Annotated in this window: 52 protein-coding genes and 1 pseudogene (1 of these 53 only partly in view); 23 read left to right on the top strand and 30 right to left on the bottom strand. The window is 72.6% G+C overall.

All coding sequences use genetic code 11. The annotated features are described in order from the left end of the window. Positions 1–77: 77 nt before the first annotated feature. The 4 genes from ACFC0D_RS06050 to lnt all read right to left on the bottom strand — a co-directional run bounded on the left by ACFC0D_RS06050 (position 78) and on the right by lnt (position 5,164). Complete coding sequence (locus ACFC0D_RS06050) at positions 78–1,967, bottom strand: helix-turn-helix domain-containing protein (RefSeq protein WP_376431516.1); 1,890 nt, start codon at positions 1,965–1,967, stop codon at positions 78–80. A 57-nt stretch (positions 1,968–2,024) separates the two neighbouring features. Next, positions 2,025–2,786: a 3-hydroxybutyrate dehydrogenase gene (locus ACFC0D_RS06055; protein WP_376431758.1), complete on the bottom strand. Its 762-nt coding sequence runs from the start codon at positions 2,784–2,786 to the stop codon at positions 2,025–2,027. Between the two features lie 148 nt (positions 2,787–2,934). After that, positions 2,935–3,417 carry an NUDIX domain-containing protein gene (locus ACFC0D_RS06060; RefSeq protein WP_376431518.1) on the bottom strand — a complete coding sequence of 161 codons (483 nt, stop codon included), beginning with the start codon at positions 3,415–3,417 and terminating at the stop codon, positions 2,935–2,937. Positions 3,418–3,562: 145 nt separating this feature from the next. Further along, the gene (gene lnt / locus ACFC0D_RS06065) at positions 3,563–5,164 is read right to left on the bottom strand and encodes an apolipoprotein N-acyltransferase (protein ID WP_376431520.1); all 1,602 of its coding nucleotides are present in this window, start codon (positions 5,162–5,164) and stop codon (positions 3,563–3,565) included. 251 nt (positions 5,165–5,415) lie between these two features. Between lnt and ACFC0D_RS06070 the strand changes: the two genes are divergently transcribed. Further along, complete coding sequence (locus ACFC0D_RS06070) at positions 5,416–6,450, top strand: O-antigen ligase family protein (protein ID WP_376431522.1); 1,035 nt, start codon at positions 5,416–5,418, stop codon at positions 6,448–6,450. A 116-nt stretch (positions 6,451–6,566) separates the two neighbouring features. On the opposite strand, the gene ACFC0D_RS06075 is transcribed toward ACFC0D_RS06070, so the two are convergent. Both ACFC0D_RS06075 and ACFC0D_RS06080 read right to left on the bottom strand, forming a co-directional pair. Then, the gene (locus ACFC0D_RS06075) at positions 6,567–7,142 is read right to left on the bottom strand and encodes a hypothetical protein (RefSeq protein ID WP_376431524.1); all 576 of its coding nucleotides are present in this window, start codon (positions 7,140–7,142) and stop codon (positions 6,567–6,569) included. Between the two features lie 62 nt (positions 7,143–7,204). Beyond that, complete coding sequence (locus ACFC0D_RS06080; RefSeq protein ID WP_376431526.1) at positions 7,205–7,990, bottom strand: glutamate racemase; 786 nt, start codon at positions 7,988–7,990, stop codon at positions 7,205–7,207. Positions 7,991–8,048: 58 nt separating this feature from the next. On the opposite strand from ACFC0D_RS06080, the gene ACFC0D_RS06085 reads away from it, so the two are divergent. Beyond that, on the top strand, positions 8,049–9,230 hold the full coding sequence (locus ACFC0D_RS06085) for a glycosyltransferase (RefSeq protein ID WP_376431528.1): 1,182 nt from the start codon (positions 8,049–8,051) through the stop codon (positions 9,228–9,230). Here the strand turns inward: ACFC0D_RS06085 and ACFC0D_RS06090 are convergent. Beyond that, positions 9,231–10,503 (bottom strand): annotated as a pseudogene (locus ACFC0D_RS06090) (TerD family protein). Between the two features lie 259 nt (positions 10,504–10,762). On the opposite strand from ACFC0D_RS06090, the gene ACFC0D_RS06095 reads away from it, so the two are divergent. From ACFC0D_RS06095 to ACFC0D_RS06110, 4 genes are all read left to right on the top strand, one after another. Beyond that, entirely contained in the window at positions 10,763–11,236 is a 474-nt protein-coding gene (locus tag ACFC0D_RS06095; protein WP_376431530.1) for a DUF6643 family protein, read from the top strand. Between the two features lie 37 nt (positions 11,237–11,273). Next, a complete protein-coding gene (locus tag ACFC0D_RS06100) occupies positions 11,274–12,098 on the top strand; it encodes an MOSC domain-containing protein (protein ID WP_376431532.1) in 825 nt (274 codons plus the stop codon). Between the two features lie 108 nt (positions 12,099–12,206). Beyond that, entirely contained in the window at positions 12,207–12,815 is a 609-nt protein-coding gene (locus tag ACFC0D_RS06105; RefSeq protein WP_376431534.1) for a hypothetical protein, read from the top strand. Positions 12,816–13,000: 185 nt separating this feature from the next. Continuing rightward, entirely contained in the window at positions 13,001–15,415 is a 2,415-nt protein-coding gene (locus ACFC0D_RS06110) for a right-handed parallel beta-helix repeat-containing protein (RefSeq protein ID WP_376431536.1), read from the top strand. Here ACFC0D_RS06110 and ACFC0D_RS06115 read toward each other — a convergent pair. Beyond that, on the bottom strand, positions 15,385–17,829 hold the full coding sequence (locus ACFC0D_RS06115; RefSeq protein WP_376431538.1) for a hypothetical protein: 2,445 nt from the start codon (positions 17,827–17,829) through the stop codon (positions 15,385–15,387). The two genes, ACFC0D_RS06110 and ACFC0D_RS06115, sit on opposite strands and share 31 nt — an antisense overlap. A 136-nt stretch (positions 17,830–17,965) precedes the next feature. Here ACFC0D_RS06115 and ACFC0D_RS06120 point away from each other — a divergent pair, with 136 nt between their 5' ends. From ACFC0D_RS06120 to ACFC0D_RS06130, 3 genes are read left to right on the top strand one after another with little or no spacing between them, the layout of a single operon-like run. After that, the gene (locus ACFC0D_RS06120) at positions 17,966–18,802 is read left to right on the top strand and encodes a DeoR/GlpR family DNA-binding transcription regulator (protein WP_376431540.1); all 837 of its coding nucleotides are present in this window, start codon (positions 17,966–17,968) and stop codon (positions 18,800–18,802) included. Further along, positions 18,799–19,236 (top strand): SRPBCC family protein, encoded by a 438-nt coding sequence (locus ACFC0D_RS06125; RefSeq protein ID WP_376431542.1) that lies wholly within the window; start codon positions 18,799–18,801, stop codon positions 19,234–19,236. The genes ACFC0D_RS06120 and ACFC0D_RS06125 overlap by 4 nt, the downstream gene beginning before the upstream one ends. A gap of 56 nt (positions 19,237–19,292) precedes the next feature. Continuing rightward, the gene (locus ACFC0D_RS06130) at positions 19,293–19,793 is read left to right on the top strand and encodes an SRPBCC family protein (RefSeq protein WP_376431544.1); all 501 of its coding nucleotides are present in this window, start codon (positions 19,293–19,295) and stop codon (positions 19,791–19,793) included. Here ACFC0D_RS06130 and ACFC0D_RS06135 read toward each other — a convergent pair. Continuing rightward, complete coding sequence (locus ACFC0D_RS06135; RefSeq protein WP_376431546.1) at positions 19,753–20,895, bottom strand: PLP-dependent cysteine synthase family protein; 1,143 nt, start codon at positions 20,893–20,895, stop codon at positions 19,753–19,755. The genes ACFC0D_RS06130 and ACFC0D_RS06135 overlap by 41 nt on opposite strands. A 176-nt stretch (positions 20,896–21,071) precedes the next feature. Here ACFC0D_RS06135 and ACFC0D_RS06140 point away from each other — a divergent pair, with 176 nt between their 5' ends. Together ACFC0D_RS06140 and ACFC0D_RS06145 are read left to right on the top strand one after the other, a co-directional pair. After that, complete coding sequence (locus tag ACFC0D_RS06140) at positions 21,072–21,377, top strand: hypothetical protein (RefSeq protein WP_376431548.1); 306 nt, start codon at positions 21,072–21,074, stop codon at positions 21,375–21,377. A gap of 196 nt (positions 21,378–21,573) precedes the next feature. Then, on the top strand, positions 21,574–22,185 hold the full coding sequence (locus tag ACFC0D_RS06145) for an ATP-binding protein (protein ID WP_376431550.1): 612 nt from the start codon (positions 21,574–21,576) through the stop codon (positions 22,183–22,185). A gap of 143 nt (positions 22,186–22,328) precedes the next feature. On the opposite strand, the gene ACFC0D_RS06150 is transcribed toward ACFC0D_RS06145, so the two are convergent. Genes ACFC0D_RS06150 through ACFC0D_RS06160 form a run of 3 tightly spaced genes read right to left on the bottom strand, consistent with a single transcriptional unit; the run spans position 22,329 to position 25,971 of the window. Then, positions 22,329–24,890: an ABC transporter permease gene (locus ACFC0D_RS06150; protein WP_376431552.1), complete on the bottom strand. Its 2,562-nt coding sequence runs from the start codon at positions 24,888–24,890 to the stop codon at positions 22,329–22,331. Next, the gene (locus ACFC0D_RS06155) at positions 24,887–25,690 is read right to left on the bottom strand and encodes an ABC transporter ATP-binding protein (protein WP_376431554.1); all 804 of its coding nucleotides are present in this window, start codon (positions 25,688–25,690) and stop codon (positions 24,887–24,889) included. Before ACFC0D_RS06155 ends, ACFC0D_RS06150 begins: the two co-directional genes overlap by 4 nt. Then, positions 25,687–25,971, bottom strand: coding sequence for an SHOCT domain-containing protein (locus ACFC0D_RS06160; protein ID WP_376431556.1), 285 nt, complete (start codon positions 25,969–25,971; stop codon positions 25,687–25,689). Before ACFC0D_RS06160 ends, ACFC0D_RS06155 begins: the two co-directional genes overlap by 4 nt. Before the next feature lie 173 nt (positions 25,972–26,144). Between ACFC0D_RS06160 and ACFC0D_RS06165 the strand changes: the two genes are divergently transcribed. Further along, entirely contained in the window at positions 26,145–26,732 is a 588-nt protein-coding gene (locus tag ACFC0D_RS06165) for a TetR/AcrR family transcriptional regulator (protein WP_376431558.1), read from the top strand. A gap of 29 nt (positions 26,733–26,761) precedes the next feature. Further along, positions 26,762–27,382, top strand: coding sequence for a DUF4865 family protein (locus tag ACFC0D_RS06170; RefSeq protein WP_376431560.1), 621 nt, complete (start codon positions 26,762–26,764; stop codon positions 27,380–27,382). On the opposite strand, the gene ACFC0D_RS06175 is transcribed toward ACFC0D_RS06170, so the two are convergent. Both ACFC0D_RS06175 and ACFC0D_RS06180 read right to left on the bottom strand, forming a co-directional pair. Next, on the bottom strand, positions 27,355–28,119 hold the full coding sequence (locus tag ACFC0D_RS06175; protein ID WP_376431562.1) for an SAM-dependent methyltransferase: 765 nt from the start codon (positions 28,117–28,119) through the stop codon (positions 27,355–27,357). The genes ACFC0D_RS06170 and ACFC0D_RS06175 overlap by 28 nt on opposite strands. Positions 28,120–28,207: 88 nt before the next feature. After that, complete coding sequence (locus tag ACFC0D_RS06180) at positions 28,208–29,434, bottom strand: ROK family protein (protein ID WP_376431564.1); 1,227 nt, start codon at positions 29,432–29,434, stop codon at positions 28,208–28,210. Positions 29,435–29,519: 85 nt separating this feature from the next. Here ACFC0D_RS06180 and ACFC0D_RS06185 point away from each other — a divergent pair, with 85 nt between their 5' ends. The 3 genes from ACFC0D_RS06185 to ACFC0D_RS06195 all read left to right on the top strand — a co-directional run bounded on the left by ACFC0D_RS06185 (position 29,520) and on the right by ACFC0D_RS06195 (position 32,481). Continuing rightward, the gene (locus tag ACFC0D_RS06185; protein WP_376431566.1) at positions 29,520–30,167 is read left to right on the top strand and encodes an endonuclease; all 648 of its coding nucleotides are present in this window, start codon (positions 29,520–29,522) and stop codon (positions 30,165–30,167) included. 244 nt (positions 30,168–30,411) lie between these two features. Further along, positions 30,412–31,632 (top strand): MFS transporter, encoded by a 1,221-nt coding sequence (locus ACFC0D_RS06190; protein ID WP_376431568.1) that lies wholly within the window; start codon positions 30,412–30,414, stop codon positions 31,630–31,632. A 102-nt stretch (positions 31,633–31,734) separates the two neighbouring features. Continuing rightward, positions 31,735–32,481 (top strand): maleylpyruvate isomerase family mycothiol-dependent enzyme, encoded by a 747-nt coding sequence (locus tag ACFC0D_RS06195; RefSeq protein WP_376431760.1) that lies wholly within the window; start codon positions 31,735–31,737, stop codon positions 32,479–32,481. Between the two features lie 192 nt (positions 32,482–32,673). On the opposite strand, the gene ACFC0D_RS06200 is transcribed toward ACFC0D_RS06195, so the two are convergent. From ACFC0D_RS06200 to ACFC0D_RS06210, 3 genes are read right to left on the bottom strand one after another with little or no spacing between them, the layout of a single operon-like run. Continuing rightward, positions 32,674–33,339 carry a response regulator gene (locus ACFC0D_RS06200; RefSeq protein WP_376431570.1) on the bottom strand — a complete coding sequence of 222 codons (666 nt, stop codon included), beginning with the start codon at positions 33,337–33,339 and terminating at the stop codon, positions 32,674–32,676. After that, the gene (locus tag ACFC0D_RS06205; protein WP_376431572.1) at positions 33,336–34,574 is read right to left on the bottom strand and encodes a sensor histidine kinase; all 1,239 of its coding nucleotides are present in this window, start codon (positions 34,572–34,574) and stop codon (positions 33,336–33,338) included. Before ACFC0D_RS06205 ends, ACFC0D_RS06200 begins: the two co-directional genes overlap by 4 nt. A gap of 53 nt (positions 34,575–34,627) precedes the next feature. Continuing rightward, a complete protein-coding gene (locus ACFC0D_RS06210) occupies positions 34,628–36,907 on the bottom strand; it encodes an MMPL family transporter (RefSeq protein ID WP_376431574.1) in 2,280 nt (759 codons plus the stop codon). On the opposite strand from ACFC0D_RS06210, the gene ACFC0D_RS06215 reads away from it, so the two are divergent. Beyond that, positions 36,906–37,712, top strand: a complete 807-nt coding sequence (locus ACFC0D_RS06215; RefSeq protein ID WP_376431576.1) for a BTAD domain-containing putative transcriptional regulator — start codon at positions 36,906–36,908, stop codon at positions 37,710–37,712. The two genes, ACFC0D_RS06210 and ACFC0D_RS06215, sit on opposite strands and share 2 nt — an antisense overlap. A gap of 46 nt (positions 37,713–37,758) precedes the next feature. On the opposite strand, the gene ACFC0D_RS06220 is transcribed toward ACFC0D_RS06215, so the two are convergent. Further along, a complete protein-coding gene (locus ACFC0D_RS06220) occupies positions 37,759–38,463 on the bottom strand; it encodes a TetR/AcrR family transcriptional regulator (RefSeq protein ID WP_376431578.1) in 705 nt (234 codons plus the stop codon). 129 nt (positions 38,464–38,592) lie between these two features. Here ACFC0D_RS06220 and ACFC0D_RS06225 point away from each other — a divergent pair, with 129 nt between their 5' ends. After that, the gene (locus tag ACFC0D_RS06225; RefSeq protein WP_376431580.1) at positions 38,593–39,054 is read left to right on the top strand and encodes a nitroreductase family deazaflavin-dependent oxidoreductase; all 462 of its coding nucleotides are present in this window, start codon (positions 38,593–38,595) and stop codon (positions 39,052–39,054) included. 100 nt (positions 39,055–39,154) lie between these two features. Here ACFC0D_RS06225 and ACFC0D_RS06230 read toward each other — a convergent pair whose 3' ends face one another. After that, a complete protein-coding gene (locus ACFC0D_RS06230; protein WP_376431583.1) occupies positions 39,155–40,654 on the bottom strand; it encodes a geranylgeranyl reductase family protein in 1,500 nt (499 codons plus the stop codon). A gap of 122 nt (positions 40,655–40,776) precedes the next feature. Here ACFC0D_RS06230 and ACFC0D_RS06235 point away from each other — a divergent pair, with 122 nt between their 5' ends. Further along, a complete protein-coding gene (locus tag ACFC0D_RS06235) occupies positions 40,777–42,141 on the top strand; it encodes a dipeptidase (RefSeq protein ID WP_376431586.1) in 1,365 nt (454 codons plus the stop codon). Positions 42,142–42,210: 69 nt separating this feature from the next. Further along, positions 42,211–42,891 (top strand): MBL fold metallo-hydrolase, encoded by a 681-nt coding sequence (locus tag ACFC0D_RS06240; protein ID WP_376431588.1) that lies wholly within the window; start codon positions 42,211–42,213, stop codon positions 42,889–42,891. A gap of 41 nt (positions 42,892–42,932) precedes the next feature. Here ACFC0D_RS06240 and ACFC0D_RS06245 read toward each other — a convergent pair whose 3' ends face one another. Beyond that, positions 42,933–43,976: an NUDIX domain-containing protein gene (locus ACFC0D_RS06245; protein ID WP_376431762.1), complete on the bottom strand. Its 1,044-nt coding sequence runs from the start codon at positions 43,974–43,976 to the stop codon at positions 42,933–42,935. A gap of 205 nt (positions 43,977–44,181) precedes the next feature. Here ACFC0D_RS06245 and ACFC0D_RS06250 point away from each other — a divergent pair, with 205 nt between their 5' ends. Next, a complete protein-coding gene (locus ACFC0D_RS06250) occupies positions 44,182–44,361 on the top strand; it encodes a hypothetical protein (protein ID WP_376431590.1) in 180 nt (59 codons plus the stop codon). 23 nt (positions 44,362–44,384) lie between these two features. Here ACFC0D_RS06250 and ACFC0D_RS06255 read toward each other — a convergent pair whose 3' ends face one another. Beyond that, positions 44,385–45,341: an ROK family protein gene (locus ACFC0D_RS06255; protein WP_376431592.1), complete on the bottom strand. Its 957-nt coding sequence runs from the start codon at positions 45,339–45,341 to the stop codon at positions 44,385–44,387. A gap of 129 nt (positions 45,342–45,470) precedes the next feature. On the opposite strand from ACFC0D_RS06255, the gene ACFC0D_RS06260 reads away from it, so the two are divergent. Further along, a complete protein-coding gene (locus tag ACFC0D_RS06260; protein WP_376431594.1) occupies positions 45,471–46,505 on the top strand; it encodes a LacI family DNA-binding transcriptional regulator in 1,035 nt (344 codons plus the stop codon). Positions 46,506–46,560: 55 nt separating this feature from the next. Here the strand turns inward: ACFC0D_RS06260 and ACFC0D_RS06265 are convergent, their stop codons facing one another. The 6 genes from ACFC0D_RS06265 to ACFC0D_RS06290 all read right to left on the bottom strand — a co-directional run bounded on the left by ACFC0D_RS06265 (position 46,561) and on the right by ACFC0D_RS06290 (position 53,225). Further along, a complete protein-coding gene (locus ACFC0D_RS06265) occupies positions 46,561–48,618 on the bottom strand; it encodes a protein kinase (RefSeq protein ID WP_376431596.1) in 2,058 nt (685 codons plus the stop codon). A 96-nt stretch (positions 48,619–48,714) separates the two neighbouring features. After that, a complete protein-coding gene (locus ACFC0D_RS06270) occupies positions 48,715–50,013 on the bottom strand; it encodes a DUF6986 family protein (protein ID WP_376431598.1) in 1,299 nt (432 codons plus the stop codon). A 167-nt stretch (positions 50,014–50,180) separates the two neighbouring features. Next, positions 50,181–51,143 (bottom strand): electron transfer flavoprotein subunit alpha/FixB family protein, encoded by a 963-nt coding sequence (locus tag ACFC0D_RS06275; RefSeq protein ID WP_376431600.1) that lies wholly within the window; start codon positions 51,141–51,143, stop codon positions 50,181–50,183. 57 nt (positions 51,144–51,200) lie between these two features. Then, positions 51,201–51,986, bottom strand: a complete 786-nt coding sequence (locus ACFC0D_RS06280; RefSeq protein WP_376431602.1) for an electron transfer flavoprotein subunit beta/FixA family protein — start codon at positions 51,984–51,986, stop codon at positions 51,201–51,203. A 190-nt stretch (positions 51,987–52,176) separates the two neighbouring features. Then, positions 52,177–52,692: a flavin reductase family protein gene (locus ACFC0D_RS06285; protein ID WP_376431604.1), complete on the bottom strand. Its 516-nt coding sequence runs from the start codon at positions 52,690–52,692 to the stop codon at positions 52,177–52,179. Between the two features lie 197 nt (positions 52,693–52,889). After that, a complete protein-coding gene (locus ACFC0D_RS06290) occupies positions 52,890–53,225 on the bottom strand; it encodes a TlpA family protein disulfide reductase (protein ID WP_376431764.1) in 336 nt (111 codons plus the stop codon). 199 nt (positions 53,226–53,424) lie between these two features. On the opposite strand from ACFC0D_RS06290, the gene ACFC0D_RS06295 reads away from it, so the two are divergent. Continuing rightward, complete coding sequence (locus ACFC0D_RS06295) at positions 53,425–54,147, top strand: lysophospholipid acyltransferase family protein (protein ID WP_376431606.1); 723 nt, start codon at positions 53,425–53,427, stop codon at positions 54,145–54,147. Between the two features lie 39 nt (positions 54,148–54,186). Here ACFC0D_RS06295 and ACFC0D_RS06300 read toward each other — a convergent pair whose 3' ends face one another. The 3 genes from ACFC0D_RS06300 to ACFC0D_RS06310 all read right to left on the bottom strand — a co-directional run. Next, on the bottom strand, positions 54,187–54,879 hold the full coding sequence (locus ACFC0D_RS06300; protein ID WP_376431608.1) for a B3/4 domain-containing protein: 693 nt from the start codon (positions 54,877–54,879) through the stop codon (positions 54,187–54,189). 13 nt (positions 54,880–54,892) lie between these two features. Further along, positions 54,893–55,471, bottom strand: coding sequence for a transglutaminase domain-containing protein (locus tag ACFC0D_RS06305; protein ID WP_376431610.1), 579 nt, complete (start codon positions 55,469–55,471; stop codon positions 54,893–54,895). 83 nt (positions 55,472–55,554) lie between these two features. Then, positions 55,555–55,614, bottom strand: the final stretch of a protein-coding gene (locus ACFC0D_RS06310; protein WP_376431766.1) for a threonine aldolase family protein. Its footprint extends 1,020 nt past the window's final position; only the last 60 of its 1,080 coding nucleotides appear in the window; its start codon lies off the right edge, out of view — the gene reads right to left on this strand; it ends in the stop codon at positions 55,555–55,557.

Here is a 55,614-nt window from a genome sequence, read left to right on the forward strand (position 1 = left end):
CGGCCGAGAAGGCCGAGGGGGCCGCTTCGTGCCGTCGGCACCCGACTGTTCGACGTGCGGGAGGACGCTCGCGCCGTTCAGCGGGTGACGGCCGACGACATCGCGTGGAGGCGAAGAGCCAGTTGGATCTCCAGGGCTCTCGACGGGGACTGCCAGTCGGCGCCCAGGAGGCGGCCGATGCGCTCGACGCGTTGGGCGACCGTGTTCACGTGGACGTGCAGATCGTCCTTCGTGCGCGCGGGGCTCATACCGCTCGCGAAGTACGCGTCCATCGTGCGGACCAGGTCCGTGCCGCGCCGCTCGTCGTACGCGACGACCTGGCCGATCGTGCGGTCGACGAATCCGTCGATGTCCCGGGTGTCGGCGAGCAGCAGGCCCAGGAAGCCGAGGTCCTCTGCCGCGGCGCCCTCGCCCGAACGGTGCAGCAGGCGCAGCGCGTCCATGCAGCGCCGAGCCTCCTCGTAGGCGGTGGCGACCCGGTCGGGTGTGGCGAGGGGCGAGGCGACGGGGGCCGAGGCGCCCACCGTGACGCTCTCGCGCAGCGCGCCACCGAGGTGCTTGGCGGTCTGCCTGGCCAGCTCGGCCGCGGACTCCCCCGGGCCGAGCGGGAGCAGGAGCACCGTCCCGCCGTCGCGTGCGGAGGCCAGCCCTTGCCGGGTGGCGGCGAGATGCGAGGCGGCCGACCAGAGTCGCTGGCGGTCCGCGCTCTCCCGTACGCCGGCGTCGCCCTCGCCGCCGGACCCGGTCCGGTCCATGTGGGCGGCGAGCACGACATGGGGCGCGTCGACATCGGTACGGAGGCGGGCGGCGCGCTCGCGCAGCAGCCGGCGGTCGCGATCGGGGGCGTCGAGGAGGTCGTCGAGCAGTTCGCCCCGTACCCGCTGTTCGGCCTCGCCGGCCGAGCGGCGGGCGAGCAGCAGCAGGGAGGTCACCAGGGCGGCGCGCTCCAGCGTGCGCTGGTCCACGGGGTCGAGGTCGGGCTGGTCGTGGAGGACGAGGGCGCCGAAGGTCTCGCCGCCGGCCGAGACGGCCGCCACCCAGCGGTCGCCTTCGCGCAGGGCGTGTCCGTCGACGAGCCGGGCGGATTCGAGACCGGCGTCGATGAACTCGACCCTTCCGCCGAGGACTTCCGAGACGGCCGCCGCCACGTCGTGGACGCCGCCGCCGTGCAGCACGAGTTCGGTGAGCCGGTCGTGGACCTCCGAGGCCCGTTCGATGACGCCGCTGTGCTCACGGATGATGTCGTTGGCCCGCTCCAGCTCGGCCAGCGCCGAACGCGTCTCGGCGAGCAGGTTGGCCGTGTCGATGGCGACGGCGGCGTGCGCGGCGAAGGAGCCGAGCAGTGCGACCTGTTCCCGTTCGAAGACTCGGGCACGCCGGTCCGCGGCGAACAGCACGCCGATCACCTGGCTGCCCAGGGTCAGCGGCACGCCGAGGATGGCGACGAGGCCCTCGTCGCGCACGGCGGAGTCGATGGTGGCGGTGTGCTGGAAGCGGGGGTCGTCGAAGTAGTTCTCGGTGACGTACGGCCGGGCGGTCTGGGCGACGAGGCCGCCGAGCCCCTCGCCCATGCCGAGCCGGACCTGCTGGAAGCGCGCCGAGACCGAGCCCTCGGTGACGCGCATGTACGTGTCCCCCGCGACGGTGTCGTTCAGGCTGAGGTAGGCGACCTCGGTGCCGAGCAGGGATCGGGCGCGCTGGACGATGGCGCGGAGCACGGCGTCGAGGTCGCGCAGTCCCGCGAGGTCGTGGGCGGTCTCGAAGAGGGCGGACAGTTCGGCCTCGCGGCGGCGCCTGCCCTCCAGCTCGGCCCGCACGCGCAGGGCGAGCTGCTTGGCCTGTTCGAGCTCGGCCAGCTCCTCGGGGCCCGCACCGCTCGCACGGGCGAGCAGCACGGGCCGGTCGAAGCCTTCCGTGGCGGCTCCTCGCGCGAGGAGCTCCAGGTAGGAGACCTGTTCATGGGACATGGACACAGGGATACCTGTCGTAGGGGTGATCGCACCAGCCCTGTGGAAAACCTGTCGTCAGTGCGCGGTCCAGCCGCCGTCGAGGGCCAGGGAGGTTCCGGTGATGAACGACGCCTGGGGCGTGCAGAGGTAGAGCACCGCCTCGGCGACCTCCGCGGGCTCGATGAGCCGCTTGAGCGCCGAGTCCTTCAGGAGGACGTCTGTCAGGACCCGCTCGGCGGGGATGGAGTGGGCCGCGGCCTGGTCGGCGATCTGGCGCTCGACCAGGGGCGTGCGGACGTAGCCGGGGTTGACGCAGTTGGAGGTGACGCCGTGCGGGGCGCCTTCGAGCGCGGCGGTCTTGGAGAGTCCCTCCAGACCGTGCTTGGCGGCCACATAGGCGGACTTGAAGGCGGACGCGCGCAGACCGTGCACGGAGGAAAGGTTCACGATCCGGCCCCAGCCCTGGGCGTACATGTGCGGCAGAGCGCCCCTGATCAGCCGGAACGGGGCCTCCAGCATCACGGTGAGAACGGTGTGGAAGACGTCCGGCGGGAACTCCTCGATGGGGCGGACGAGCTGGAGCCCGGCGTTGTTCACGAGAATGTCGGTGCCGGCCGCCGCGGCCTCCGCGGCGTCGAGGTCGGTGAGGTCCAGGAGCTGCGGCTCGACGACGCCGACGAGACCGTCGGCCTCCTCGGCCAATGCCTCCAGTCCGTCACCGGCCCGGTCAACGGCTCTGACGCGGGCCCCCGCGGCGGCGAGCCGGAGCGCGCAGGCCCGGCCGATGCCGCCGGCCGCGCCGGTGACGAGCGCCGTGCGACCCGTGAGGTCGAGCATGACGGAGCCGGGCGTGGCGGCGGGTGCGGGGCCCTGCGCGAGTGGTGCCGATACCTGTGCCGGTGCGGGACCTGATGTGGTGGGGGCGCTCATGCTCCGCACCTTATGAAGCGCTCCACCGCCAACCGATGTGTTCCGAGCCCATACTTCAGCTTGAGGGCATGGGGTCGAACCATGTGGGTTCGCTGGTGAGCGCCTGCTTGATCCGGAAGAGCGAGAACCGCTTCATCTCCGGCAGGTCGTCCACCTCGAACCAGCCGACCTCCGTCGACTCCTCGTCGTTCACGCGCGCCTCGCCGCCGACGGCGCGGCAGCGGAAGGTGATGTCCATGAACTGGCACTGGTCGCCGTTGGGGTAGACGACGGGCTTGCGCAGGGTCTGGACGATCACGACCCGCTCGGCCTCGCAGCGCACGGCGGTCTCCTCGTACACCTCGCGCACGGCACATGCGGCGGGCTGCTCGCCCGGCTCGACGATGCCGCCGATGATCGCCCACATCCCGGTGTCGGTCCGGCGACCGAGCAGCACACGGCCCCGGTCGTCGAAGACGACGGCGCTCACACCGGGCAGGAAGAGCAGCTGGTGGCCGGCGCTGGCCCGGAGTTCGCGGATGAAATCAGGGGTACCCATGCCTCGACCCTAAGCCCTTCTGGATCAAGAACACTCACGTCCGATCAGGAACCCTCAGGAACGGGATCCGAGGCCGGGCGACCTCGGGCACGGGGAGCCCAGGGCCGGACGCCCTCGGACCCGGCGAACCGAGGACCCCGGTTCCTCAGGCTTCGCGGCTCCGGCGGGCCCGTACGGCTCGCAGCACCGACCAGCCGAGGCCGGCGGCCGCGACGCCCACCAGGAGCGCCTCGGGGAGCGTGCCCATCCGGGTGGCCGGGGTGAGCGAGGAGCGCAGCGGCACCTTCTCGACCAGGACGTCCGGGGTGAACATCTCCGACCTCGCCACGATCTCGCCGTCCGGCCTGATGATCGCGCTGACGCCGCTGGTGACCGGTACGACGACGGCGCGGCTGTGCTCGACCGCCCGCACCCGCGACATGGCGAGCTGCTGGTACGTCATCTCGCTGCGGCCGAAGGTGGCGTTGTTGCTCGGTACGGAGATCAGCTGGGCGCCGTGGGTGACGGTGTCCCGCACGGCCCAGTCGAACGCGGCCTCGTAGCAGGTCGCGAGGCCGACCTTGGTGCCGGCGAGGTCGAAGACACCGACCTTGGTCCCCGCGCCGAAGTCGCGGCTGACGCGGTCCACGTTGCTGTTGAAGATCCGTACGAAGGACCGCATCGGGATGTACTCGCCGAAGGGCTGGACATGCCGCTTGTCGTAGGTGGCGACGGGGCCCTTGTTCGGTTCCCACTGGATCAGCGTGTTCCGCAGCTTGCCCGTGTCCGGCGCGACGACGGCGCCGATCACGGTCGGTACGCCGATCTTCCGCACGGCCTCACTGATGGCGTCGGCCGCGTCGGGGTTGGCGTAGGGGTCGATGTCGGAGGAGTTCTCCGGCCACAGGACGAAGTCCGGCTGGGGCTTCTTCTTGTCCGCGACGTCCTCGGCCAGTTCCTTGGTGCGGGCGACGTGGTTGTCGAGGACGGCCCTGCGCTGCGCGTTGAAGTCGAGGCCGAGGCGGGGCACGTTGCCCTGGACGGCGGCGACGGTCGCGGTGCCGTCCTCCGCGGAGTCGTCGACGAGCGGCAGCGCGGCGAGGGCGCCGGTCACCGGCAGGAGCACGGTGAGCGCGGCCGCCGCGAGCGGGCCGCGCGGCACGACGCCCGTGGCACGGTACGCGCGGACCTGGCGGATCACCTCGTACAGGCCGAAGCCGCAGAGCGCGACGGCGAAGCCGAGCACCGGGGTGCCGCCGACCGCCGCCAGCGGCAGGAAGACACCGTCGGCCTGACCGAAGGCGATCTTGCCCCAGGGGAAGCCTCCGAAGGGGACACGCGCGCGTGCCGCCTCGGCGAGGATCCACACCGCGGCGGCGAACACCGGCCAGCCGGGGAGCCGGGAGACGGCCGCGATCCCGAGACCGGCGGCGGCGATGAACAGCGCCTCGACCGCGGACAGCGCGATCCACGGGAACCGCCCGACCTCGGAGCCGGTCCAGATCAACAGCGGCAGCAGGAAGCCCAGACCGGCAAGGTAGCCGAGACCGAACCCGGCCCGCAGACGGCGGCCGCGCAGAGCCCAGCCGAGCAGGCCGAACGCCGGCAGCGCGAGCCACCACAACGGACGGGGCGGGAAGCTCAGGAAGAGCAGCACGCCCGACAGCACGGCCGCTCCCGGCCGTACGAGGCGCCGCAGGCCGGACGGACCGGGCTCCGGGGTGGCGGCGGGTCCTGAGGCGTCGACGGGGGTGATCGTGGTGCTCACCCTGCGGAGTCTACGGCGCGTACCCGGGCACGGAGGACCCCGGCTCGGGCGGTCCGCCGACGCCGTCGTGCACGGTGTCGCGCACCACGCGGCACCCGGGCCGCGCAGGAAGCGGCACACCAGCCCCGCGCGCCGCGGCCCTCCGCCATCACCGTTCCCACACCTCTGCCGCAACGTTCCTGCGCATTCGCTCCCCAAACCCCGGCAGCCCCGTTACGGTGTCCGCCAGACGGAGCGGGGGGACGACGGGGATGGCTGCACCTGCGGCTGAGCGGGCCGCCGTGCGTGAGCGTGGGCGGGCACCGGATGTCGCCGGGGTGCTGATCCTCGGCGCCGTCGTGCTGTGGTCGCTCGTCACCGCCACCGGCCGGGACGCCCGCCCCGAGGGCATCCTCCTCGCCGTGCTCGCGCTCGCCGCGGGTTACGCCTGCGGCCGGATCTCCGGCACGCTGCTCCCGGTGGCCGCTTCGGCGGCCGCGTCCCTCGCCGCGCTCGGCCTCGCGCTGACCTCCGGGCCGAGCATCCCGGGCACCACCCCCACCGGTTCCGTACCGCCCGGTCACACGGGTGCGGCCGCGGCGCTGCTCGTCCTGGCCGCCGGCGCGGCCTGCTGCGCGGCCTCGGCCACCGATTCGGTCCCGGTCCGTCTTCTGCTGCGGACACTCGCGCTCGGGGTGGCGGCCGTGGCGCTGGTCCTGGGCTCCGTGGTGGGTTTCGTCGCGGCGCTGGGTGTCCTGCTCTGCTCCCTCGCGGCGGTACGGATGCGACGCCGGCTCCTCGGTCTCGCGGGGCTGGTGCTGGCGACGGGGCTGTTCGTGGGGGTGTCCTGGGCCGTGGCGGAGGAGCGGCTCCCCGAGGGGCTCGCGGTCTCCCTGGAGGGCCAGCTGACCGGGCACCGGGTGCTGCTGTGGCAGGAGGCGTCCGCGATGGCGAAGGAGAACCCGCTGGTCGGGGTCGGCCCGGAACGCTTCGGCGCGCTGAGCCCCACCGCCCGGACGACCCTGTACGCCGACGGCAAGCCGCATTCGGCCCCGCTCCAGCAGGCTGCGGAGCAGGGGGTGCCGGGGGTCGTCCTGCTGGGTGCGACCTACGGCTGGCTGGTGTGCGGCCTGTGGACCTCGCCCCGACGGACGGCGGTGGTCCTGACAGCGGCGGCGACCCTGACCGCGCTGGCGGCGCTCGCCACGGTCGGCAACGCACTGAGCTTCACCCCGGTCACCGTGGGCGCCGGTCTTCTCGCGGGTCTGGCGACGGCCCGCGCGGCACCGGCGCCGACCGACGACTGACGGCTGACGGCTGACGGCTGACGGCTGACGGCTGACGGCTGACGAGTAAGCCCACCGACCGTCCACCGCCCACCGCCGGCCTCCGCTGCGGCGAGCTGCGGCTACACACCGGACGCTCAGGCGCCCGTCGGCCCCGCCGGTGTCGGGGGGCGCAGTCGGTCGCGGATGACGCGGACGCCGAACTCGGCGTCGTCGACCGTGACCGTGAACGTCCGGCCGTCGTCCAGCTTCAGGACCAGTGCCTCGCCCCGGCGGACGATGACCCCCTTGCCCTTCTCCGGCCGCCAGCGGTACCCCCAGCCACCCCATTCGTGGGGGGTGACCTTCGCGACGTAGTCGGCGCCGACCACATGGGCGAGCAGGATGCGCCGACGCGGCACTCCGATGTGGCCGCAACGGACCTCCATGGCCCGCTGGTCCACCTTGACCTCGACATGGACGAAAGCGAGCGTCCCGAACAGCACGAGAAGCCCTGCGGCGACACAGCCGATCACGGCCATCAGCAAGGCCGCGATGCCGGAGGTCCACGCGGAGTCGACCGCGAGGGTGATGCCGAGCGCCATACAGGCGGCACCGGCGACCGCGGCCACCCACTGCATACGGTTGGTGGCCCGGCCGATCCACACCTCGGGCAGTGGCGCTTCGATGCCCAGAGGCCGGTGATGCCGAGGATGTCCGAAATGGTCCATCATGCGGGGCAGCCTACTCACGTTCCGCTCGTACGGCGCCCCGTCGGGGCCGGACGGCGGCTCCGTCAGCGGGCGGGCGCCGCGGCCCGGAGCAGGCGGCCTTCCGCGTAGCTCAGTGCGGCGGCCGGGAGGTCCGAGGTCCGTCCGCTCAGCAGAACGGTCAGACCGCCGGACGGGGTCGCGGTGGGCGCGGGCTCGGCGCCGATCCGACGGAGCGCCTGTGCCGCGACTGCCCCCGCGGAGCCGTGGAAAACCACCGGCGGCAGGTCGGCGGACTGCACCGCGGCGCGGATCTGCTCGGCGACCAGTTCGTAGTGCGTGCAGCCGAGGACCAAGGCCCGCACGTCGTGCGGGGTGAGGGCGGCGGCGGCCGCGACGGCCCGCTCGACGGCGTCCGCGTCGGCGTGCTCCACCGCGTCGGCAAGTCCGGGGCAGGGCACCTCGGTGACCTCGGCGCCGTCGGCGAAGTCGCGGATCAGGCCGCGCTGGTACGGGCTGCCGGTGGTGGCCGGGGTCGCCCAGATGGCGACCTTGCCGCCCTCCGAGGCGGCGGGCTTGATCGCGGGGACCGTGCCGATCACCGGGATACGGGGCTCCAGCGCGGCGCGCAGCGCGGGCAGGGCGTGCACGGTGGCGGTGTTGCAGCCGATGATCAGCGCGTCGGGCTCGTGCTCCGCGGCGGCCCGGGCGACGGTCAGGGCCCGCTCGGTGAGGTCCTCGGGTGTGCGGGGGCCCCAGGGCATCCCGTCGGGGTCGGAGGAGAGGACCAGATCGGCGTCGGGCCGCAGTCGGCGAACCGCGACCGCCGCCGGGAGCAGGCCGATTCCGGAGTCCATGAGCGCGATCTTCACCCGATCACCCTAGCCGACCACCCTTGCGTCCCCGGCGATCTGGGGCAGACTGCGGCGAATGAGCGCCATTGCCTGGATCGCCACGGGTTCGCTCGCCGCCTGGGGGTGGCTGCTGCTGGGTCAGGGGTTCTTCTGGCGTACCGATCAACGCCTGCCGAAGGCCCACGCGCGCGTGCGGCCTGGCGACTGGCCCAGGGTCACGATCGTCGTGCCGGCACGGGACGAGGCGGAGGTGCTTCCGCTGAGCCTGCCGTCGTTGCTCTCGCAGGACTATCCGGGCGAGGCGGAGGTCGTCCTCGTCGACGACGGCAGTTCGGACGGCACCGGGAAGCTCGCCGGTGAGCTGGCGTCGCGGTACGGAGGGCTGCCGTTGACCGTGGCCTCGCCGGGCGAGCCGGAGCCCGGCTGGACGGGGAAGCTGTGGGCGCTGCGCCACGGCATCGGCCTGGCACGCGCGCGTGGCCCGGAGTTCCTGCTTCTGACGGACGCCGACATCGCCCATGAGCCGGACAGTCTGCGCCGCCTCGTGGCCGCGGCCGTCGGAGGCGATCTGGACCTGGTGTCCCAGATGGCCCGGCTGCGGGTGGCGAGTTTCTGGGAGCGGCTGGTCGTGCCGGCCTTCGTCTACTTCTTCTCCCAGCTGTATCCGTTCCGCTGGATCAACCGCCGACGCCCGCTGGCCACGGCGGCGGCCGGCGGCTGTGTGCTGCTGCGGACGTCTATGGCCGAGCGGGCGCGGGTGCCGGACTCGATCCGGCAGGCGGTGATCGACGACGTGTCGCTGGCCCGCGCGGTGCGGCGGGCCGGCGGGAGGATCTGGCTGGGCCTCGCCGAGCGGGTGGACAGCATCCGGCCGTATCCGCGCCTGGCCGATCTGTGGCGCATGGTCTCGCGCAGCGCGTACGCCCAACTCCGCCACAATCCGCTGGTGCTGGCCGGCACGGTGGCCGGGCTGGCCGTGGTCTACCTCGCTCCCCCGGTGGCGCTGGTGGCCGGGGTGGCGGGCGGTGACACCGCGGCGGCGTGGGCGGGCGGAATCGCATGGGCGGTGATGGCGGGGACGTACCTCCCGATGCTCCGCTACTACCGGCAGCCGCTCTGGCTCGCTCCCACGCTCCCTTTCACCGCGCTGCTCTATCTCCTCATGACGGTGGACTCGGCGGTGCAGCACTACCGGGGCCGGGGCGCGGCCTGGAAGGGGCGGACCTATGCCCGTCCCCGGCCGGCCCCGGACCGGTGATCACTTGACGGCGGGCGTCCACTTCATGCCCCAGCCGTACGCCTCGTCGGCGGTCCGCTGCATGCTGATCCCGAGCAGCGGGTCGAGGTAACGCGCCTCCCGCTGGACGATCAGGTCGCCGTCCTCCTGGGTGAGCAGGGCGAGCGCGCAGACGGTCGCCGGGCCGGTGCATTCGTCGAGGGAGAACTCGACGGGGGCACCGTGCTGGGGCTGGAGGGTCACGGTGGCGTCCAGACCGGCGAAGCTGCGGGCGCCCGCGTAGATGGTGACGAAGACGAGGATGCGGCGGAACTCGGCCCGTGTGGTCAAGGTTGACCGTGAGGTTCTCGCCCGAGTCGACGTCCCCGGTGCGGTCGTCCCCGTCGAGATGGATGTACGGGGGTTCGTGCAGCGACCCGAAGCCTTGGAGCGCCTGGACCACGCCCTTGCTTCCGTCGGTGAGTTCGTACAGGGCGCACAGGTCGAGATCGAGGGCGACGGGGGCGTCGGAAGCGCCGCGCTTCCCGACCGCTCGGCCGAGTTTGGCCCCCCAGCCCGTGGTCTGCTTGCGGACCCGCCAGTTGAGGTTCACCCGCAGGGTGCCGGAGGTGCCGCCCTGCTTGGCCAGGGAGACCTTCGGCGAGTCCTTCGTCAGGGTGATCTTCGTGAGCGAGACATTCGCGGGGGCCACCACGGCCGCAGCGGGTTCCTGCGCGACCACGGCCGCGGCGGGCGGCTCCGGGAGCCCGGGCTCCTCGACCGTGATGCCGAAGTCCGTCGCCAGGCCTTCCAGGCCGGAGCCGTACCCCTGGCCCACCGCCCGGAACTTCCACTCCCCCTGCCGCCGGTAGAGGTTGCCGAGGACGAATGCCGTCTCGACGCTCGCGTCGGTGCTGTCGTACCGGGCGATCTCGGCGCCGCTGTCCCCGTCCACCACGCGGATGTACAGCCCCGGGACCCGGCCGAAGGTTCCGCCGTCGACCGAGGCCGCCAGGACGATCTGCTCGACGACCGGTTCCACGCGCTCCAGATCCACGGTCACGACGTCCTCCGTCGCGCCGCCCGCAGCATCGTTTCCGCCCCCCGCGGCGCGCTTTCCCTCACGCCGAACGGCGCCCGAAGCGTGCTCCGGCTGGTTGCAGAAAACGAAGTCGGTATCGGAGCGCACTTTCCCCGACACAAGGAGTAGCGCCGAGGCGTCGACATCCGGCACTCCCGCACCTGAACGCCAGCCCAATTCGACGCGCACAGTGCGCGCCGCCACCGGAACATTGGCTCCCTTAAGCATGGACATGATCCCCCCACTCACGCTCCCGGCACATCAAGATTTCTTTACGTCAACCTAATGCCGGGTCATGCCGGGCACCCGGGGCAACCCGTGGGTAACCCCTTCCCAGCTCGTGTTTTCAAGATCAGTGGTCCGCCGGAGCCTCTCGGAGCGACCGTTTTTGTCACGTTCGATCGCATTAAGGATCGACGGTCACTCAGAACCCGTCAAACAACCCTCTTATCGGGCTCCCCAACCAGCACATCGTGGGCTTAACTTATGTGCCATGACCTCCCCCCGCTCCACCTACGGCGGCGGTTACTACACCGCGCCGTCGTTCCCCGACACCCCCATCTACGACTCCCTGGTCGCGGAGCGGGGCACGCCTCAGATCGCCCCGATCCGAGTGCCTTCCGCGTACGACACCGGCAACAGCTATCTGCCGGCGCTGCCCGCGGCCCTGCCCGCCCTCCCGGCGGGACCCAGCCAGCCCGCCCCGGCCTACAACGGCGGCGGTTCCTACGGTTACCCGCAGCCGATGCAGCAGCAGATGGCCCCGGTTCCGCTGCAGCACGCTCCTGCGCCGTACATCCCCCAGCAGCCCGCCGCCCCTCGGGGATACACGGGCGGCCAGCCCCAGCAGCCCCAGCGCCCGGTGAATACCGGGTACGAGGCGATGCGCCCGGCGGCACGGCCCGCCCCGGCGCCCGCGCCGTACCAGGACCCCTACAACCGCCCGTACCAGGGTCAGGGGTACTGAGCGACACCAAACACGGAGCTACTGGCAGGATGGCGACATGTCGATCCCTCGCCTGCGCTCCGTCCACGTCCACCCGGTCAAGGCGCTGCGCGGTTACGCACCCGCCGAGGCGGAGGTCCAGCCATGGGGACTGGCCGGTGACCGCCGTTGGGCCGTCGTGGACTCGTCGGGCAAGGTCGTGACCCAACGCCGTCATCCGCAGATGGCGTTGGCCTCGGCCCTACCGCTGCCGAGCGGTGGCATCGAGGTGTCCGCGTCCGGCCGCCCGACGCTGTCGGTCGAGGTGCCGCGGCCGTCGTCCACGATCCGGGTGGAGGTCTTCGAGACTCCGGTGGAGGCGGTCCCGGCCGATCCCGCGGCCGACACGTGGTTCAGCGAGTACCTGGGCACCGAGGTCCGGCTCGTCCACATGGACGAGCCGGCGCACCGGCGTCCGATCAAGCCCGAGTTCGCGCTGCCGGGCGAAACGGTGAGCTTCGCGGACGGCTTTCCTCTCCTGGCCACCACCACCGCCTCCCTCGACGCCCTCAATTCGCTGATCGCCCAGGGCGATCACGCCGACGAGGGCCCCCTTCCGATGAACCGCTTCCGGCCGAACGTGGTCATCGACGGGACCGCGCCGTGGGCCGAGGACGGCTGGACCCGGCTCGCCATCGGCGAGGTCACCTTCCGGGTCGCCAGGTCCTGCGGCCGTTGTGTCGTGACCACCACCGACCAGCGGACCGCCGAGCGCGGCAAGGAGCCGCTGCGGACGCTCGCCCTCCACCGCAAGGACGGCAGCCGGCTGATCTTCGGCCAGAACCTCGTGCCCGAGACCGTCGGCACCCTCCGGGTCGGCGACGAGGTCAAGATCATCGACTGAGGTGGCGCGGCCGCCGCCCGATCGCGGCGCGATTCCCGTCCCGGCGGGCAGGGAACCCTCCCCGGGGGCAGACTCGTTGAGAGAGCCGAGGACGAGGGGGTGCGAGGCGTGCGAGCTGCCACCGGAGTCTGGCGCTGGCGGCACAATCCCCTGCGCCGGACCACAGACCTGATCGAGGCGTGGGTCGCGCTCACCGCCGTGGTGCTGCTCGTGCTCGCCGTGCCGACGGTCGGCTGGATCTCCGTCGTGCGCACGGACGCCTCCCTCCAGCGCGCGGTCCAGGCCCAGTCCCGGCTGCGCCAGCCCACGACGGCGCGGGTCGTCCGGCTCGCCGACACCCCGGCGCCGGGACTCACGAGCCCCGAGTCCGGGGACGAACAGCCGCTCCGCCGTTCCGTCGTGGCCCGCTGGACGGCGCCGGACGGCACGCCGCGCACGGGGACGGTGACCACCCGGCGCGAACTGGCCGATCCGGGCGACACGTTCCGGCTCTGGACGGACCGCGGCGGCCGTCCGGTCACGGCGCCCATGGAGCCGGAGACCGCGCACGCCCACGCGATCGCCATCGGACTGCTCACTGCCGCCCTGGCCGGCGTCTTCGTCGAGGCGGCCAGGCGTCTTGTCGTACGGCGGCTGGTACACCGGCGGTACCAACGCCTCGACCGCGCATGGGCCAAGGCCGGTCCCGACTGGGGGCGTACGGGCGCGGGCAGCTGACCGTCGGACCGACGCGCCCCGCGCTACCAGCCACCCCTTCCCCTACGCGTACCGGCGCGTCCGGCCGACCCGTCGACCGGACGTACCCGGCACGAGCGGCCGACCCGTCAACCCCTCGCCGTCGCGCGCGCTACGGTGGGGCATCCGATGAGCAGCGACGCATGAGGCGGGGGCAGAGCACACCCATGGCACAGGGCACGGTCCAGGTGACGCACACCGGCACATCGCGGTGGCGGCGCCGCACGGGTGAGTACGCGTCCCTCGCCGCAGCCCTGGAGGCCGCGGGAGACGGCGATGTCCTCACCGTCGCGCCCGGCACCTACCGGGAGAACCTCGTCATCGAACGGGCCGTCACCCTGCGCGGCCCGGAAGGCGGTGTCGGCTCGGTCCGCATCGCCCCCGTGGACGGTGTACCGCTGACCGTACGGGCGTCCGCGACCGTCCAGGACCTGCATGTGGAAGGCCAGGACACCGCCGCGCCGGCACTGCTCGTCGAGGACGGCACCCCGGAGCTGCTCGATCTACGGATCGTGACCCGGTCGGCCGCCGGCCTCGAGGTCCGCGGCGCCGCCCGCCCCACCGTCCGGCGCTGCACCGTCGACAATCCGGCGGGCGTCGGCATCGCCGTACTCGACGGCGCCGGCGGGGTGTTCGAGGAGTGCGAGATCGTCTCGGCCGGGCAGTCCGGGGTCTCCGTGCGCGGCGGCGCCCATCCGCGGTTGGAGCGGTGCCGGGTCCATCACGCCTCGGGCGCCGGGATCACCGTCAACGGCGAGGGCAGCGGCCTGGAGGCCATCGGCTGCGAGGTGTACGAGATCAAGGGCACCGGTCTGCAGATCGCGGCCCGCGCGACCGCGCACCTCACCGACTCCTCCCTGCACCGCACCTCGGCCGACGGCATCACGCTCGACACGGACGCGGTCCTGACCCTCTCCGACTGCGACATCCACGACATCCCCGAGAACGCGATCGACCTGCGTTCGCGCTCCGTGCTCACGCTGACCCGCTCCACCGTGCGCCGCTTCGGCCGCAACGGGCTCTCGGTGTGGGACCCCGGCACCCGGGTGGACGCCAACCAGTGCGAGATCCACGACAGTACGGGCGACTACCCGGCGGTCTGGATCAGCGACGGGGCGACCGCCGTCCTCGACGCGTGCCGGGTGCACGACGTACCGGACGCGCTGTTCGTCCTCGACCGGGGCTCGCGCGCGGACGTCGTCGACAGCGATCTGTCGCAGGTGCGGAACACTGCTGTGTCGGTGAGTGACGGGGCGACCGCGCAGCTGGACGACTGCCGGATCCGGGAGGCGTCCACGGGCGCCTGGTTCCGGGACCACGGCAGCGGCGGGACGCTCGGCGGCTGCACCATCGACGCCGTACAGACGGGGGTGATCGTCACCAAGGGCGCCGACCCGACGATCGAACGGTGCACGGTCACCTCGCCCGCCGAGGCCGGGTTCTACGTCTCCGCCGAGGGGCGCGGCTCCTTCCACGGCTGTCGGGTGACCGGCAGCGGCGGCTACGGCTTCCATGTGATGGACGGCTGCCGCACGACCCTGCGCAAGTGCCGTACGGAGCGCTGCGCCCGCGGCGGGTACGAGTTCCCCGACGAGGGTCCGGTCGCGGAGGACTGCACGAGCGACGAGAGCGCGGTGCGGACCAATCCCGCCCCGGACACCGGGACCGTCCTGACGGCGACGCAATCGGCGGGGCCGCTCGGTACGGTTCCCGCGCCGCGCTCCCCCGTCGTCCCTCCAGCCCCGCCTGTCCCCGAGCCGGCTCCGGAGGCACGTTCCTCGAAGGACGTGCTCGGTGAACTGGACGCGCTGGTGGGTCTGGAGAGCGTGAAGCACGAGGTGCGCACGCTCACCAACATGATCGAGGTCGGGCGCAGACGGCAGGAGGCCGGCCTCAAGGCCGCCTCGGTCCGCCGCCATCTGGTCTTCACCGGCAACCCCGGCACGGGCAAGACGACCGTCGCCCGGCTCTACGGCGAGATCCTCGCCTCGCTGGGCGTCCTGGAACGCGGGCATCTGGTCGAGGTGTCCCGGGTCGACCTGGTCGGCGAGCACATCGGCTCGACCGCGATCCGTACCCAGGAGGCCTTCGACCGGGCGCGCGGCGGTGTGCTCTTCGTCGACGAGGCGTACGCGCTGTCGCCCGAGGACTCCGGCCGGGACTTCGGGCGCGAGGCGATCGACACACTGGTGAAGCTGATGGAGGACCACCGCGACGCGGTCGTGGTGATCGTCGCCGGATACACGGCGGAGATGGAACGCTTCCTGACCGTCAACCCGGGTGTGGCGTCGCGCTTCTCACGGACCATCAGCTTCAGCGACTACGTGCCGGAAGAGCTGCTGCGGATCGTGGAGCAGCAGGCGGACGAGCACGAGTACCGGCTCGCCGAGGGCACGGACGAGGCGCTGCGGAAGTACTTCACCGAGCTGCCGAAGGGGCCGGCGTTCGGCAACGGCCGTACCGCGCGGCAGACGTTCGAGTCGATGGTGGAGCGGCACGCCGGGCGGGTCGCCGTGCTCGCCGAGGTGAACACGGACGACCTGACCCTGCTCTATCCGGAGGACCTTCCGGAACTCCCCTGATCCGCCTGGTCGTTCGTGCCCCCGTCGCCGTCGCGTTGGCGGGGCAGTGCGGGCGGCAACCGGTCGAGGAGTACGGACCGTTCGGCGGCGAACACCGGGTCGGCCTGGTAGTCGGAGTGGCCCAGGATCGGTTCCGGCAGCGGGTGTTCGTGGGTCCGGCCGTAGACGAGCGGATCGAGGAGCACGGCGCGGTCGACGGCCGGCTTGGCTCCCTCGGCGGGGACCCGTACGGGTCCGCCTATCGGGTCGGTGGCGCGGTAGAGGTTGCTCCAGCAGTGCACCGTACGGTGCAGGGCGCGCAGCGGCCCCGGGCCGAAGTAGGCGGGGAACCAGCGGCCGTAGAGCCGCTCCAGCGGGGAGCCGTAGGTCAGCAGCGCGACCCGCCCGCGGGTCGTCGGCGGCAGCTGCCAGACGGCCGCCGCGGCCAGCACACTGCCTTGGGAGTGGCCGGAGATGACGAGCCGGCCGCCCGTGTGTCTGGTCCAGGAGCTCATCCGCCAGGTGAGGTCGGGCACGGCCCGTTCGGCGTAACAGGGCGGGGCGAAGGGGTGCGCGGCACGCGGCCAGAAGGTGCCGACGTCCCAGAGGATGCCGATGGTGCGACGGGCCGAGGCGTCCCTGTAGGCGCGTCGGCCCCAGGTGACGAAGAGCAGGAAACCGAAACCGATCATCCAGGAGCCGAGGGACTGGGCCGTGTCGGCGGCGGAGGCGATCGCGGGGTGCGCGCCGTCGAAGGCCCGGCCGGGTACGTTCCCGCTGGCCCAGGCCCCCGCGACGGAACCGGCACCGAGCAGGAGGGTCGCGCCCGAGACGATCCCGACCAGGGCGGGAGCGGCGTCGGTGAGTCCGGCGGTGGCCCGGCCCGCGGCGATCCGAGCGGTACGAACAGGGTCGGGGGCCTCGGCTCCGTACTCGGCCTCGACGACGGGCCCGAGACGGCGGGCGGAACGTGCGGTCCGTACGACGAGGAAGACGACCGGGGCGAGGAGCATCAGGAGCAGGACGGGGATGACGGACGCCTGCCAGCTCAGCAGCACGGGCGGGGCCACGGGAGAGCCGGCGCCCATGCCGGGGGTGCCGGGCCCGTCGAGCCAGTCGGCCATGCGCTGGGCGACTCCGCCGGACATCACTCCCCCGAGGGCGCAGGCGAGCATGGCGACGGCCGGGCCGCCGAGGCCGTACAGGGCGGTGCGCGGCTCGCGGTGGGGGCGGTGCAGGAGGAGGGCGACCACAGCGAGGGCGACGACGAGGCCGCCCTGGGCCAGGGTCAGGACGCCGAAGGCGGCGTCGCCGGGCAGGGTGCCGGCGGAGCGCCACTCGGGGCGGGACCAGCCGGCGTGGAGAACGGCGAAGGCGAGCAGGACGAGGGAGGCGCCGGGCAGCCAGGAGACCATGGCCCGTTCGAGCCGCAGGTCGAGGCGCTTCTCGCTGCGGCCACGGCGGCAGACGACCCACAGGACGACGAAGGCGAGGACGACGAAGGCCGCCTGGAGGGACCAGGCGAAGGCTTTCGGCAGGGCGTCGGACGCGCCACGGTCATGGCGGGCGGCGGCTCCGGTGACGGCCGAGGCGACCGTCAGAAGGCCCGCCGCGGTGTGGGCGGCGCGCAGTCGGGCGACGAGGCGCCGGCCGTACCAGAAGCCGGGCCGGCCGAGGGCGGGACGGAGTTCGGTGGGGGTGGGGGCGTCGGCGCTCTCGGTGTCCGCCGTCGCCGAGTCCGACCCCGACTCGGCCGGCTCGGTGTCCGCCGGTTCCGTCGGTTCCGCCGCCGCTTCGTCGTACCCCGTGGGCGGGCGCTGGGCCTCGTACGCGCTCCACGTCCGGTTGGAGAGGTACCAGAGCAGTCCCACCAGTGCGGCCGGGACCACGGCGGCGAGCGCGAGACGGCGGCCCGGCTGGGACCACCAGCCGCCCCGTTCGGCCGAGAGGAAGCCGAGCCAGGAGCGGTCCTCCGTGCAGGCGGCGGATCCGGCGCACTGCCAGGCCGTCAGATCGAGCGCGACCTCGCACGCGGCGGCGGTGAGCAGCACGGTGAGGGTGAGGGCCACGAGCCGCACCAGGACACCGTAGAGCCGGACGAGACCGGGGCGCCCCTTGGCCGGCGGACGCATCCAGTGGGCGAGGTTGGCGACCATGAAGGGCAGGAGCAGCAGCCACAGGGCGCGGGCGCCGTTGCCGGAGGTGAGGTTGGACCAGCAGTACGCCTCCGGAACCGGCCGTTCGGCGTAGCGCTCGGGGTGCTCCTCGGCGTCGAGGTCGTCGGTGCGGCGGTGCATGGCGGCGGTCGTGTCGCCGGTGACCCGGACCGTACGGGGGTCGCCCAGCATGTCCTGCGGCGTGGCGCCGCCGACACCGTGGACGAGGAGCTCGAGCGCCGCACCTCCGCTCTTCGGGGCAGGTGTGGCAGGGGACACTTCGGCGTCTCGCTCTCTGGGTGGCAGGATTCGACGACAGGCAACAGGATCGCGGAAGGCCGTGCACTCGTGCACGGGCTCTCACCGAATCCGACGGCAATCCCCCAGTCCCCTTCGGAAGGAACGGCCCCCGGTGGTGAGCGACCATCAGAATCTCCTCGCGGAGCAGCGGCGCGCCCTCATTCTGGACGAGGTACGGCGGCGCGGCGGTGTACGGGTCAATGAACTGACACGGCGGCTCAATGTCTCCGACATGACGGTCCGCCGGGACCTGGACGCACTGGCCCGTCAGGGTGTCGTCGAGAAGGTGCACGGCGGCGCGGTGCCGGTGGTGGAGACGAGTTCGCACGAACCGGGGTTCGAGGCCAAGTCCGCGCTGGAGCTGGGCGCGAAGGAGGACATCGCCCGGGCGGCGGCGCGCATGGTCGCGCCCGGTTCGGCGATCGCGCTGTCGGGCGGTACGACGACGTTCGCCCTGGCGGAGAAGCTCCTCGACGTGCCGGATCTGACGGTGGTGACCAATTCGGTACGGGTCGCCGACGTCTTCCACACGGCGGGTTACGCGGGCGGCGAGTCGCGGCCCGGTGCGGCGACCGTGGTGCTCACGGGCGGCGTACGGACCCCGTCGGACGCGCTGGTGGGGCCGGTGGCCGACCAGGCGATCCGTTCGCTCCACTTCGACGTGCTGTTCCTCGGGGTGCACGGCATCTCCGCGGAGGCGGGGCTCTCCACGCCGAACCTCGCGGAGGCGGAGACGAACCGGCGGCTGATGCGCTCGGCGCGCCGGGTGGTGGTGGTCGCGGACCACACCAAGTGGGGGACGGTGGGGCTGAGTTCGTTCGCCCGGCTCGACGAGGTGGACACGCTGGTGACGGACGCGGGTCTGTCGTCGGAGACCCGGGCGGAGATGGCGGAGCAGTTGCCGGGTCTGGTGGTGGCGGGCGAGGACGAGAACGAGGACGACGCGGTGTGAGCCTCTTCCGCGTCGAGCGCTCGTCGGCCCTGCCGGTCGAGGAGGTGTGGCGACGCCTCACCGACTTCCGCGCGCACGGCCGTCTGGTGCCGCTGACCCGGACGCGGCTGCTCTCCCCCGGGCCCGTGGGCGTCGGAACGCGGTTCGTGGCCCGTACGGGCATCGGACGACTCGCCTTCGACGATCCCATGGAAGTCGTGCGCTGGGAGCCCCCGGCGGCCGGGCGACCCGGCACGTGCCTGCTGGAGAAGCGGGGCAGGGTGGTGCTCGGGCGGGCCGTGATCGAGGTGTACGGGACGCCGGGCGGCGGCTCCCGCGCGGTGTGGGTGGAGGAGCTTCGCCTACGCGGCGTTCCGGGCGCCTTCGATCCCGTACTGGCCCGCGCCGGGCGGAGGCTGTTCGGACGGGCGATGGACGGACTGCTGGGCATGTGACAGAACGTCAGCTAGGGTGTGCGCACTTCAGCCCCGCCCTCCGGAGGTACGGTCCCATGGCACGCCGACTCAGGCCCGTGGAGCTCGACTTCGCCACATCCGCGCCCGTTCGTCTGGTCTTCACGGCGGAGGTGGCTGCCCCGCCGTCCGCCGTGCACCGCTCACTGGCGGTGGAGTTGGGCAGCATGCCCGCCTGGTTCGCCGCCGTGACCTCGGCGGCCCCGACCGCCGACGGCGCCGGCCGTACCGTACGGCTGCGGGGCGGGATCGTGTTCCACGAGACGATCATGGCCGACGAACCGGACACCCGCTACGCCTACCGGATCGACGAGACCAACGCACCGGGCGTCAGCGCCATGCTGGAGGACTGGTCCCTCTCCCCCGCCGGCCCCGGCACCCGGGTCCGCTGGACGATGGCCGTCGACGGCCCCCGGCCCTGCCTCGTCGCCATGCGCCTGGCCCGCCCGGGCGTCGGGAAGTCCTTCCGCGACGCGATGCGCAGCCTGGACCGGCGGCTCACTCCGGCCAGGAACCCGTCTCCAGGAACCGGTCGATAGCGGCGGCGTAGGGCGCGATGTCCATGCCCTGGTCGGCCAGCCAGGCGTCGGAGTAGTACTTGTCGAGGTAGCGGTCGCCCGGGTCGCAGATCAGGGTCACGACGCTGCCGGTACGGCCGTGTTCGACCATCTCCGCGACGATCTTCAGCGCGCTCCACAGTCCCGTACCGGTGGAGCCGCCCGCCTTGCGGCCGATCGCGGTCTCCAGGGCGCGGACGGCGGCGACGCTGGCCGCGTCCGGGACCTTCATCATCCGGTCGATCGCACCTGGCACGAAGCTCGGCTCCATGCGCGGCCGGCCGATGCCCTCGATGCGCGAACCGCAGTCGGAGGAGGCGAGCGGGTCGTTGTTCGTCCAGCCGTCGAAGAAACAGGAGTTCTCGGGGTCGGCCACGCAGATGCGGGTGTCGTGCTGCATGTAGTGCACATAGCGCGCGATGGTCGCCGAGGTGCCGCCGGTGCCCGCCGTGGCGACGATCCAGGCGGGTTCGGGGTACCGCTCCAGCCTCAGCTGCTGGTACATCGATTCGGCGATGTTGTTGTTGCCCCGCCAGTCGGTGGCCCGCTCGGCGTAGGTGAACTGGTCCATGTAGTGCCCGCCGGTCCGCTCGGCGAGGGCCGCGGACTCCTCGTACATCTTGCGCGAGTCGTCCACGAAGTGGCACTGGCCGCCGTGGAACTCGATCAGGCGGCACTTCTCCGGACTGGTGGTGCGGGGCATCACGGCGATGAAGGGCACCCCGATCAGCTTGGCGAAGTACGCCTCGGAGACGGCCGTCGAGCCGCTGGACGCCTCGATGACGGGCTTGCCGGGCCGGATCCAGCCGTTGCAGAGGCCGTAGAGGAAGAGGGAGCGGGCGAGACGGTGCTTCAGGCTGCCGGTGGGGTGGGTCGACTCGTCCTTGAGGTAGAGGTCGATGCCCCACTTCTCCGGGAGCGGGAAGCGCAGCAGGTGGGTGTCGGCGGAGCGGTTGGCGTCGGCCTGGACCTTGCGGACGGCGTCCTTCAGCCAGGCGCGGTACGCCGGGTCGCTGCGGTCGATGTCGATGGTGGCCGCGGCCTGTGGCGCGCTGCCCGACACCGTGTTCTCCGTGGTGCTCATGCGTCCCTCTCCTCATCCTTCCCCCGACGGTCCCCACTGGTGACGATAACTCGCTCACCTGCGCAAACGTTCACTTTGGGGGTCCATAGGAGTCCCTTGCAGAAGGGCACTCTGGTGCGCCTGCCGCACGCCGGGCACACTGGTCGGAACAACCGGTGCGAAGGGGGCGGAGCGATATGAAGGAGCCCGAGTTCACGGCCACGGGTGTACGGATCGAGCGCTGGCCCCGCTCGCTGACCCGGGCGGGCGAGGTCCGGATCGAGGACGGCCGGCTGTCGCTGCTGACCAGCTACGGCAGCGAGATCGACAGCGCCCCGGTGAGTTCCGTGCGGGCCGGACGGCCCTGGTTCGCGAAGCCCGACGAGACGGTGGCCACGGTCAACGGGACGCGTTACCGCCTGACCATGGACGGGCCGCAGGACCGGGCGGCGGGCCCGGGGCGCTTCCTCGAAGCGCTGAAGAAGGCGGCCAAGAAGAGGTAGGCGCGGAGCGACGACACTCCGGTGACCTGCGGCGGGTCGCCGCGAGTTGCGGGCCACTCACCACTGGTTCACCCTGGAACCACCTCACCGAGGGTTTACCGGCGGTGACGCTGTGATCCAGCCCGCCGCCCTGCAGTACCGCATGACAGATCCGAATCTTCGTCTTCTTCCGGACCTACTTCGGGGAGTCGCAGCCGTGATCAGCGAGCCAAGCAGGCACTGCACGGTGGAGCTCCAGGCCCTGCCGTCGCGGATCGGTCAGGTCCGCAGGATCGTATCGGCGCATCTGCGCTACTGGCATCTCGATGCGTTGATCGACCATGCGGCGCTCGGTGTCACCGAGCTGCTGACCAATGTTCACCGGCACGCACAGCCGGACAAGAGGTGCACCGTCGAGATCGAGCTGCTGCTCGACCGACTCATGGTCTCGGTCCATGACCACGACCCGCGCATACCGGGATTCGCCGGCAGGACGGGAATCCTGGGGGCCCAGGACCTCGTCGGGATCGACGAGTTGGCCACGTCGGGCCGCGGTCTGGCCATCATCGAGGCGGTCAGCGAGAGCTGGGGCATCCGCCCGCACGGCGACACGGGGAAGGTCGTGTGGTTCACCCTCTCCGCGCCGACCCCCACGGTGGCCGTCCCCTTCCGGTCGCACGCCGTCCACGGCGCGACGACCGACGGTCCCTTCGCCGACCAGACCCGCTTCCCCGGCGCGCATGGCACGGGACTTGAGGGTGTGCCCTTCGGGTCCCCGACGGAGCCCGCCCGCGCCCCGTCGGTCGCCCGCTCGGTCCTCATGGGCTGAGTCGGGGGCGGGGCGGGAATGCCGCGGACCGGACTACCCGTATCGGATCCAAAATCCAAAATCCAGAATCCAAGATCCGATGTCCACACGGGATCCAAGGGACCCGACATGGGTGATCCGGTACGCGTGATCCGGCATCGGCGTCATTCCGTCGCGATCGCCCGCAGGACGTCCAGCCCGGCCGCCCGCCGGGCCGGGCGCCACGCGGCCACGACGCCCGCCGTCAGGCCGACCAGCGCCACGAGGGCGAGCTGCAACGGCGGTACGGCGAAGGCGAACGCGCTGTCGCTCGCCCCGTCGGACGCCGTGACCAGCACCCAGCCGAGGAAGCCGCCGAGTACGAGTCCGCCGACCGTGCCGAAGGCCGCGACCAGGACGGACTCCCAGCGGACCATGGCCTTCAGCTGCGCCCGGGTCTGGCCGACGGCCCGCAGGAGGCCGAGTTCACGGGTGCGCTCGTGGACCGCGAGGGTCAGCGTGTTGGCGATGCCGAGCAGGGCGATCAGCACGGCCAGTGCGAGCAGCGCGTAGACCAGCGTGAGCATCATGTCGATACCGCTCGCCGACGAGGCGGCGTACTCGTCGCGGGTCTGCACCTCAGGGTTGCCGTACCGCTCGGCGACGTCCTCGACCGCGGCCTTGCCCGCGTCGGCGGAGACGCCGTCCTCGAAGGTCACGGCGACGAGCGTGTCGGAGTCCTGGGCGCGGTGCGGGGCCCAGGCCTCGCGGCTCACGACGTAGTCGCCGGCGAGTTCGGACTGCTGGTAGACGGCCCTGACGGTGAAGGTGTGCCGGCTGCCGTCGGTGAAGGTCAGCTCGGTGGTGTCGCCGGGCTTCAGGCCGGACTTGGCCGCCTCGGTGTCCGCGACGGCGAGGCCGTCGGTGCCGAGGGAGTTCAGCGACCCCTGTACGTCTCCGAGGTCGAAGGAGCGGGCGAGCGCGGTCGGTTCGGTGACGGTCAGGGCCCGCCCCTCGCCGTCGATCTTCGCGACGCCCCGACCGAGACCGACGGCGGTCTCCACCTCGGGCAGCTCGGCGATCGCCGGGGCGAGCCGCGGGCTGAGCCCGCTGCCGCCGGCGCCGAACGACGGTGTGCCGACGGCGACGTCACCGGCGAACGAGCGCGAGACCGTCTGGTCCATCGTGGCCTTCAACGAGGCCCCGAAGACCGTGAAGAGCGAGACCACCGCCACGCCGATCATCAGAGCGGTGGCCGTGGCGGCGGTCCGCCTGGGGCTGCGCAGCGCGTTGCGGCGCGCGAGCCCGCGGTTCGTCCCGCGCAGCGCGCCGCCGAGGACGCGTACCGCGGCCGAGGACGCCACCGGGCCGAGGACGACGAAGGCGGCGAGCGCGAGCACGGCCCCCGCGGAGGCGAGCCACAGCGACGGGGTGGCGAGAACACCGGTGAGCACGACCGCGATCGCGGCGAGCAGCAGTCCGGAGCCGACCAGGACACGCACCCGTGAGGCACCCGACTCGTCCACCACGGTCTCGCGCAGCGCGGCGAGCGGAGCCGTGCGCCCCGCCTTCACGGCCGGCAGCAGCGCCGAGCCGACGCAGACGAGGAGTCCGACGGCGAAGGGCAGCACCATCGACAGGCCGCCGATCACCAGGGCGCCCTCGGGGAAGGGGAAGCCGATCGCCGGGAAGAGCGCCTGGAGCCCGGCCGCCACGCCGATCCCTCCGAGGAGCCCGGCGACCGAGGCCACCAGACCGACCGCCACGGCCTCGACGAGTGTCGAGCCGACGACCTGCCGGCGGGAGGCGCCGAGCGCGCGCAGCAGCGCGTTCTCGCGGGTGCGCTGGGCGACCACGATGGCGAAGGTGTTGTGGATCGAGAAGACGGAGACGAGCAGCGCCACCCCGCTGAACACCAGCAGGAAGGTGGTGAAGAGGCTCAGGAACTGCCCCGAGATCATCTCGGTGTTCTCCGCGGCGGACCGCTCTCCGGTGATCGCCTCGACGCCCTCGGGGAGCACCGGCGCCAGCGCGTCGACCAGTTCCTGCTGCGAGATGCCCGGGCCGGCACGTACGAGGATGCCCGCCGCGTCGCCGGGCTTCGGCGTGAGGTACTTCTCCGCGTCGGCGCGGGTCATCGCGGCGTACGTCACCTGGCCCATGCCGTCCTCGCCGCCGAAGGTGGCGAGACCGACGACGGTGACCTTCACCGGGTCGGGGGTACGCAGGACCGTGGTGTCGCCGATGGACAGGTCGCCCGCCGTCGCGGCGCCGCGGTTGACGACGACCTCGCCGGACTTCTCCGGGGCGCGGCCTTCGGCCAGGGCGTACGGGTTGAGTTCCGCGTCCTCGATCCAGTTGCCGGCGAGGGTGGGCGGGCCCTGGCCGCCGATGGGTTCGCCGTCGGCGGCGACGAGCTGACCGGCGCCTTCGATCCGGGGGGCCGCCGCGGCGACGACAGGAACCTTGGCGATCGTGTCGGCGAGGGACGCGTCGACGGGGCTGCGGGTGCCCTGGCTCTCGCCCTCGACGGTGACCACGCTCGTACTGCGGACGACGGCGTCCGTGCCGCTGCTCGCGTTGCCGAACAGCGAGTCGAAGCTCGCGCGCAGTGTGTCGCCCATGACGAGGGTTCCGGTGAGGAATGCGACGCCGAGCAGGATGGCGGTGAAGGTGCCGACGAGACGCCGCTTGTGGGCGCGAAGTGCGGAGAGGCTGATCTTCAGCGAGGCTCGGGCGGCGTTCATGACGTCACCGCCTCCTGGGTGGTGGACCTGGCGCCCGCCCCCTGGGTGGACCTGGCGTCGAACGCCTTCAGGCGGTCGAGGACACGCTCGGCGGTCGGCTCCGTCATCCGGTCGACGAGGCGGCCGTCGGCGAGGAAGACCACCTCGTCCGCGTGGGCGGCGGCGACCGGGTCGTGGGTGACCATGACGACGGTACGGCCGGTCCGGCGTACGGTCCGGCCGAGGAGCCGCAGCACCTCCTCGCCGGAGCGCGAGTCGAGGTTGCCGGTGGGTTCGTCGGCGAAGACGACGTCGGGGTCGCCGGCGAAGGCGCGGGCGACGGCGACGCGTTGCTGCTGGCCGCCGGAGAGCTGGCTGGGCCGGTGGTGGAGCCGGTCGCGCAGGCCGACGGTGTCGATCAGCCTGTCGAGCCCGGCCCGGTCGGGGGTGGTTCCGGCGAGGTCCAGGGGCAGGGTGATGTTCTCGGCGACGGTGAGGGTCGGCAACAGGTTGAACGCCTGGAAGACGAAGCCGATCCGCTCGCGGCGCAGCAGCGTCAGCCGCCGGTCGTCGAGGGCGGAGAGGTCGGTGTCGCCGATGAACGCGGCCCCGGAGGTGAGGGTGTCGAGCCCGGCGGCGCAGTGCATGAGGGTGGACTTGCCGGACCCCGAGGGGCCCATGATCGCGGTGAAGCGACCGGCCGGGAAGTCGACGCTCACCCCGTCCAGGGCTCTGACCTCGGTGTCACCGACGCCGTAGACCTTCACGGCGTCGACGACCCGGGCTGCGGTGCGCGTGGCCGCGTTGGTGGTGGTGGTCATGCCGCACGCCCCTTGGGTCCCGCGGTACGACCGAACTGCTCCTCCAGGACGGTCAGCCGCCGCCAGTACTCGTCCTCGTCGATCTCACCGGCCGCGAAACGGTGGCCGAGGAGCGCGATCGGGGACTGCTCGTCGTAGGCCGGGCGCGGCCCGGGGCCTCGAAGGCCGCGAAGCCGTCCGGTGCGGCGCAGGACCGTGACCACGGTCAGGATCACGGCCGCCCAGACGAGCGGGATGAACAGGACCCATGGGCCGGGGCCGGCGTGGGCGAGTGTGTTCATGTCTCTCAGCTCCTCGTGCGTAGGTCGCGTGTGTCGCGTGACGATGCTTCGAGACTCGCTCGCGGAGGGGGTCCGGGTCGTCGTACGGCCAGCGGCTTCGTCCGTACGACGTGGGGAGTACGGACCGCACCGCCGGCTGCTCCCACCCACTCGAGACTTCTGTACCTACTGGTATGTACACTTCCCTCATGACGACGTCCGAGCGACTGATCGAGGCCACCCGGGAGCTGCTCTGGGAGCGTGGCTACGTGGGGACGAGCCCCAAGGCGATCCAGCAGGCCGCCGGTGCCGGGCAGGGCAGCATGTACCACCACTTCGCCGGGAAGCCGGATCTGGCGCTCGCGGCGATCCGGCGTACGGCCGAGGAGATGCGGGCGACGGCGGAAGCCGTCCTGGGCGACGGGGGCTCGGCGTACGCGCGGCTGAAGGCGTATCTGCTGCGTGAGCGCGACGTGTTGCGCGGTTGCCCGGTCGGGCGGCTGACGATGGACCCGGAGGTCGTCGCGAGCGACGAACTGCGCGTTCCGGTCGAGGAGACCCTCGACTGGCTGCGCGGTCGACTCGCCGACGTCGTCCAGGAGGGACTGGACAGCGGGGAGTTGACCGGCCCCATCGATCCCGCCGAGCTGGCGGCCACGATCGTGGCGACCGTGCAGGGCGGCTATGTGCTGGCCCGTGCGTCCGGCTCCCCCGCCGCCTTCGACACCGCCGTCCGCGGCCTGCTCGCCCTGCTGTCGACCCTGTCGAGCCGTACCGACTGAGCGCGTACGAGAGAATCGGAGACCGCCCGATGGACGCCATGCAGTACGAGATCACCCTGCCCGCCGACTACGACATGGGGATCATCCGCGAGCGGGTCGCGACGAAGGGGCATCTCCTCGACGACTTCCCCGGCCTCGGCCTCAAGGCGTATCTGATCAGGGAACGCGAGGACGGCTCGCCGGTGAACCAGTACGCGCCGTTCTACCTCTGGACCACTCCGGAAGGGATGAACTCCTTCCTCTGGGGCCCCGGATTCCAGGGGATCGTGAACGACTTCGGCCGGCCGGTGGTGCAGCACTGGTCGGGTCTCGCCTACGAGGAGGGCCCGGCGGCCGACCGGGCGCCACGGACCGCGACGCGCCGCAGGCTCCCCGTACCGATGGGCATCGCTCCGGCGCAGGCCGTGGCGGAGGCGCGCGCCCGCCACGCACGCGAGGCCCGTGAGGACGGCGTGGTGGCGAGCGCGGTCGCGATCGACCCCCGGCACTGGGAGCTGCTGCACTTCACCCTGTGGGCGGAGGAGCCCGCGGCTTCGGCCCCGGGCTCCGGCTCCGGGCTCGGTGCGTACGAGCGTTTCCAGGTGCTGTACGTGTCGGCGCCGGAGCGGGCGGACCTGGCGGCTCAGCCCACCGGGACGAGCGTCAGATAGGCCATGCCGAGGACGCGGCGGTAGCCGTTGAGCCAGGTGGAGCGCTGGCGGTCGACCCGTTCGCGGGTCTCGGCGGCGAGCGGGTGGTCGGGGTGGGCGGCCAGCCAGAGCTCGGTGTCGTTGCGGTAGCCGGACTCGAACTCCTCCCACTCGTCGGCGTCCGCCGTCTCGATCCACGCGGGGCGGAAGCCGGCCTCGATCGCCAGGTCGACGAGCGGTCCGAGCAGGAAGTGCTCCCCGGCGTGCGCGCCGGGCCACATCCCGGCGAGCTCCTCGTCCGTCGGCGTGCGCTGCCAGAAGCCCTCGCCGAGGACGACACGGCCGCCGGGCCGCACCAGGCGCCGCAGTTCGCGCAGGGCTGCGGCCGGGTCGTGGGGCTGATCGGGGTCGCAGAGGGCCTGGCTGGAACCGAGGCAGAGGATCGCGTCGACCGGCCCGCGGGTGGTGCCGAGCGCCGACTCCTCCACGAACTCGACCCGGTCCACGAGTCCGCGCTCCTTGGCGAGGACACGGCCCCGGGCCAGGTCCTCGGCGTTGATGTCGAGGCCGACACCGGTCGATCCGGGCGCGGCCTCCAGGACGCGCATCAGCAACTCGCCCCAGCCGCACCCGATGTCGAGCACGGTGGCGGGCGAGGCGGCGGCGAGCCGCTCGATCATGCGGGTGGCGCGGGCCTCGGAGAGCGGCCCGTGGAAGGTCAGGCTGCCGAGGCGCGGGGGAAGATCGTTATCGGTCATGAGGCGGAACGCTAGTGCGAGAGACGCGATCTGCCCAACCGATATCGGGCCGAGGGGCTTCAGGCCGGGCGTCCGGCCTTCCGCCTCCTCACACCACCGGCCTGCCCAGAGCGGCCAGCGGGTCGTCGAGGACCGGCTGCCAGGCCAACTCCGCAGCGCCCACCAGACTGTTGTGGTCGAGGGTGCAGGCGAGGATCGGAACGCCGCCGCTGCGACCCCACAGGCTGCGGTCCGCGACGACCGCGCGCAGTCGGTCGGGGTCGGCGTCCAGCAGTTCGCGGTGCAGGCCGCCGAGGATGATCCGGTCCGGGTTCAGAATGTTCACCAGGCCGGCGAGACCGAGCCCCAGACGGTCGATCAGCTCCGCCGTCGCGGCTCGTACGCCAGGGTCGTCGGGGCTGCTGCGCAGCAGGTCGCGCGACTGCTGGAGCAGCGAGACCTCGGGACCGGGGGCGCGTCCGGCGACGGTGAGGAAGGCGAGCGGGTCGGTCTCGACGTCGAGGCAGCCCCGGCTGCCGCAGTGGCACGGGCGCCCCTCGGGGTTGACCGTGAGGTGTCCGACCTCGAGGGCGAGGCCGGAACTCCCGGTGTGCAGGCGGCCGTCGAGGACGAGCGCGCCGCCGACGCCCCGGTGGCCGGTCGCGACGCAGAGAAGGTCCTTGGCGCCACGGCCCGCGCCGTGGCGGTGCTCGGCGAGGGCGGCGAGGTTGACATCGTTACCGGTGAAGGCCGGGCCCTCGATGCCGGCGGCGCGGACGCGTTCCGCGAAGATCTCCCGTACCTGCGCACCGGCAGGCCAGGCCAGGTGCAGCGGGTTGAGGGCGGTGCCCTCGGGCTCGGCGACGGCGGACGGCGCGGCAAGGCCCGCGCCGACACAGCGGCGGCCGCTCTCCTGCAGCAGTGCGGCGCCGGCGTCGACGACGGCGCCGAGGACCTGGGCGGGGTCGGCGGAGACGGTGACGCAGCCGGGTGCGGTGGCCACGATGGTGCCGCCGAGGCCGACGAGCGCGGCGCGGAAGCCGTCGGCGTGGACCTGTGCGGCGAGGGCCACGGGGCCCTTCTCGTCGACGGCGAGGCGGTGCGAGGGACGTCCCTGGGATCCGGCGGCGGCGCCGGGGTTGGAGTCGACGCGGATGAGGCCGAGGGCCTCCAGTTCGGCGGCGACGGCACCGGCGGTGGCGCGGGTGACGCCGAGTTCGGCGGTCAGCACGGCACGGGTCGGCGCGCGGCCCGTGTGCACCAGTTCCAGTGCGGGCCCGAGCGCGCCGCGCCCCCTGTCCAGCCGTGTCTTGGTCGTCGTCGCCTTGCCGTTCATGGGGGCGAGTCTCCCATGATCGGACGGTTGCGCGGTTTCGGCGGGTGCCCAGCGGGTAGCGGCGCGGCGGGAAACGGGAGGTGTCATGACAGGCTCCGACACGTCGACGACCCGCGTCCGTGCCCTGCTGGCGGACCAGGAGCACGGGACGTACGCCGAAGAGGCCGGCATCCGGCTCAGGAACACCCCGCAGCCGCTGTACCAGCTGCTCGTCCTGGCCCATCTGCTGAGCGCCCGGATCCGCGCGGACACCGCGGTCGCGACGGCCAGGACACTCTTCGACGCGGGGATGCGCAGCCCGCGGCGGATGCGGGACGCCACATGGCAGGAGCGGGTGGACGCGCTGGGCGAGGGCGGTTATCGGCGCTACGACGAACGGACCTCGACGCAGCTGGGCGAGGAGGCCGAGCTGGTCCTGGCGGAGTACGGCGGCGATCTGCGGCGGATGCGGGCGGCGGCGGACGGCGACGTGGACGTGCTGCGGTCGGAGTTGCAGGAGATGCCGGGGATCGGCCCGGCCGGCGCGGACATCTTCCTGCGCGAGGTCCAGGGAATCTGGCCGGAACTGGCCCCCTACCTGGACGAGCGCGCCCTGGAGGGCGCCCGGCGCGCGCACCTCCCCACGGACGCCGCCGCGCTCGCGGGACTCGTCCCCCGCGAGGACCTCCCCCTGCTTGCCGCTGCGCTCGTACGGGCGTCGCTGCGACGGGACACGGCCGACGCGTCGGGCTGAGCACCACCGCGCCCGACGACGCCTCGGGTGAGCGGCGCCGGCCCCCAGAACGCTTCGGGCTGAGCACCGCGACGCCGAAAGCGGGTGAGCAGCGTCGAGCCCGCCGATGCCTCGGACCGAGCACCGCCGAGCCCGCAGACACTCGGGCCGAGCACCGCCGACCACGCCGACACCCAGGGCCGAGCACCGCGGCTCCGTCGGCGTCCAGGTTGAATCCGCGTCCGCCGACCCCTATCCTGAGTTTGTGCCGCTACTAAACAAAGTACGGACGGCCGTTCCGGGGGGCCCTGGCGGAGACACCGCTCCCTCCCTGTCCCGCCTCCGCACCTCCCTGACACTCTTCTTCGCCCTCGACGGCTTCCTCTTCGCCGGCTGGGTGGTCCGCATCCCCGCGATCAAGCAGCAGACCGGGGCCTCCGCCAGCGACCTCGGGCTCGCGCTGCTCGGCGTTTCGGCCGGCGCCGTGGTGACCATGACGCTGACCGGGCGCCTCTGCCGACGCCACGGCAGCCATGCCGTCACCGTCGTCACCGCCGTTCTGCTCTCGCTCTCCATCGCCCTGCCCGCCCTCACCCACTCCCCGCTCGCGCTCGGCCTCGTCCTGCTGGTCTTCGGCGCCGCGTACGGCGGCATCAACGTGGCCATGAACAGCGCCGCCGTCGACCTCGTCGCCGCCCTGCGCCGCCCCGTGATGCCCAGCTTCCACGCCGCGTTCAGCCTCGGCGGGATGGTCGGCGCCGGACTCGGCGGGCTCGTCGCCGGGAGCCTCGCCCCCGCGACCCACCTCCTCGGTCTGACGGTCGTCGGACTGCTCCTGACGGCCGTCGCCGGTCCCGTACTGCTCCGGCAGCAGCCCTCCCCCGCCCCGCCGGAAGCGGTCGCCCCCGACCGGCCCCGCGGCAAGGCCGGTTCACGCGGGCTCGTCCTCGTCTTCGGGGTGATCGCGCTCTGCACGGCGTACGGCGAGGGCGCACTGGCCGACTGGGGCGCGCTCCACCTGGAACAGGACCTGCACGCGCATCCGGGCGTCGCCGCCGCCGGCTACTCCCTCTTCGCGCTGACCATGACCGCCGGCCGGCTCTCCGGCACCGCGCTCCTCGAACGGCTCGGCCAGACCCGCACGCTCGTTGCGGGCGGGGCGACGGCGGCGGCCGGCATGGTGCTCGGCGCGCTCGCCCCGAGCGTATGGGCCGCTCTGCTCGGCTTCGCCGTCACGGGTCTCGGCCTGGCCAACATCTTCCCGGTGGCCGTGGCCCGCGCGGGCGCGCTCGCCGGCCCGAGCGGGGTCGCCGCCGCCTCCACCCTCGGCTACGGCGGCATGCTGCTCGGCCCGCCGTCGATCGGCTTCCTCGCCGACTGGTTCTCCCTGCCGGTCGCCCTGACCACCGTCGCCGTCCTCGCGGCGGGTGCCGCGGTGATCGGCTACGCGGCCAGGAACGTACGGGTCCCGGCGCAGGCCGAGTAGCCCTGCCCGCGCAGCCGCCCTCAGGCCGCGCGACAGTCCCCCGCAGGCATGATTCCGCCCCGGCCCGCGCCGTCCCCTGGCAGAATCCGCCGCATGGGGATCATGAAGATCGACGAGCACATCGAGACCCTGGACGCGGCGGGCAGAAGCCTGGCCGACGCCGCGGCCGAGGCGGGCACGGACGCCGAGGTGGCGACCTGCCCGGGGTGGCGGGTGCGGGATCTCCTGCGCCACACGACGATGGTGCACCGGTGGGCCACGGCGTTCGTCGCCGAGAGCCACACCTCCTACCACCCCGACGGCGGCGAGCCGGATCTCGACGGCGAGGAGCTCCTCGCCCACTTCCGCGAGGGGCACACCCTGCTGGTCGCCACCCTGCGCGCGGCGCCCGACACCGTGGAGTGCTGGACCTTCCTGCCCGCTCCCTCCCCGCTCGCCTTCTGGGCGCGGAGGCAGGCCCACGAGACGACCGTGCACCGCGCGGACGCCGAGTCCGCACTGCCGTCGGGCCTTCCCGGTCCGGTGGACCCGGTGGTCGCCGTGGACGGCATCGACGAGCTGCTGCGTGCCTTCCACGGCCGCGACCGGAGCCGCGTCCGCACGCCCGAACCGAAGACCCTGCGGATCCGGGCGACGGACACCGGGGACGTATGGACGGTACGGCTGTCCCAGGAGGCACCGCGCACGGCGCGCGACGCCACGGGCCCGGCCGACTGCGAGCTGAGCGGTCCCGCCGACCGTCTCTATCTGACGCTCTGGAACCGGCTTCCGGAGGGTGCGGTGACCGTGGAGGGCGACGCGTCGCTCGCCCGGCTGTGGCGGGAGACGTCGGGGATCACCTGGTCGTGAGAAGGCGGGGCGCGGACCTCGGCGGCCACCGGAGCGCGAGCCCGGGCGGGTACCTGGGCGGCCCCCCGAGCGCGAGCCCGGGCGCGTACCTGGGCAGCCACCACCGGAACGCGAGCCCGGGCGCGTACCTGGGCAGCCACCAGCGGAGCGCGAGCCCGGGCACGCCCCGAGCCACCGGCCCGGTACCGGCCCTCAGCCCAGCCAGCCCGGGCGCACCAGACCCGACTCGTAGGCCAGGACGACGAGTTGGGCCCGATCCCGCGCGCCCAGCTTCACCATCGCCCGGCTCACATGGGTCTTGGCGGTCAGGGGGCTGACGACCAGGCGCCGGGCGATCTCCTCGTTCGAGAGGCCGATGCCGACCAGGGCCATCACCTCCCGCTCCCGCTCGGTGAGTTCATCGAGACCGGACGCGCCGGACGGGGCCTTCGACCGGGCGGCGAACTCCTCGATGAGCCGCCGCGTCACCCCCGGCGAGAGCAGCGCGTCGCCCTCGACGACGGCGCGCACGGCCCGCAGCAGTTCGTCGGGTTCGGTGTCCTTGACGAGGAAGCCGGAGGCACCGGAGCGGATGGCCTCGAAGACGTACTCGTCGAGCTCGAAGGTGGTCAGCATGACCACCTTCACCGCGCCGAGGGCCGGGTCGCCGGTGATCCTCCGGGTGGCGGCCAGGCCGTCGAGCCGCGGCATCCTGATGTCCATCAGGACGACGTCCGGGCGCAGTTCGCCCGCCTTCACCGCGGCCTCGTCGCCGTCGGCCGCCTCCCCCGCGACCTCGATGTCCGGCTGGGCGTCCAGGAGCGCGCGGAAGCCGGCCCGTACCAGCGACTGGTCGTCGGCGAGCAGGACACGGATCACGGGGTCTCCTTCGGGCGGGCGGGAAGGACGGCGCGCACCTGGAAGCCGCCGTCCGGGCGGGTGCCCGCCTCGATCGTGCCACCGAGCGCGGCGGCACGCTCCCGCATTCCGGCCAGTCCGTTGCCGCTGCCGCCGGCGTCGCCGCCGGTCGCAGGTCCGTCGTCGTCGACACGGAGTTCCACGCCGCCGCGCCGGTACGCGACCACGACGCGGGCGGTGCGGGACCCGGAGTGGCGGACGACGTTGGTCAGCGCCTCCTGCACGATGCGGAAGGCCGCGAGGTCGGTGCCGGGCGACAGCGCCACGGGCTCCCCCTCGGTGGAGGTGTGTACGGTCAGACCGGCGGACGCCGCCTGTTCGACCAGTTCCGGTAGCCGGTCGAGGCCGGGCGCCGGGGTGCGCGGGGCCTCGCCGGGGGCGCGCAGCGTGGCGAGCACCTGCCGGACCTCCCCCAGCGCCTCCTTGCTCGCCGCCTTGATGGTGGTGAGCGCGGTGCGCGCCTGCTCGGGGTCGGTGTCGAGCAGGGCGAGACCGACGCCCGCCTGCACATTGATGACGGAGATCGAGTGGGCGAGCACGTCGTGGAGTTCGCGGGCGATCCGCAGGCGCTCCTCGTCGGCGCGGCGCCGCTCGGCCGCGGCGCGTTCGGCGCGCTGCTGGGCCCACTGCTCGCGGCGGACGCGGACCAGTTCCGAGGCGGCGAGGATCGCGACGACGAAGAGGGCGACGGGGATCTCCTGGCCCCAGGGCGCCGCGGAGTCCCCGTCCGGGGGCAGGTAGCGGTAGAGCCAGTGGGCGAGGAGGAGATGCCCCACCCAGAGCAGGCCCAGCGCCCACCAGGCCGACCGCCGGTGGCCGTGGACGATCGCGGCGTAGCAGGCGACCGCGACGAGGAGGAAGACCGGACCGTAGGGGTAGCCGGCGGCGAAGTAGCCGAGGGTGAGCGCCGCGGTACCGAAGACCACGGGTACCGGGTGACGGTGGCGCAGCAGGAGCAGGGCGGAGCCGACGAGCAACAGCGAGCGGCCGAGGGCGTCCAGCGACTCCCGGTCCGGCTGGTTCCGCGCGGCGAAGCCGGAGCCCACCATCACGAAGACGGCGAGGAGCAGGGTGGACCGCCAGGGCAGTCCGGTTCCGGGCTCCCGGTCGGCCCACTGCCGCAGCCAGGGCGGCCCGCCCTGGCCGTCTCGTGCCCGGGGCGGGCCGCCCTGGCCGTCTCTGCGCAGTTCGTCCATGCCCGCCACGCTAGACGCGGTCGGGCCGCCGGGTCGTCAGCCGGGCGTGGTGATCACACGTACTCCCGCCGGAGTACACCGCCCGGCGCCCGTTCGGCCGGTGGCGCCTCGCTCAGACCGATACGGCGGTGGAGGCGACGCAGTGGGGCGGGGGCCCACCAGTTGGCGCGGCCCGCGAGCCGCATGGTGGCCGGGAGGAGCACGACCCGGATGAGCGTGGCGTCGACCAGGATGGTGAGGGCCGCGCCGACACCGAGTTCCTTGAGGAAGACGACACCGCCGGTCGCGTACGCGGCGAAGCTGAGGGCGAGGATTCCGGCGGCGGCGGTGATCAACGGCGCGCTGCGGCGGATGCCCTCGACGACGGCTCGCTCCGTGTCGCCGGTCCGCTCGTACTCCTCCTTGATGCGCGCCAGCATGAACACCTCGTAGTCCATGGACAGGCCGTAGACGATGCAGAACATCAGGATCGGGATGCTCGGCTCGATCGAGCCGGTGGGGGTGAAGCCGAGCGCGGAGGCGAAGTGGCCGTCCTGGAAGACGAAGACGAGGCAGCCGAACATCACCGACAGGCTGAGCAGATTGAGGACCGTGGCCTTGGCCGGGAGCAGCAGGCTGCCGGTGAGGAGGAAGAGGATGACGAAGGTCGCGGCGAGGACGAGTCCGACGACGACCGGCAGCCGGTCGAGCAGGGTGGCGCGGAAGTCGGTGGTCTCGGCGGGGTAGCCGCCGACCAGGATGCCGGGCGGACCGTCGGCGGTGCGGATCCGCTCCACGAAGGCGGGCACGTCCCCGTACATCGCCTGCTGGGTCGGGAGGACCGCGAGGAGGGCCGAGCCGCTCTTCCCGTACCGGGGCGGCTCCACACTGTGGACGCCCGGGATGCGGGCGAGCCCGGCGGCGTACGCCGCGAGTTCCGTTCGGTCCACGGGCGAGGGCACGACGACATGGACGGTGTCGGTCGGTTCGGCGGCGAACTCCCGGTGGACGATCTCCGACGTCGTACGGGAGGAGGTACCGGCCGGCAGGGTCCTTTCGTCGGGGAGGCCGAACCGCAGGCCCAGGAGCGGAGAGCCGGCGATCAGCAGAACGCCGAGCACTGCGGCGGCGCTGAGCGCGGGACGGCGCAGGGCGCGCAGGGCTATCCGGTGCCACAGTCCGCGCCCGGCGGACGTCGAGGCGGGGCGTTCCATGCGATGGCCCCAGCGGGCGAGGGCCGCCGGCAGGACGAGGACGGCGCCGGCCACGGCCGTGAGGACGACGAGGACGCCGGCGTAGGCGAAGGAGCTGAGGAAGAAGAAGGGGAAGACGAGCAGGGCGGAGAGGGAGACGGCGACGGTGACGCCGCTGAAGAGCACGGTGCGGCCGGCGGACGCGGTGGCTAGGACCACGGCTTCCGGCCGGGGGTGCCCGGCGGCGCGTTCCTCGCGGTACCGGGTGATGAGGAAGAGGCTGTAGTCGATGCCGAGTCCGAGGCCAAGGACGAGCGCGATGTTGGCGGCGAAGGTGGAGACCGGCGTGAACTGGGCGAGCAGCCGCAGTCCGGCGAGCGTTCCGACGACGGACAGCAGCCCGGTGCCGACGGTGATCAGCGCGGCGGCGGTGCGGCGGTAGACCAGGATCAGGAGCAGGACGACGGCCGGCAGGACGAGGACCTCGGCGGTGAGGAAGTCGGCGCGGGCCTGTTCGCCGACCTGGCGGGAGATCTCCTCCTGGCCGCCGACCTGGACGGTGAGTTCCGGCGTGGTGCGGGTCAGCAGGGGCGAGAGCGTGGCGAGTCGGGCGCGGGTCTCGGTGGCGCTTCCCTCGAGGCGGGCGAGGATCAGGGCGCGGCTGCCGTCCTCGGAGCGCAGGGCGGGGCTCCCGCCGTTCCCGTACGTACGGGTGTCCACGACGCCCGGCAGGGCGGCGACCTCGTCGGCGAGGGCCCGCGCGGCGCGGGCGGTGGCCGGGTCGTCGATGTCACCGCCGCGGGCGGTCACGAGGAGGGCGAGGTTGGGGTTTCCGGTCGAGAAGTCCTCGCGCAGGATGCGGGCGGCGGTGGCGGACTCGGAGCCGGGGGCGTCCCAGCGGGCGAGGTCGAGATCGGCCTGGGCGCCGGCGCCGTACACCCCGAGGCCGAGGAAGAGGAGCAGTGCGGTGACGAGCACGGCTCCGCTGCGTCGGACCGCGAGACGACCGAGACGGGTGAGCGGAGCGAAGGGGGTACGGGGGCCGGCTTGCGGCGACGGTTCTTGCTGCATGGGGCCACGTTCGGACGACGTACTGACCGGTCGCTGGAACGCCCGCTGGAAGATCCACTGGAAGGCCGGCTCCGGGTAGTCTCGGCGCATGGCCGAAACGATCCGATGGGAACTCCTGGGCCCGCTGCGGGCTTTGCGCGCGGGGGTCGAGGTGCCGCTCGGGCCGCCGAAGCAACAGGCCGTGCTCGCCGTCCTGCTGCACCTCGACGGGCGGTCGATGGCGTACGAGAGCCTCGTCGACGCCGTCTGGGGGCCCGAAACCCCCGTGCACGTACGAAACCTCGTCCAGAAGTACGTCTCCGGGCTGCGCCGCGCCCTCGGCGAGGGCGGGCCCGAACTGGTGTGGACGGGCAGCGGCTATCGGCTGACCGGAGCCCGGATCGACGACCTGCGCGAGCGGCGGGAGTTGCTGCGCAGCGCGATCGCGGCACGTGAGGTCGGGGATCTGCGCCGGGCCGGGGAACTGGCGGGCGAGGCCGAGTCGTTGTGGCGCGGCGAGTACGCGGAGGGGCTGCCCGGTCCCTATCTGGAGGCCGAGCGGCGGCGCTGGGCGGAGAAGCGGATGCTGGTCCTGGAGGCGCGCCTCGAGGGCGCGATCGCGCAGGGGCGGTACGACGAGTGCGTCCATGAGCTGGTGCGTCTGGTGGCCGCCCATCCGCTGCGGGAGCGGCCGGTGGCGCTGCTGATCCTGGCGCTGTACCGGGGCGGGCGTTCCTCCGACGCGCTGGTCGCGTACGAGGAGGCCCGGCGCAGGATCGCGGAGGCCATCGGCGCCGACCCGGGGCCCGCCCTGCGCGCCCTTCACGAGCGGATCCTGCGACAGGACCCGACGCTCTTCGGCGGGGTCGCGGAGATGGCGGGGCGGGGCTCGGCAGAGCGGGGCTCGGCGGCTTGAAGGGCGCGACTTCGGGCCTGATGGGTCCGAGGGGCGCGGCTTCGCGCTAGGCGCGGGACAGCAGGCCGATGTCCTGACCCAGTCGGGCGGCGGACGCGGCGAAGAACTCCTCCCCTTCCTCGACGATGCGGTTGAACTGCCCGAACACCTCGAAGGAGATGATCCCGAAGAGCTGCGACCAGGCGGCGACCAGGGCGACGACGAGCGCGGGCGGCAGGTCGGGGGCGAAGTCGGCGGCCATGCGCTCCGCCTCGGGGCGCAGCCTCCCGGGGAGCGGCGGCGGGGCGATGCCGTCGGTGGTGAAGGCGTCGCGGGCGATGGTGATGAGGACGAGGCCGACACGGGAGGCCGGGCCGACGGTGTCCTGCGGGGCGGAGTAGCCGGGTACGGGAGAGCCGTAGATCAGGGCGTACTCGTGGGGGTGCGCGACGGCCCAGGAACGGACGGCTCGACAGACGGCGGTCCAGCGGGCGAGAGCGTCGGGCGCGCGGCCGGCGTCCGTGGCGGCGAGGGCCTGTTCGGCGGCGGCGCCGACGGAGTCGTACGCGTCGACGATGAGCGCGGTGAGCAGATCGTCGCGACTGGGGAAGTAGCGGTACAGCGCGGACGACACCATGCCGAGTTCGCGGGCTACGGCGCGGAGGGAGAGCTTCGCGGCACCCTCGGCGGCGAGCTGCTTGCGGGCCTCGTCCTTGATGGCTGCGGTGATCTCGATGCGGGCGCGGGCCCGGGCTCCTTGAACGCTGGTCATGGAGAACAGTCTGCCATCTTTCGGAGCACCGCACTAAAACGAGAGCACCGCTCTTGCTTTGGCGCGCCGATCCGTGCACACTGATCTCAAGCGAGAGCAGTGCTCACAGATTCTCAACCGGAGGTTGCCATGTCCGCTCAGCCCGCTCCCCACGTCATGAAGCCCGGCTGGATCACGGTCAACGTCCTCAACCGGTTCGTCGCCTGGATGACCCGCCGGGGCATCAGCGTCTGGGGCTCCCGTGTCCTCGCGGTCCGCGGTCGCAAGAGCGGCGAATGGCGCACCACCCCCGTCAACCTGATGACGTTCGACGGCGCCCAGTACCTGGTGGCCCCGCGCGGCCATGTCCAGTGGACCCACAACATGCGCGCGGCCGGCGGCGGCGAACTGCACCTCGGCAAGCGTGTGCAGACGTTCACCGCAGTCGAGCTGCCCGACGAGGAGAAGCCCGTCCTGCTGCGCGCCTACCTCAAGCGCTGGAAGGCCGAGGTCGGCGTGTTCTTCGGCGGGGTCGGGCCGGACTCCACGGACGAGGAGCTGAGGGCGATCGCCCCCAAGCACCCCGTCTTCCGGATCACCACGACCTCCTGAGGCCGGGCGGACCCGGCCGGCCATGCGGCGGGACCGACGCACCCGACCGTGCCGCCGGACCGACCCGCCCCACCATGACGCCGGACCTACCCGCGCGACATCACGACGCCTCGGCGTCCCCCGCCCGCTCGGAGTCTCCCGCGACCTTCGTCGCGCCCGGCGCGTCGTCGGAGCCCTCGGTCGCGCCGTCGGAGCCCGTGGTGACGTCCGTGCCGTCCACCTCGTCCGCGCCCTCCGCCGCGACGCCCGAGACCACCGCACCCTGCGGCTCGGCCGGTCCCGACGCGACGGCGGGCTCCGTGACACCGCGCTTCGCCGTGCCCGCCCCGGTGTCCAGCCGGCTGTCCAGGACGTCGAGCGCCCGCCGCGCGATTCCGTTCGAGCGGACCAGGCCGGCCAGCGTGGTCGACCCCCGGGTGATGTCCGTGAAGGCGTTCCAGGCGGGACGGAAGCCCGTGATCACCGCGTGCAGCAGTCCGGGACTGCGCTCGAAGAGCGCGAGCATCCGCCGCCCGACCGCCATCTCCACACCCAGGCCGGCCTTGATCGCGAACGCGTAGTTCAGCGCCTGGCGGCGTGCGTCGACCGCGTCGTTCGACTCCGCGATCCGTACCGCCCACTCCCCCGCGAGCCGGCCCGAACGCAGGGCGAACGAAATGCCCTCCCGCGTCCACGGCTCGAGGAGCCCCGCCGCGTCGCCGCAGACGAGGACCCGGCCGCGCGACAGAGGCGAGTCGTCGCTGCGGCAGCGCGTCAGATGACCCGAGGAGATCGCCGGTTCGAAGCCGGCGAGCCCGAGGCGGGCGATGAAGTCCTCCAGATAGCGCTTGGTGGCCGCGCCCTCGCCGCGCGCCGAGATGACGCCGACGGTGAGCGTGTCCCCCTTGGGGAAGACCCAGCCGTAGCTGCCGGGCATCGGCCCCCAGTCGATGAGGACGCGCCCCTTCCAGTCCTCGGCCACCGACGGCGGCACGGGGATCTCCGCCTCGAGTCCGAGATCCACCTGGTCGAGCTTGACGCCGACATGGGCCCCTATGCGGCCGGCGCTGCCGTCCGCACCGACGACCGCACGGGCCAGGAGCGTCTCGCCGTCGGCCAGCACCACGGCGACGGTCCGCCGGTCGGGCACGGCCGGGCCGTGCTGCTCGACACGGGAGACGGTGACGCCCGTGCGGAGCTCGGCGCCCGCCTTCTGCGCCTGCTCGACGAGCCCGGCGTCGAACTCCGGCCGGTTGATGAGCCCGAAGAGCATCCGGCGCGAGCGGCGCGTCCGGGCGAAGCGGCCGTTCATCGAGAAGGTGACGGCGTGCACCCGGTCCTGCAGCGGCAGTTCGAAGCCGGGCGGCAGGGCGTCCCGCGACGGCCCGATGATGCCTCCGCCGCAGGTCTTGTACCGGGGCAGCTCGGCCTTCTCCAGGAGGAGCACACGGCGGCCGGTGACCGCGGCCGCATAGGCCGCCGACGCACCGGCCGGGCCTGCCCCGACCACGACCACGTCCCAGACGGTCGCGTCCCGCGACTCTCCCGCGCGTACCTCTTCGGCGTCTGCGTTCTCGCTGCTCACGATGTGCTTCTGCTCCTGATCCGACCGACGGTCCATGCTCTTCGGGCATCCTACGGCCCAGTAGGTAGGGCCCCGCGCCGTAGGATCGGCCATACGTTCGCCGTACAACCGATATGCGGCAACGTCCTTACAACGTCGCACCCACCAGGAGCGTGCCCATGACCGCCAATCCGATCGCCGAGACCGTCGCCGAGCTGATGCCCCGCGCCAAGGCGGAGCTCGCGGAGCTCGTGGCCTTCGAGTCGGTGGCGGACGAGGCCGTGGCGCCGCGGAGCGAGTGCGAGGCGGCCGCGAACTGGGTGGCGGACGCCCTGCGCGCCGAGGCGTTCCAGGACGTGGCGCTGCTCGACACCCCGGACGGTTCGCAGTCGGTGTACGGCGTGCTGCCCGGCCCCGCCGGTGCCCCGACCGTTCTTCTCTACGCGCACTACGACGTGCAGCCGAAGCTGGACGAGTCGGCCTGGGTCACCCCGCCGTTCGAGCTGACGGAGCGCGACGGGCGCTGGTACGGCCGCGGTGCGGCCGACTGCAAGGGCGGCTTCATCATGCACCTGCTGGCGCTGCGCGCCCTGAAGGCGAACGGCGGAGTGCCCGTCACGGTCAAGATGATCGTGGAGGGTTCGGAGGAGCAGGGCACGGGCGGTCTGGAGCGGTACGCCGAGGCGCACCCCGAACTCCTCACCTCCGACGCCATCGTGATCGGCGACACCGGCAACTTCCGGCTGGGTCTTCCGACGGTCACCGCGACCCTGCGCGGTATGACGATGATCCGGGTCCAGATCGACACCCTCGAAGGCAACCTGCACTCCGGCATGTTCGGCGGCGCCGCTCCCGACGCGCTGGCCGCGCTGATCCGGGTCCTGGACACGCTGCGCGCCGAGGACGGCTCGACGGTCATCGACGGCCTGCCGGCCGACGCGGTGTGGGAGGGGCTGCAGTACCCGGAGGACGACTTCCGCGCGGACGCGAAGGTCCTGGCGGGTGTCGGTCTGCCCGGCACCGGCACGGTCGCCGACCGCCTCTGGGCCCGTCCGGCGGTGACCGTCATCGGCATCGACTGCCACCCGGTGGCGGGAGCGACGCCGTCGATCCCGTCGACGGCCCGGGCGCAGATCAGCCTGCGGGTGCCGCCCGGCCAGGACGCGTCCGAGGCGACGAAGCTGCTGTACGCGCACATCGAGAAGCGTGTGCCGTGGAACGCCCGCGTCTCCTTCGAGCAGGTCGGTCAGGGCCAGGCGTTCCGGGCGGACGTGTCCAGCCCGGCGTACGTCTCGATGGCGGAGGCGATGCGGATCGCGTACCCGGGGCAGGAGATGCAGAGCTCCGGCATGGGTGGCTCGATCCCGCTGTGCAACACGCTGGCGTCGCTCTACCCCGAGGCGGAGATCCTGCTGATCGGCCTGAGCGAGCCGGAGGCGCAGATCCACGCGGTGAACGAGTCGGTGTCGCCCGAGGAGCTGGAGCGCCTGTCCGTGGCGGAGGCTCACTTCCTGCTCAACTACGCCCGCTCGAAGCAGGGTTAAGCGTTCGGCGAAGCTCGCCGAGAGCGTAGAACCATGGGGCGGACCTGCGCGGATGCGTAGGTTCGCCCCATGGACTTCATCGAGATCACGCCCCGACTGCACATGCTGCACTTCTCCATCGGCCAGGCCTATCTGTGGCGGGACGACGAGGAGTTGACCCTGATCGACGCCGGCTGGGCGGGCTCGGCGCCGGAGATCGAGGCGGCGATGCGGGGTGCGGGGCTCGGCCCTTCGGCGCTGCGCCGGATCGTGCTCACGCACTGCCATCGTGACCATGTCGGTTCGGCTCAGGAGCTCGCCGACCGGTTCGGCGCCGAGATCGTGGCGCACCGCCTCGACGCCGACGTGATCCGGGGTGAGGCCCCGGTCCCCGAGCCTGTCCTGCTCGACTGGGAGATCCCGCTGTACGAGCGCGGTCTGACCGTCCCGGCGGCACCGGCGACCCGGGTCGACCGGGAGGTGGAGGACGGGGACGCACTGGGCTTCGGGGACGGTGCGGTCGTGGTGCACACACCGGGTCACACACCCGGCTCGCTCGCGGTCCACCTTCCGGAGCACGGTGTCCTGTTCACCGGCGACACGGTGGCGACGGTGCAGGGCGTGACGTTCGGTGTGTTCCATGTGGACCGCGAGCGCGCCATGGATTCGATGCGGCGTCTGGCGGAGTTGAAGCCGTCGGTCCTGTGCTGTGGGCACGGGGACCCGGTGACGACGGACACCGCCCGTCGACTCGCGGAGGCGGCGGCGTAGTCGATCGGCCCTCTCGGGCCGAAGTGCGCCCGTGGGCGTCGTCAGCCGACCGGCACGCCAGCCTCCAGATTGAGCACCGTCCCGCGTTCGCGGGCGCGCAGGGCCCAGCGGAGGCGGCGGTAGCGGACCGGGGGCAGCAGTTCGGCCGCCTCCTCCTCGGTGACGAAGCGCCAGCCGCGGAGCTCGGCGCCGGGCAGGAGGAGCCGGTCCGCGTCCGCGGTCGGCAGCAGGCCGCCGTCGAAGAGGAGGCGCAGGCCGCCGTAGCCCGGAGGTTGGGGGCGTTCCCAGTCGACGAGCAACAGGCGGGGTACGGAGTCGAGTTCGATACCTATCTCCTCGGCGACCTCGCGCATACCGGCCCGGGCGGGCGGTTCGCCGGGCTCGACGACACCCCCGGGGAACTCCCAGCCGGGCTTGTAGGTGGGGTCGACGAGCAGGAATCGGTCCTGTTCGTCGAAGAGCAGGACCCCGGCGGCGAGCGTCTCGCCGCTGGGTTCGGGGGTCTGGACGATGCCGCAGGGTGCGGCCTCGCCGGAGGCGACGGCCTCGGCGATGGACGCGGCGGCCTCGGCCGGTGTGAGTGCGGAGGTGTCGACGACGTGCGCGTCGGCGGCCAGCCAGTCGTGCAGGGCGGTGCGGTAGGGCTCGATGTGGTCGAGGGACCACTGACGTACGCGCTCCAGTGCCTGCGGGTCCGAGTCATCGGGAGTACGGCCCCGGATCCGCGCGCGCAGGATCGTTTCATCCGGGGCGAGCAGGACGTGCCGGACCTGAATGCGCCGGGCGGCGAGCCCCCCGAAGACCTCGTCGCGGTACTCCTGGCGCAGGAGGGTCATGGGGACGACGAGCACACCGCCGACCTCGGCGAGCAGCGCGGCGGCGGCGTCCACGACCAGTCGGCGCCAGATCGGCAGATCCTGGTAGTCGTCGACCTCGTCGAGCCGCTTCTCCGGCAGCAGCCGGTTCATCGTGGAGCCGATGATCTCGGGGTCGTACAGCGTGCTGTTCGGGATCAGATCGACCAGCTCGCGCGCGGTGGTGGACTTCCCCGCACCGAACGTCCCGTTGATCCAGACGATCACGATTCCCCCTCTTCGATAGCCCACAGTGGCTTGCCCGCAACACCCTGCCACGGAAACCCCCGGGCGGAACCGGAGGGCGCCGGGTCGACGTGGAGAGGGGTGGGTGCACGGACTGTGAGACGCCTCACTCCACGAACGCGCGTGCGGGCCGGTGCGTAACACTTCGAGACCGGGCGTCGTTGGACCGGCGAGGCAAGGGGGTGCGGAGATGAGCCGTACGGTATTGCAGAGGTTTCCGGCGGGAGGACCACGGGGCAGCTGGCCCGCCGAGGAGTTCGCCAGCGCCCGCCGGGACGAAGGGCTCCCGGCGGAGGTCGTGATGGACCTGGAGTCCGACGCGTTCCTGGTGATCGTGGAGCAGAGGACGCCGGAGCCGGTGGGCGGTTGACCACGCCGGGCGGTGACGCTCCGTCAGCGCCCCACCCGGGGCGCTCCGTCCGGGATGCGCGGGGCCGCGGCGGCAGCCGCGCCGAGCAGACCGGCGTCCGTACCGGTGAGCGCCGGGACGACGACGAGGTCGCGGACGAACGACAGCGTGGCGTAGGCGCGCAGTTCGCGCCGGAGCGGGTCGAACAGCACGTCTCCCGCGCCCGCCACTCCCCCGCCCACGACGGCGATGTCGATCTCGACCAGGGTCGCGGTGGCGGCGATGCCCGCCGCGAGCGCCTGGGCGGCGCGTTCGAAGGAGGCCACGGCGACCGGGTCCCCGGCACGTGCGGCGGCGGCGACCGCCGCGGCCGACGTGTCGCCGTCGGGGCCCGGACGCCAGCCGTTGTCCAGGGCGCGACGGGCGATGTGGGGCCCGCTGGCGATCCGCTCGACACAGCCGCGCCCGCCGCAGGCGCACGGGTCGCCGTCCAGGTCCACGCTGATGTGGCCGATGTGACCGGCGTTGCCGGTGGGGCCGGGGCGTACACGGCCGTCGAGCACCAGGCCGCCACCCACGCCGGTCGAGACGACCAGGCACAGCGCGTTGTCGTGACCGCGGGCCGCGCCCCGCCAGTGCTCCGCGGCCGTCATGGCGACCCCGTCCCCGACCAGGGTGACCGGCCGCCCGCCGGTCACCTTGTGGACCCGCTCGACGAGCGGGAAGCCGCGCCAGCCGGGCACGTTGACCGGGCTGACGGTGCCCGCGGAGGCGTCCACGGGACCGGCGCTCCCGATGCCCACCGCGTGCGCCGACCCCCACAGCGGCGAGGCCGCCAGGTCCGCGAGGACGGACTCCACGGCACGCATCACCGTCTCGGCGTCCTCCCGCGCGGGGGTGGGTCGCCGAGACCGTACGAGGATCGCGCCGTCGCCGTCCACCAACGCGCCGGCGATCTTGGTGCCGCCGAAGTCCAGGGCGACAACGAGGTCATTCTGCATGTGCGCGGTGTCTCCAGAAGGGGCGGGAGCGGTCGATCGCTGTGACCTACAGTCTCCCTTGCTCTGACAACGTTGTCCAGGCCCTATGCTCGGACGAGACAGAGACGAGACAGAGGAGATCCACTCACTGTGGCCGACACCGCCCGCCGCCCCGAGCACCGTTACGGCAATCGGCCCACGATGAAGGACGTCGCCGCCCGGGCCGGCGTCGGGCTCAAGACGGTCTCACGGGTCGTCAACGGCGAACCGGGCGTCACCCCTGACACCGAACGCCGGGTCCAGGAAGCCATCGACTCGCTCGGCTTCCGGCGCAACGACAGCGCCCGCGTGCTGCGCAAGGGCCGCACCGCCTCCGTGGGCCTTGTGCTCGAGGACCTCGCCGACCCGTTCTACGGTCCGCTCAGCCGCGCCGTCGAGGAGGTCGCCCGAGCCCACGGGGCGCTGCTCATCAACGGCTCCAGCGCGGAGGACCCGGACCGGGAGCAGGAGCTGGCCCTCGCGCTGTGCGCCCGGCGTGTCGACGGGCTGATCGTGATCCCGGCGGGCACGGACCACCGGTATCTCGAACCGGAGATCAAGGCGGGCGTCGCCACCGTCTTCGTCGACCGTCCGGCGGGCCGGATCGACGCCGACGCCGTCCTCTCGGACAGCTTCGGAGGCGCTCGCGCCGGGGTCGCCCACCTGATCGCCCACGGCCACCGCCGGATCGGCTTCGTCGGTGACCGGCCGCGCATCCACACCGCGACCGAGCGTCTTCGTGGCTACCGCGCGGCGATGGAGGACGAGGGACTGGCCGTAGAGGACTCCTGGGTGTCCCTGGGCCCGACGGATCCGGACCGGGTCCGGGAGGCGGTCACGGCCATGGTGTCGGGACCGGAGCCGGTGACCGCGCTCTTCGCGGGCAACAACCGGGTCACCGTCACCGCCGTCCGGGCGCTCGCCGACCGCGAACGCCCGGTCGCCCTGGTCGGGTTCGACGACATCGAGCTCGCCGACCTGCTCGGCATCACCGTCATCGCCCAGGACGCCGCGGCGCTGGGCCGCACCGCGGCGGAACGGCTCTTCCGTCGTCTGGACGGCATCGACGACGCACCGGCCCAAGTGGTCCTGGAGACCCGGCTGATCGCGCGCGGCTCGGGCGAGATCCCGCCGCCGCCCGCGTAGCCGGGACGCGGGCGGGGTGCGGCGGAGCGGGCGGTGACGCGCCGGGCGCCCGCGGTCAGCAGACCGGCAGGCCCGGCAGCGGCGCGTCGTTGTCGCCGCCCTTGAGGTACACGGCGCTGACGTAGACGTTCGTGTTGCCGTTGTCGTCGTCCGTCCGGGCCCACCAGACGTTCGTCCACCGGCCGTACGTCTCGCGTCGGCCGAGGTCGACCTGGCAGTAGAAGTAGTTGATGCCGGCGTTGAGGATCCCCATCTCGCCGCCGTCGTGGCGGTACGTCTTCGCGGTGCGCCAGACCTCGCAGTTGTACTTGCCGCCGCCGATGGCGTTGCAGGAGGGCGTGGGCTCGGCGGGCGAGCCGCCGCCGGTCGTGGAGGTCGAGCCGCCGCCGCTCGTACTCCCGCCGGCGCTCGTCGAACCGCCGCCGGTGCCGCCGCCGGCCGTGCCGGGCACGGGCGCCTTCGACGGGGTCGAGGGTGTGGGAGTGGCGGATGTCTTGGTGGCCGCCTTCGAGGGCGTGGCCGCGGCCGACGCACTCGCCGAGGCACTCGGGTCGGCCGGCGCGCCCGGATCTCCCTGGTCGAGGACACGACCGGGGCTCGTACCGGCCGTTGCCGGCGTTCCGCCGTCGGCCCGTTGCTCCCGTTCCGTGGCACCGTCCCGGTCGATCAGCGTGTACGTCACACCACCGCCGACCAGCAGAACGCCGGCGACGGCCGCGGCGACCAGCGCCGAGGAACGCGACTTCCGGGGCGGCTGCGGGCCCTGGGCGGAGGCGGCCTGCGTCGGTGGCGCGGCGGCCGGGTGCCCGGCGGGCGGGAACACGGCGCCGGCGGACGGTACGTAGGGGGACGGCACCGGCCGTCGGCCGTCCGGTCCCGGTGCGGCCGCAGGGCCGAAGGCCCCGGGCACCTGCGGCTGCGCGGGCCCGAATCCGTCCGCCGGATGCGCCCCCGCCGACCCGTAGCCCCCTGCCCCGGGCGCGAAACCGCCCACCGGCCCGAAGCCCTGGGGCGCGGACCCCTGAGAGCCCGGCTCCTCGGAACCGAAGCCCCGGGCCGCAGGCCCCTGGGACCCGAAGCCCTGCGACACGGCGCCGCTTCCCGGCGCCTTACCCGCCGCGCCGGAGCCCTGCGGCGCGACCGTCTCGGGACCGAGGCCCCGGGCTGCGGCGCCGGCCGACCGGCCGGCCCCCTCGGAGCCGAGTCCCTCCGTCGGAGCGTCCGGGCCTTGCGGCACGGTGTCGCGTTCGGCCGGTGTTCCGGGGTGTGTCGGCGCCGTGTCCCGGGCCAGGGCCGCCAGGAGACGTGCCGCCGCGCGGGCGTCGGGACGACGGTTCGGGTCCTTGTCCAACAGCTGCCGGAGTACGGGGCCGAGTGCGCCGGCCCTGCGCGGTTCCGGGAGCGGCTCCACGACGATGGCGTTCAGCGTCGACCAGGTCGACGTACGGCGGAAGGGTGAAGAGCCCTCGACGGCCGCGTACAGCGTGGCGCCGAGCGCCCAGACGTCCGAGGCGGGGCCGGGCTGTTGCCCCTGGGCACGCTCGGGCGCCAGGTAGTCCAGCGAGCCGACGATCTCCCCGCTGCGGGTGAGGTGGGTGGTGGAGCCGTCGCCGGGGTCGTCCATCGCGGCGATCCCGAAGTCGGTGAGGACGACCCGCCCTCCCTTGTCGAGGAGGATGTTGCCGGGCTTCACGTCGCGGTGGAGCACACCGACGTCGTGGGCGGCGGCGAGCGCCTCGAGGACCGCGGCTCCGATCGTGGCCGCCTCGTGCGGCTCCAGGACCCCGCGTTCGCTCAGGACGCCGTCGAGCGACGGCCCGTCGACGAACTCCATGACGATGACGGGGCGGCCCTGATGCTCGGTCACGTCGTGGACGGCGATGACCCCGGGGTGGCGTACCCGGGCCGCCGCTCTGGCCTCGCGCTGCATCCGCAGACGCAGATCGGCCAGTTCGGGCCCGGACGAGTCGTTGTACGTCCGCAGTTCCTTGACGGCCACCTCGCGGCCCAGGACCTCGTCGACGGCGCGCCAGACGACGCCCATACCGCCGCGGCCCAGTTGGCGCACGACTCGGTAGCGGCCGGCCAGCCGCTCGTTCTCCCCCGATGACACCGCTGCCCCGTTCTCTGTCGCCTGCGCTGAACGCGTACAGAGTACGGGGCCGGGGTGACACCCTCTGGCGGGTGACGCTCGGGAGGTTCCGGGCGGTTACTGGGCCGTGGCCGTGAGGTCGCCGCGGCGCGGGGCGGCGAAGCGGTCGAGGTCGGCGCGGGTCAGACCGGTGAGGGCGTCGACCTCGGCGGTGTCGAGGGCGCCGCAGTCGATGCCGCGCAGCAGGTAGGAGCTGAGCGCCTTGGCGGTGGCGGGCTCGTCCATGACGTCGCCGCCCGCGTGGTTGGCGTAGGCGGAGAGGCGCTTGGCGGCGGCCTCGAAGCCCTCGCGGTAGAAGGCGAAGACGGCGGCGTAGCGGGTGGGGATGTGGCCCGGGTGCATGTCCCAGCCCTGGTAGTAGGCGCGGGCCAGGGCGCGGCGGGTGAGGCCGTAGTGGAGGCGCCAGGCCTCGTGGACGTGCTCGGTGGAGCCGACCGGGAGGACGTTGGTGGAGCCGTCGGAGACCCGTACGCCCGTGCCGGCGGCGGCGACCTGCATGATCGCCTTGGCGTGGTCGGCGGCCGGGTGGTCGCTGGCCTGGTAGGCGGCCGAGACGCCCAGGCAGGCGCTGTAGTCGAAGGTGCCGTAGTGCAGTCCGGTGGCGCGGCCCTCGGCGGCGCCGATCATGCGGGCGACGGCGGCGGTGCCGTCGGTGGCCAGGATGGACTGGCTGGTCTCGATCTGGATCTCGAAGCCGAGGCGGCCGGCGTCCAGGCCGTGGGCCTTCTCGAAGGCTTCGAGGAGGCGGACGAAGGCGGTGACCTGCTCGGGGTAGGTGACCTTCGGGAGGGTGAGGACGAGGCCGTCGGGCAGGCCGCCGTTCTCGATGAGCCCGGTGAGGAAGATGTCGGTGGTGCGGATGCCGCGGTCGCGTACGGCGGCCTCCATGCACTTCATCCGGATGCCCATGTACGGGGCCGCCGTGCCCTTCTCGTACGCCTCGGAGATCAGCCGGGCGGCGCGGGCGGCGTCAGTGTCTTCTGCGGCCCCGTCCTTTCCCGCGTAGCCGTCCTCGAAGTCGACGCGGAGGTCCTCGATGGGCTCGCGCTCCAGCTTGGCCCGTACGCGGCCGTAGACGTCCTCGGCGAGGTCGTCGGAGAGGCCGAGGACGGCGGCGAAGGAGTCGGCGTCCGGCGCGTGCCGGTCGAGGGCCTCGAGGGCCTGGTCGCCCCAGGAGCGGATCGTTCCGGCGTCGAAGACGTTACCGGGGACGTAGACGGTGTGGACGGGCTGGCGAGTGCCCGGGTCACCGGGGTAGCGCCGGTCGAGCTCGGCGTCCACCGCTGCGAGGGAGGCGCTGATGCCCTCGCTGACCGCTCCGGCGAGGCTCGTCGACACCTTCTCCTGCTGACCCATCCCACATCCTCCTATTTTCCGCTTCACGGAATCAACAATCCGTATAGCGAAGTTAGTAGTCCGCCGGGACCTGCGTCAATGGCTGTCCGAAACGGCCGGGGGCCGCGCGGTGATCATCACCACGCGGCCCCCGGACCGTACAGATGCGCAGGTCAAGCCCGCGGAGGTCAGCCCTTGCGGGTCTTGACCTCCTCGGTCAGCTGCGGGACGACGTCGAAGAGGTCGCCCACGACGCCGTAGTCGACGAGGTCGAAGATCGGGGCCTCGGCGTCCTTGTTGATCGCGACGATGGTCTTCGAGGTCTGCATACCCGCGCGGTGCTGGATCGCACCGGAGATGCCGGAGGCGATGTACAGCTGCGGCGAGACCGACTTGCCGGTCTGGCCGACCTGGTTGGAGTGCGGGTACCAGCCGGCGTCCACGGCGGCGCGCGAGGCGCCGACGGCGGCACCGAGCGAGTCGGCGAGCGCCTCGATGATCGCGAAGTTCTCGGCACCGTTGACGCCACGGCCGCCGGAGACCACGATCGCGGCCTCGGTCAGCTCCGGACGGCCGGTCGACTCGCGCGGGGTGCGCGCGGTGACCTTGGTGCCGGTGGCCAGCGCGCCGAAGGAGACCGTGAGGGCCTCGACGGTGCCGGCGGCGGGTGCGGCCTCGACGGGGGCCGAGTTCGGCTTGACCGTGATGACCGGGGTGCCCTTGGAGACACGGGACTTGGTGGTGAAGGAGGCGGCGAACGCGGACTGCGTCGCGACCGGGCCCTCGTCACCGGCCTCCAGGTCGACGGCGTCGGTGATGATGCCGGAGCCGATGCGGACCGCGAGGCGGGCCGCGATCTCCTTGCCCTCGGCGGAGGACGGGACGAGCACGGCGGCCGGGGAGACGGCCTCGTACGCGGCCTGCAGCGCGTCGACCTTCGGGACGACGAGGTACTCGGTGAACTCGGGGGCGTCGGCGGTGAGGACCTTGACCGCACCGTGCTCGGCGAGCGCGGCGGCGGTGTCGGCGGCGCCGTTGCCCAGCGCGACGGCGACGGGCTCGCCGATGCGGCGGGCCAGGGTCAGCAGCTCCAGGGTGGGCTTGCGGACGGCTCCGTCGACGTGGTCGACGTAGACGAGAATCTCAGCCATGGGGATTCAATCTCCTGCGAACGAAAAGGGGGCGGACTTCAGCGGCTCGCGCGAGCCCTAGATGAACTTCTGGCTCGCGAGGAACTCGGCCAGCTGCTTGCCGCCCTCGCCCTCGTCCTTGACGATCGTGCCCGCGGTGCGCGCGGGGCGCTCGGCGGCGGAGTCGACCGCGGTCCAGGCACCCTCGAGGCCCACCTCGTCGGCCTCGATCTCGAGGTCGTCGAGGTCCAGGGACTCCACGGGCTTCTTCTTGGCGGCCATGATGCCCTTGAAGGACGGGTAGCGGGCCTCGCCCGACTGGTCCGTCACCGACACGACGGCCGGAAGCGTGGCCTCCAGCTGCTCCGAAGCGGTGTCGCCGTCGCGACGGCCCTTGACGACGCCGTCCTCGATGGAGACCTCGGAGAGCAGCGTGACCTGCGGGACGCCCAGACGCTCGGCGAGGATCGCCGGGAGGACACCCATGGTGCCGTCGGTGGAGGCCATACCGGCGATGACGACGTCGTAGCCGGTCTTCTCGATGGCCTTGGCGAGCACGAGCGAGGTGCCCATGACGTCGGTGCCGTGCAGATCGTCGTCCTCGACGTGGACGGCCTTGTCGGCGCCCATGGACAGCGCCTTGCGCAGCGCGTCCTTGGCGTCCTCGGGGCCGACGGTGAGGACGGTGACCTCGGCGTCGTCGACCTCTTCGGCGATCTGGAGCGCCTGCTCGACCGCGTACTCGTCGAGCTCCGACAGCAGGCCGTCGACGTCGTCGCGGTCGACGGTCAGGTCATCGGCGAAGTGCCGATCGCCCGTGGCGTCGGGCACGTACTTCACACAGACAACGATCCTCAAGCTCACGCCGGCTCTCCTACTGCATCGTCATAACTGGGCTGCCTTGTTGCTCGCAGCATAGGCGCCTGAAGGGCGGGTTTCCGGTTGGGGCGTTCGACCGCCCCCACCGGAATATTACTCGTCAGTACACCCAGTCCGTTACCAGTGAGCAAGCGCTCAGGCGTGTGACCTTGCCAACGCTCAGGTAAGGGAACCCTCAGTCACGCAGAGCGTTGAACCGTCCCTGGTGATAGAGGAGCGGCCGGCCCACCCCGCTCGGGTCCCCGGCGACGACCTGGGCTATCACGATCCGATGATCCCCGGCCGGGACACGGGCCACCACCCGGCACACCAGCCAGGCCAGTACGTCGTCCAGGATCGGGACACCCTCGGGCCCCACGCTCCAGCGTGTCGGACGGCCGAACCGGTCGGCCCCGCTGCGGGCGAAGGTGCCGGCCAGCTCCTGCTGGTGCTCGCCGAGTATGTGGATGCCGACGTGCTCGGCCTCGGAGAGCACGGGCCAGCTGGAGGAGGTGGTGCCCACGCCGAAGGAGATCAGCGGAGGTTCCGCCGCGACGGAGTTGAGCGAGGTGGCGGTGAAGCCGACGGGGTGCTCCCCGTGGGCGGTGATGACCGCGACACCGGCGGCGTGCCGGCGGAAGACGGAGCGGAGGAGGTCGGGAGAGGCCTGCCGAGGGGCGCCGATGGTGCGGAGCTCGGGCGAGATCGTCATGGAATTGTCCTTCTGCGAGGGCATCGTGAGAGGGGTCCGTGGGTTCTCAGACGCCCGGACAGCGCGCGCTCGCGTTGCGGGCCAGGTCCACGTGGGCCCGCCCGTAGAGAAGGATTTCTGCAGGCACCTCGCCAGCGTGACGATCGGTGGCGGGTGCAGTCAAGTGCGTACCGGGATGTGGGAGAAGTGTCACCGCGTCAGACGGCGCGCCCCAGCGCGGCGATGACGTCCGCCCGGCGGGGCTGTCCGGCCGCGCGGACGACGATTCGCCCGTCGCGGTCGAGGACGAGCACGGTCGGGGTCCGTACGATCCCCATCTCGCGGACGAGATCCAGCCGCTCCTCGGCGTCGATCTCCACATGGCCGACGCCCTCGATCATCTCCGCCACTTCGGACAGGGTCCGACGCGTGGCGCGGCAGGGCTGACAGAAGGCCGTGGAGAACTGCACGAGGGTGGCCCGTTCTCCCAGCTCGACCCCCAGCCGGTCGGCACCCAGTCGCTCGTCCGTCACGTCCCGCTCCCTGCTCTCCACGTCCCTGTGCAGCGTTCCATGGCGCCGTTCGATTCCCGCCACGACCACCGGGCGTGACGAGAATCTCCCCCTGCGAAGCCGTCAGGACTGGTCAGCAGGGCCCACATGGGGCACGATCTGCCCAAAGCCGAAAACCTACGGCTGCGTAACTTCCGCCGGGAGAACCCTCCCCAGGAACAGAAGAAGGGGTTCCTCTCAGATGGCAGAACTCGTGTATCGGCCGGTCATCGGCGCCGCCCTGACCATGTTCAAGGCGCTGGACCTGAAGATCGACACGCAGGGTTCGGAGCACATCCCCCGCACGGGCGGGGCGGTGCTCGTCAGCAACCACATCAGCTATCTGGACTTCATCTTCACGGGCCTGGCCGCGCTGCCGCAGAAGCGCCTGGTGCGCTTCATGGCCAAGGACTCGGTGTTCCGGCACAAGGTGTCGGGTCCCCTGATGCGCGGCATGAAGCACATCCCGGTGGACCGCTCGCAGGGCGAGCACGCCTACAAGCACGCGCTGGAGTCGCTGCGGGCCGGGGAGATCATCGGCGTCTTCCCCGAGGCGACCATCTCGCAGTCGTTCACGCTCAAGAGCTTCAAGTCGGGCGCGGCGCGACTGGCCCAGGAGGCCGGGGTCCCGCTGATCCCGATGGCGCTCTGGGGTACGCAGCGCGTCTGGACCAAGGGCCGGCCGCGGAACTTCAAGCGCAGCCACATCCCGGTCACGATCCGGGTGGGCGAGCCGGTGGAGGCCCCCGCCGACCAGTACGCGGGTGCCATCACCCGGCGGCTGCGCGAGCGTTGCCAGGAGCTCCTGGAGGCCGCGCAGCGCGCCTATCCCGTACGCCCCAAGGACGCGAGCGACACCTGGTGGGTGCCCGCGCACCTCGGGGGTACGGCTCCGACTCCGGCCCAGGTCAAGGAAGCCGGCTGACCGGCGGCCCGACGGGCCGGTAGGCCACCGGCCGAAACGTCACTCCGGGTCGCGGACCGTGATCCGCGCCCCGGGGTTCAGCTTCTCCAGGGACTCGGCGAGCTCGTTGCCCGCGGCGACGAGCTCCTCGCGCGTCATGGGCGTCAGCGACTCCAGCAAGAAGACCGCGTTCACGGTGTCGTCGTCGATCCGGGTGCGGGGCCCCTGGCGCCAGTTCCAGCGCCGGCAGGTGACGCCCGCCTCGTCGCACCAGATGACCTCGCCCGGCTCGGGGTGCTCCACGATCTCCTCGCCGCCCGCCGTGGTCACGAACGCCTCGTCGCCGGTGGCCCGTACGAGCCGCATCTCACCCTCGATCTTGTCGAGGTCCTCGCCGCCGACCGGGATGAGGTGCGCGACGCTGATCGCGTTGTAGGCGTCGACGAGCCGGTTGATCCGGGGCAGTCCGCCGTCCGCGAGCGCGCGCTTGGCCAGGGCCTCGGCGGAGTTGCGGGTACGGGAGGGCTTGGCACCGAAGGCGGAGTACGCCGCGCGCCAGGCGGCGACGTGCGGGTCCTTGTCCGGAGTCTGCCCGTCCAGCCGCTCGGCCAGGCGCCGGGCCGCGTCGTCCAGCAGAGCCGAACTGACCTCGTCGCTGGGGCCGTTGACGAGTCCATGGGCCTCGACCGCGAGGTGGGTGAAGCCGGGCACGAGGGTGCGCACCTCGTCGGAGACTGTCAGGGTGAGGGGCATCGTCGTCCTTGCGTCAGAGGTCGGTCGGAAGGATCCGCAAGAGTTCCGGGCTGTCCGGCGCCGACCGCATGGCACTCAGCACTCCCGCGTGTGGTGCAGCATACAACACCGGATAGTCCACTTCACTGAACTCCGGATCGGGCAGGAACGCCAGGCGTTCCCCCGCCAGGGAGAACTCCGCCTCCCGGCCCGATTCACCACCGCGCGGATCCTGCCGGTGCCAGGATTCCGTGCCGGGCAGGCGGATCGCGACCAGCCCGTGGAGCACCTCGAACTTCTGGTAGCAGAGCGCCGTCGGGATCGACTCGGCACGCAGCAGCGCCGCGAGCGCGTGCGCCTTGGCGTGGCAGATCCCGGTGCGGCGCGCGAGGACGTCGGAGGCGCGCCAGGTGACGCGGAGGTCGCCGGTGTCGCTCGAGTGCGGGATCTCGTCCCGTACGAACGCGTACGCCGCCCGGGCGTATGCGCATACGTCGGAGTGCAGGGCACGCAGTGCGGCGGCGGTCTCCCGTACGACGGGGTGCTCGTGGTCGATGACCTCGTCCGCGGCAAGGTACGCGGAGAGTTCGGGGTCCTGCTGGATCAGCTCCATGACCCGGGACCCTAGAAAGACGACCGACCGGAAGTCAATGACTTTCCGGCCGGTCGCATACTTATGCCACGCTGGGAGAAGCGCTATCGCGCCATCTCCTCCTTCAGCGCCTGAAGGAAGGCGTCGACGTCGTCCTCCGTGGT

Source organism: Streptomyces sp. NPDC056222, from assembly GCF_042264065.1.
GTDB lineage: Bacteria > Actinomycetota > Actinomycetes > Streptomycetales > Streptomycetaceae > Streptomyces.

Excerpts from the sequence above, each read along its gene's own strand:
- ACFC0D_RS06235 (WP_376431586.1), top strand. The coding sequence starts at position 40,777 with ATGACCGCCAATCCGATCGCCGAGACCGTCGCCGAGCTGATGCCCCGC.
- ACFC0D_RS06205 (WP_376431572.1), bottom strand. The coding sequence starts at position 34,574 with ATGGACGAACTGCGCAGAGACGGCCAGGGCGGCCCGCCCCGGGCACGA.
- ACFC0D_RS06215 (WP_376431576.1), top strand. The coding sequence starts at position 36,906 with ATGGCCGAAACGATCCGATGGGAACTCCTGGGCCCGCTGCGGGCTTTG.
- ACFC0D_RS06295 (WP_376431606.1), top strand. The coding sequence starts at position 53,425 with ATGGCAGAACTCGTGTATCGGCCGGTCATCGGCGCCGCCCTGACCATG.
- ACFC0D_RS06165 (WP_376431558.1), top strand. The coding sequence starts at position 26,145 with ATGTACACTTCCCTCATGACGACGTCCGAGCGACTGATCGAGGCCACC.
- ACFC0D_RS06275 (WP_376431600.1), bottom strand. The coding sequence starts at position 51,143 with ATGGCTGAGATTCTCGTCTACGTCGACCACGTCGACGGAGCCGTCCGC.
- ACFC0D_RS06185 (WP_376431566.1), top strand. The coding sequence starts at position 29,520 with ATGACAGGCTCCGACACGTCGACGACCCGCGTCCGTGCCCTGCTGGCG.
- ACFC0D_RS06050 (WP_376431516.1), bottom strand. The coding sequence starts at position 1,967 with ATGTCCCATGAACAGGTCTCCTACCTGGAGCTCCTCGCGCGAGGAGCC.
- ACFC0D_RS06195 (WP_376431760.1), top strand. The coding sequence starts at position 31,735 with ATGAAGATCGACGAGCACATCGAGACCCTGGACGCGGCGGGCAGAAGC.
- ACFC0D_RS06230 (WP_376431583.1), bottom strand. The coding sequence starts at position 40,654 with ATGGACCGTCGGTCGGATCAGGAGCAGAAGCACATCGTGAGCAGCGAG.
- ACFC0D_RS06300 (WP_376431608.1), bottom strand. The coding sequence starts at position 54,879 with ATGCCCCTCACCCTGACAGTCTCCGACGAGGTGCGCACCCTCGTGCCC.
- ACFC0D_RS06305 (WP_376431610.1), bottom strand. The coding sequence starts at position 55,471 with ATGGAGCTGATCCAGCAGGACCCCGAACTCTCCGCGTACCTTGCCGCG.
- ACFC0D_RS06070 (WP_376431522.1), top strand. The coding sequence starts at position 5,416 with ATGGCTGCACCTGCGGCTGAGCGGGCCGCCGTGCGTGAGCGTGGGCGG.
- ACFC0D_RS06180 (WP_376431564.1), bottom strand. The coding sequence starts at position 29,434 with ATGAACGGCAAGGCGACGACGACCAAGACACGGCTGGACAGGGGGCGC.
- ACFC0D_RS06210 (WP_376431574.1), bottom strand. The coding sequence starts at position 36,907 with ATGCGCCGAGACTACCCGGAGCCGGCCTTCCAGTGGATCTTCCAGCGG.
- ACFC0D_RS06170 (WP_376431560.1), top strand. The coding sequence starts at position 26,762 with ATGGACGCCATGCAGTACGAGATCACCCTGCCCGCCGACTACGACATG.
- ACFC0D_RS06110 (WP_376431536.1), top strand. The coding sequence starts at position 13,001 with ATGGCACAGGGCACGGTCCAGGTGACGCACACCGGCACATCGCGGTGG.
- ACFC0D_RS06135 (WP_376431546.1), bottom strand. The coding sequence starts at position 20,895 with ATGAGCACCACGGAGAACACGGTGTCGGGCAGCGCGCCACAGGCCGCG.
- ACFC0D_RS06095 (WP_376431530.1), top strand. The coding sequence starts at position 10,763 with ATGACCTCCCCCCGCTCCACCTACGGCGGCGGTTACTACACCGCGCCG.
- ACFC0D_RS06140 (WP_376431548.1), top strand. The coding sequence starts at position 21,072 with ATGAAGGAGCCCGAGTTCACGGCCACGGGTGTACGGATCGAGCGCTGG.
- ACFC0D_RS06270 (WP_376431598.1), bottom strand. The coding sequence starts at position 50,013 with ATGGGTCAGCAGGAGAAGGTGTCGACGAGCCTCGCCGGAGCGGTCAGC.
- ACFC0D_RS06150 (WP_376431552.1), bottom strand. The coding sequence starts at position 24,890 with ATGAACGCCGCCCGAGCCTCGCTGAAGATCAGCCTCTCCGCACTTCGC.
- ACFC0D_RS06225 (WP_376431580.1), top strand. The coding sequence starts at position 38,593 with ATGTCCGCTCAGCCCGCTCCCCACGTCATGAAGCCCGGCTGGATCACG.
- ACFC0D_RS06075 (WP_376431524.1), bottom strand. The coding sequence starts at position 7,142 with ATGATGGACCATTTCGGACATCCTCGGCATCACCGGCCTCTGGGCATC.
- ACFC0D_RS06085 (WP_376431528.1), top strand. The coding sequence starts at position 8,049 with ATGAGCGCCATTGCCTGGATCGCCACGGGTTCGCTCGCCGCCTGGGGG.
- ACFC0D_RS06055 (WP_376431758.1), bottom strand. The coding sequence starts at position 2,786 with ATGCTCGACCTCACGGGTCGCACGGCGCTCGTCACCGGCGCGGCCGGC.
- ACFC0D_RS06060 (WP_376431518.1), bottom strand. The coding sequence starts at position 3,417 with ATGGGTACCCCTGATTTCATCCGCGAACTCCGGGCCAGCGCCGGCCAC.
- ACFC0D_RS06175 (WP_376431562.1), bottom strand. The coding sequence starts at position 28,119 with ATGACCGATAACGATCTTCCCCCGCGCCTCGGCAGCCTGACCTTCCAC.
- ACFC0D_RS06255 (WP_376431592.1), bottom strand. The coding sequence starts at position 45,341 with ATGCAGAATGACCTCGTTGTCGCCCTGGACTTCGGCGGCACCAAGATC.
- ACFC0D_RS06250 (WP_376431590.1), top strand. The coding sequence starts at position 44,182 with ATGAGCCGTACGGTATTGCAGAGGTTTCCGGCGGGAGGACCACGGGGC.
- ACFC0D_RS06130 (WP_376431544.1), top strand. The coding sequence starts at position 19,293 with ATGGCACGCCGACTCAGGCCCGTGGAGCTCGACTTCGCCACATCCGCG.
- ACFC0D_RS06240 (WP_376431588.1), top strand. The coding sequence starts at position 42,211 with ATGGACTTCATCGAGATCACGCCCCGACTGCACATGCTGCACTTCTCC.
- ACFC0D_RS06220 (WP_376431578.1), bottom strand. The coding sequence starts at position 38,463 with ATGACCAGCGTTCAAGGAGCCCGGGCCCGCGCCCGCATCGAGATCACC.
- ACFC0D_RS06285 (WP_376431604.1), bottom strand. The coding sequence starts at position 52,692 with ATGACGATCTCGCCCGAGCTCCGCACCATCGGCGCCCCTCGGCAGGCC.
- ACFC0D_RS06160 (WP_376431556.1), bottom strand. The coding sequence starts at position 25,971 with ATGAACACACTCGCCCACGCCGGCCCCGGCCCATGGGTCCTGTTCATC.
- ACFC0D_RS06155 (WP_376431554.1), bottom strand. The coding sequence starts at position 25,690 with ATGACCACCACCACCAACGCGGCCACGCGCACCGCAGCCCGGGTCGTC.
- ACFC0D_RS06100 (WP_376431532.1), top strand. The coding sequence starts at position 11,274 with ATGTCGATCCCTCGCCTGCGCTCCGTCCACGTCCACCCGGTCAAGGCG.